This is a genomic window from Cellvibrio fibrivorans, from assembly GCF_031457055.1.
GTDB classification, from domain to species: Bacteria; Pseudomonadota; Gammaproteobacteria; order Pseudomonadales; family Cellvibrionaceae; genus Cellvibrio; species Cellvibrio fibrivorans.
In genome coordinates this window covers 1-57671 of the sequence record NZ_JAVDVX010000006.1, presented here as the reverse complement: position 1 = coordinate 57671, position 57671 = coordinate 1, and the positions used below count along the sequence as shown (strand labels likewise).

At 48.9% G+C, this 57671-nt stretch carries 46 protein-coding genes; 36 read left to right on the top strand and 10 right to left on the bottom strand.

Going from position 1 to position 57671, the window contains the following annotated elements; all coding sequences use genetic code 11:
* Positions 1-18: 18 nt before the first annotated feature.
* On the bottom strand, positions 19-1275 hold the full coding sequence (locus J2X05_RS15630) for a glycerophosphodiester phosphodiesterase family protein (protein WP_310074115.1): 1257 nt from the start codon (positions 1273-1275) through the stop codon (positions 19-21).
* Between the two features lie 215 nt (positions 1276-1490).
* Here J2X05_RS15630 and J2X05_RS15625 point away from each other — a divergent pair, with 215 nt between their 5' ends.
* The 6 genes from J2X05_RS15625 (at position 1491) to J2X05_RS15600 (ending at position 7269) form a co-directional block, all read left to right on the top strand.
* Complete coding sequence (locus tag J2X05_RS15625) at positions 1491-3491, top strand: phytanoyl-CoA dioxygenase family protein (RefSeq protein ID WP_310074112.1); 2001 nt, start codon at positions 1491-1493, stop codon at positions 3489-3491.
* Between the two features lie 170 nt (positions 3492-3661).
* Positions 3662-4693, top strand: coding sequence for an ABC transporter substrate-binding protein (locus J2X05_RS15620; RefSeq protein ID WP_310074109.1), 1032 nt, complete (start codon positions 3662-3664; stop codon positions 4691-4693).
* 11 nt (positions 4694-4704) lie between these two features.
* Positions 4705-5325: an SCO family protein gene (locus tag J2X05_RS15615; RefSeq protein WP_310074106.1), complete on the top strand. Its 621-nt coding sequence runs from the start codon at positions 4705-4707 to the stop codon at positions 5323-5325.
* Positions 5322-5741 (top strand): cupredoxin domain-containing protein, encoded by a 420-nt coding sequence (locus J2X05_RS15610; protein WP_310074103.1) that lies wholly within the window; start codon positions 5322-5324, stop codon positions 5739-5741. Before J2X05_RS15615 ends, J2X05_RS15610 begins: the two co-directional genes overlap by 4 nt.
* Before the next feature lie 36 nt (positions 5742-5777).
* Complete coding sequence (locus J2X05_RS15605; RefSeq protein WP_310074100.1) at positions 5778-6536, top strand: ABC transporter permease; 759 nt, start codon at positions 5778-5780, stop codon at positions 6534-6536.
* Positions 6526-7269, top strand: coding sequence for an ABC transporter ATP-binding protein (locus J2X05_RS15600; RefSeq protein ID WP_310074098.1), 744 nt, complete (start codon positions 6526-6528; stop codon positions 7267-7269). The genes J2X05_RS15605 and J2X05_RS15600 overlap by 11 nt, the downstream gene beginning before the upstream one ends.
* Positions 7270-7325: 56 nt before the next feature.
* Here J2X05_RS15600 and J2X05_RS15595 read toward each other — a convergent pair whose 3' ends face one another.
* Both J2X05_RS15595 and J2X05_RS15590 read right to left on the bottom strand, forming a co-directional pair.
* Positions 7326-8207 carry a transporter substrate-binding domain-containing protein gene (locus tag J2X05_RS15595; protein WP_310074096.1) on the bottom strand — a complete coding sequence of 294 codons (882 nt, stop codon included), beginning with the start codon at positions 8205-8207 and terminating at the stop codon, positions 7326-7328.
* A 384-nt stretch (positions 8208-8591) separates the two neighbouring features.
* Complete coding sequence (locus tag J2X05_RS15590) at positions 8592-8894, bottom strand: YebG family protein (protein WP_310074093.1); 303 nt, start codon at positions 8892-8894, stop codon at positions 8592-8594.
* A 274-nt stretch (positions 8895-9168) separates the two neighbouring features.
* Between J2X05_RS15590 and murJ the strand changes: the two genes are divergently transcribed.
* The 7 genes from murJ (at position 9169) to ispH (ending at position 17287) form a co-directional block, all read left to right on the top strand.
* Positions 9169-10683, top strand: coding sequence for a murein biosynthesis integral membrane protein MurJ (gene murJ / locus J2X05_RS15585; protein WP_374725283.1), 1515 nt, complete (start codon positions 9169-9171; stop codon positions 10681-10683).
* Between the two features lie 122 nt (positions 10684-10805).
* Positions 10806-11762: a bifunctional riboflavin kinase/FAD synthetase gene (ribF, locus tag J2X05_RS15580; RefSeq protein ID WP_310074088.1), complete on the top strand. Its 957-nt coding sequence runs from the start codon at positions 10806-10808 to the stop codon at positions 11760-11762.
* A gap of 19 nt (positions 11763-11781) precedes the next feature.
* Positions 11782-12276 (top strand): MgtC/SapB family protein, encoded by a 495-nt coding sequence (locus J2X05_RS15575; RefSeq protein WP_310074086.1) that lies wholly within the window; start codon positions 11782-11784, stop codon positions 12274-12276.
* A gap of 59 nt (positions 12277-12335) precedes the next feature.
* On the top strand, positions 12336-15266 hold the full coding sequence (locus J2X05_RS15570) for an isoleucine--tRNA ligase (protein WP_310074084.1): 2931 nt from the start codon (positions 12336-12338) through the stop codon (positions 15264-15266).
* Positions 15267-15394: 128 nt separating this feature from the next.
* Positions 15395-15904 (top strand): signal peptidase II, encoded by a 510-nt coding sequence (lspA, locus tag J2X05_RS15565; protein WP_310074082.1) that lies wholly within the window; start codon positions 15395-15397, stop codon positions 15902-15904.
* Complete coding sequence (locus tag J2X05_RS15560; protein WP_310074081.1) at positions 15897-16346, top strand: FKBP-type peptidyl-prolyl cis-trans isomerase; 450 nt, start codon at positions 15897-15899, stop codon at positions 16344-16346. Before lspA ends, J2X05_RS15560 begins: the two co-directional genes overlap by 8 nt.
* Positions 16347-16348: 2 nt before the next feature.
* Positions 16349-17287 carry a 4-hydroxy-3-methylbut-2-enyl diphosphate reductase gene (gene ispH, locus J2X05_RS15555; protein ID WP_310074080.1) on the top strand — a complete coding sequence of 313 codons (939 nt, stop codon included), beginning with the start codon at positions 16349-16351 and terminating at the stop codon, positions 17285-17287.
* A gap of 25 nt (positions 17288-17312) precedes the next feature.
* Here the strand turns inward: ispH and J2X05_RS15550 are convergent, their stop codons facing one another.
* Positions 17313-17840, bottom strand: a complete 528-nt coding sequence (locus J2X05_RS15550) for a GspH/FimT family pseudopilin (protein WP_310074079.1) — start codon at positions 17838-17840, stop codon at positions 17313-17315.
* Positions 17841-18072: 232 nt separating this feature from the next.
* On the opposite strand from J2X05_RS15550, the gene J2X05_RS15545 reads away from it, so the two are divergent.
* The 6 genes from J2X05_RS15545 to J2X05_RS15520 are packed head-to-tail and all read left to right on the top strand — an operon-like array spanning position 18073 to position 25534.
* Entirely contained in the window at positions 18073-18615 is a 543-nt protein-coding gene (locus tag J2X05_RS15545; RefSeq protein ID WP_310074078.1) for a GspH/FimT family pseudopilin, read from the top strand.
* Between the two features lie 33 nt (positions 18616-18648).
* Positions 18649-19125, top strand: coding sequence for a type IV pilus modification protein PilV (pilV, locus tag J2X05_RS15540; RefSeq protein ID WP_310074076.1), 477 nt, complete (start codon positions 18649-18651; stop codon positions 19123-19125).
* An 11-nt stretch (positions 19126-19136) separates the two neighbouring features.
* Entirely contained in the window at positions 19137-20180 is a 1044-nt protein-coding gene (locus J2X05_RS15535; protein WP_310074074.1) for a PilW family protein, read from the top strand.
* Positions 20181-20191: 11 nt separating this feature from the next.
* Positions 20192-20770, top strand: coding sequence for a pilus assembly PilX family protein (locus J2X05_RS15530; protein WP_310074072.1), 579 nt, complete (start codon positions 20192-20194; stop codon positions 20768-20770).
* Positions 20771-20783: 13 nt separating this feature from the next.
* On the top strand, positions 20784-25097 hold the full coding sequence (locus J2X05_RS15525; protein WP_310074071.1) for a pilus assembly protein: 4314 nt from the start codon (positions 20784-20786) through the stop codon (positions 25095-25097).
* A gap of 14 nt (positions 25098-25111) precedes the next feature.
* Entirely contained in the window at positions 25112-25534 is a 423-nt protein-coding gene (locus tag J2X05_RS15520; RefSeq protein ID WP_310074068.1) for a type IV pilin protein, read from the top strand.
* Positions 25535-25596: 62 nt separating this feature from the next.
* Here J2X05_RS15520 and J2X05_RS15515 read toward each other — a convergent pair whose 3' ends face one another.
* On the bottom strand, positions 25597-27003 hold the full coding sequence (locus J2X05_RS15515) for a sigma-54-dependent transcriptional regulator (RefSeq protein ID WP_310074066.1): 1407 nt from the start codon (positions 27001-27003) through the stop codon (positions 25597-25599).
* Positions 27004-27032: 29 nt separating this feature from the next.
* Positions 27033-28697: a sensor histidine kinase gene (locus J2X05_RS15510; RefSeq protein WP_310074063.1), complete on the bottom strand. Its 1665-nt coding sequence runs from the start codon at positions 28695-28697 to the stop codon at positions 27033-27035.
* Positions 28698-28946: 249 nt separating this feature from the next.
* Here J2X05_RS15510 and J2X05_RS15505 point away from each other — a divergent pair, with 249 nt between their 5' ends.
* The gene (locus tag J2X05_RS15505; protein ID WP_310074060.1) at positions 28947-30575 is read left to right on the top strand and encodes an NAD+ synthase; all 1629 of its coding nucleotides are present in this window, start codon (positions 28947-28949) and stop codon (positions 30573-30575) included.
* A gap of 56 nt (positions 30576-30631) precedes the next feature.
* Here J2X05_RS15505 and J2X05_RS15500 read toward each other — a convergent pair whose 3' ends face one another.
* Complete coding sequence (locus tag J2X05_RS15500; RefSeq protein WP_310074059.1) at positions 30632-31513, bottom strand: outer membrane protein assembly factor BamD; 882 nt, start codon at positions 31511-31513, stop codon at positions 30632-30634.
* Between the two features lie 181 nt (positions 31514-31694).
* Between J2X05_RS15500 and rluD the strand changes: the two genes are divergently transcribed.
* The 5 genes from rluD to J2X05_RS15475 all read left to right on the top strand — a co-directional run bounded on the left by rluD (position 31695) and on the right by J2X05_RS15475 (position 41114).
* The gene (rluD, locus tag J2X05_RS15495; RefSeq protein WP_310074058.1) at positions 31695-32660 is read left to right on the top strand and encodes a 23S rRNA pseudouridine(1911/1915/1917) synthase RluD; all 966 of its coding nucleotides are present in this window, start codon (positions 31695-31697) and stop codon (positions 32658-32660) included.
* Positions 32653-33411, top strand: a complete 759-nt coding sequence (gene pgeF / locus J2X05_RS15490; protein WP_310074056.1) for a peptidoglycan editing factor PgeF — start codon at positions 32653-32655, stop codon at positions 33409-33411. The genes rluD and pgeF overlap by 8 nt, the downstream gene beginning before the upstream one ends.
* A 94-nt stretch (positions 33412-33505) precedes the next feature.
* On the top strand, positions 33506-34030 hold the full coding sequence (locus J2X05_RS15485; RefSeq protein WP_310074054.1) for a magnetosome magnetite crystal formation protein family: 525 nt from the start codon (positions 33506-33508) through the stop codon (positions 34028-34030).
* A 124-nt stretch (positions 34031-34154) separates the two neighbouring features.
* On the top strand, positions 34155-36812 hold the full coding sequence (gene clpB, locus J2X05_RS15480; protein WP_310074052.1) for an ATP-dependent chaperone ClpB: 2658 nt from the start codon (positions 34155-34157) through the stop codon (positions 36810-36812).
* 201 nt (positions 36813-37013) lie between these two features.
* Complete coding sequence (locus J2X05_RS15475; protein ID WP_310074050.1) at positions 37014-41114, top strand: S8 family serine peptidase; 4101 nt, start codon at positions 37014-37016, stop codon at positions 41112-41114.
* Positions 41115-41172: 58 nt separating this feature from the next.
* On the opposite strand, the gene J2X05_RS15470 is transcribed toward J2X05_RS15475, so the two are convergent.
* The gene (locus J2X05_RS15470; protein WP_310074049.1) at positions 41173-41616 is read right to left on the bottom strand and encodes a DUF4124 domain-containing protein; all 444 of its coding nucleotides are present in this window, start codon (positions 41614-41616) and stop codon (positions 41173-41175) included.
* Between the two features lie 524 nt (positions 41617-42140).
* Here J2X05_RS15470 and J2X05_RS15465 point away from each other — a divergent pair.
* The 8 genes from J2X05_RS15465 (at position 42141) to J2X05_RS15430 (ending at position 52093) form a co-directional block, all read left to right on the top strand.
* Positions 42141-43877, top strand: coding sequence for an acetolactate synthase 3 large subunit (locus J2X05_RS15465; RefSeq protein WP_310074047.1), 1737 nt, complete (start codon positions 42141-42143; stop codon positions 43875-43877).
* A gap of 1 nt (position 43878) precedes the next feature.
* A complete protein-coding gene (gene ilvN / locus J2X05_RS15460) occupies positions 43879-44370 on the top strand; it encodes an acetolactate synthase small subunit (RefSeq protein ID WP_062061070.1) in 492 nt (163 codons plus the stop codon).
* 87 nt (positions 44371-44457) lie between these two features.
* On the top strand, positions 44458-47031 hold the full coding sequence (locus J2X05_RS15455) for a KAP family P-loop NTPase fold protein (protein WP_310074044.1): 2574 nt from the start codon (positions 44458-44460) through the stop codon (positions 47029-47031).
* A 21-nt stretch (positions 47032-47052) separates the two neighbouring features.
* Positions 47053-47805: a sterol desaturase family protein gene (locus J2X05_RS15450; protein WP_310074042.1), complete on the top strand. Its 753-nt coding sequence runs from the start codon at positions 47053-47055 to the stop codon at positions 47803-47805.
* A 5-nt stretch (positions 47806-47810) separates the two neighbouring features.
* Positions 47811-48674, top strand: coding sequence for a fatty acid desaturase (locus J2X05_RS15445; protein WP_310074040.1), 864 nt, complete (start codon positions 47811-47813; stop codon positions 48672-48674).
* 3 nt (positions 48675-48677) lie between these two features.
* Positions 48678-50567 (top strand): iron-containing redox enzyme family protein, encoded by a 1890-nt coding sequence (locus J2X05_RS15440; RefSeq protein WP_310074039.1) that lies wholly within the window; start codon positions 48678-48680, stop codon positions 50565-50567.
* A 3-nt stretch (positions 50568-50570) separates the two neighbouring features.
* Positions 50571-51515 carry a DUF6999 family protein gene (locus J2X05_RS15435; RefSeq protein ID WP_310074037.1) on the top strand — a complete coding sequence of 315 codons (945 nt, stop codon included), beginning with the start codon at positions 50571-50573 and terminating at the stop codon, positions 51513-51515.
* A gap of 11 nt (positions 51516-51526) precedes the next feature.
* Positions 51527-52093 carry a DNA-3-methyladenine glycosylase gene (locus tag J2X05_RS15430; protein ID WP_310074035.1) on the top strand — a complete coding sequence of 189 codons (567 nt, stop codon included), beginning with the start codon at positions 51527-51529 and terminating at the stop codon, positions 52091-52093.
* A gap of 66 nt (positions 52094-52159) precedes the next feature.
* Here J2X05_RS15430 and J2X05_RS15425 read toward each other — a convergent pair whose 3' ends face one another.
* Positions 52160-53491 carry a hypothetical protein gene (locus tag J2X05_RS15425; RefSeq protein ID WP_310074032.1) on the bottom strand — a complete coding sequence of 444 codons (1332 nt, stop codon included), beginning with the start codon at positions 53489-53491 and terminating at the stop codon, positions 52160-52162.
* A gap of 132 nt (positions 53492-53623) precedes the next feature.
* On the opposite strand from J2X05_RS15425, the gene J2X05_RS15420 reads away from it, so the two are divergent.
* Positions 53624-54520, top strand: coding sequence for a winged helix-turn-helix domain-containing protein (locus J2X05_RS15420; RefSeq protein WP_310074029.1), 897 nt, complete (start codon positions 53624-53626; stop codon positions 54518-54520).
* Between the two features lie 19 nt (positions 54521-54539).
* Here J2X05_RS15420 and ilvY read toward each other — a convergent pair whose 3' ends face one another.
* On the bottom strand, positions 54540-55403 hold the full coding sequence (gene ilvY / locus J2X05_RS15415) for an HTH-type transcriptional activator IlvY (protein ID WP_310074027.1): 864 nt from the start codon (positions 55401-55403) through the stop codon (positions 54540-54542).
* 158 nt (positions 55404-55561) lie between these two features.
* Here ilvY and ilvC point away from each other — a divergent pair, with 158 nt between their 5' ends.
* Complete coding sequence (ilvC, locus tag J2X05_RS15410; protein WP_310074025.1) at positions 55562-56578, top strand: ketol-acid reductoisomerase; 1017 nt, start codon at positions 55562-55564, stop codon at positions 56576-56578.
* 89 nt (positions 56579-56667) lie between these two features.
* Positions 56668-57501, top strand: coding sequence for a CDP-diacylglycerol--serine O-phosphatidyltransferase (gene pssA, locus J2X05_RS15405; RefSeq protein WP_374725281.1), 834 nt, complete (start codon positions 56668-56670; stop codon positions 57499-57501).
* Positions 57502-57671 lie beyond the last annotated feature (170 nt).

Here is a 57671-nt window from a genome sequence, read left to right as displayed (position 1 = left end):
TTTTCTTATCATTTGTTGTTATTTCAAATTCATACAGCTCGCATAATAACTAACACTTGCTGGCCAATCAGAGAAGATGCCAATCACGCCGACATCCTTGGCCAACACATGTAACGCATCCATCATGTCGCCGTCGTTATTGATTGCTGGATTCACCGTTTGGTAATACCAGCCGCCGCCGTTTTTGAGTGGGCCCGAGCGCTCAAATGACCAAGTAATCATTTTCAGGCCCGCTTTTTTGGCGTTGCGCGCGTATTCGGATGGGATAATTTTATTGTTGTTGTCCAGTGCCAGCAGTACCCAAATCGGTGGAGCGACAATGTTAAATCCCTCGTCGGCATACATTTGTAAATCGATTGCCGTTGGTACATCGGCAATGGTGTTGGCATCATCCAAATACACTGCTTGTTTGCCAAATTCCGGTTCGTTGTTTATCCAGTAACGCACATCCTGAATGTCGAATGATTGCGCCCACACATCGCGTGCTTTTACACCTGCGGCTTTATATTCATTTATTAATTGTTGTGCATACATCGCTTGGGTGTAAGTGCCTTCAAATGGCATGGCTACACTGGCTGATTTCAGTTCGGGGGTCATTTTCACACCGAGTCTTTTAAATAATTGGATGCTTTCGGCATGAGTAAGCAATGTGCCTTTGTTTGCGTATAAATCGGTACGCCAATTGGCGGTGCCTTTTAAATATTCATCGACGCTAAGGGCTTTTGGATTAAATGCATCCATTTTTCCTTGCAGAGTTTTAAATTCGGCTAAGGTGATATCGCTGGTGCAGCAATTGGCGCTTGCCGCTTTACCACTCACTGGATCAAAGGGTGAAAAATTCTGGCTGCATTTGCTGGCGAGTGGTGTGGCGAGGATATTGGTAGTAGTGTGCAGGTCGCATTGTGAATGACGGCACACAAGTTGTTTGTCTTTGGTGAAGGTGACATCGCACTCCAAAATGCCGGCGCCCATTTTGGCTGCAGCTTCGTAAGATTCCTTGGTGTGCTCAGGAAATTGCAAGGGTGCGCCGCGGTGGCCAATTGAGAAATTGGTTTTTTTTGCTGGGCTGTTAACGCAGCTCTGCAATTTCTTTTTCAGCGCGCTTTCGTCCATATCATTCACTAAAAAATAGGGACGCGGGCCGAGCTGGATGCTGGAGTTTTTGTCGGCATCTTTATAGCGCTGGTCGTCCCTGTCGCCGTGGGCACAAGCGGTGAAGGGAATAATAAATGTCAGCATCAAGGCGCTGGTGAGCAGATGGATTCGGCGCAGCATGGAAACCTCCTTTAGTGGGTTGGGTTGTATAGATAGCGGTGTAACCCTAGCGCGCTAATATGAAGGTAATTTGCCGATTTGATGACAGCTTCGCGATGGCTGATGGTTTTGTGTGCTCTGTCGCATTAGGCTGAAATATCATGAAATACCAAAATCTGCAATTTAGGTTAGGCTAGGTACAGTTTTTATGATTGCCATTTCAAGGATCCTGACTTATGTCCAATAGCATTCCATTGTTAGTGACCCAATTACTGGCCTGTACCAATGCGGGAGAGGCAAAACCGGTGGTCGATGCATTGGTGAAGCACTTGTGCGAGATCACCGGCCTGGATTTACATCCGGCACTTTTTCTTGATGAGCATGCAACTATCACTGAGCAAGGCAAGGCGGTATCGCCCACTACTGCAGCACAGTGTGCGGAGGATGTGCAGCGGACGCGGATTTTTATGCAGGGGGTTTATGCTGCGCTCCAGCAAAAGCTGCAACAAAAAAATTCTCAACCAATCGAGGTGTTGTACGCGGGGACTGGTCCCTTTGGGTTGTTGTTGATACCGCTCTTGCCGTTATTGGATGCTGCACAGGTGCGCGCAACCTTGTTGGATATTCACGTAGAGTCGCTGACAAAATTGCAGCAGCTTATCGACTTTCTGGGTGTTGGTAATTTTATTGTACGAGCGGAATGTGCAGACGCTTGTGCATGGCAGAGCGAGAAAAAGTTTGATGTGATTATTTCTGAAACCATGCGGCAGGGATTAATACAGGAACCGCAAGTGGCCATTTTTAGTCATCTGCAGCAGTTTTTGAAAGAGGATGGTTGGCTGATACCGGAAATAATCCGGTTGGATTTGTGGTTGAGTACAGGTGTTGCTCCTGCGCTGGGTGAGCGTAAAAAACCTGATGTGCATTTGGGTCGGGTATTTCAGTTGGATAAGGCTACGGCGATACAACTAGGCAAGGGTGACAATGGTTGCACACATGGCAATCTATGGGTGCCGGATTATGCCGGGGCGTTAAAGGATTTAAAATTAACTACTTTTATTCAAGTGTTTGGCAATTATCAGCTTCATGAAAATCAATCGCAGCTCACGCTACCACTTTACGAGCGCAATGCGCGGGTTCAGCCGAATTCACTGCTGCGTTTTCGCTATGAATTTGGGACATATCCCCAATGCGTATTTGCGTATGAACAATTACCCGAACTTGCCGAATACCCATTGCCTGATAGTTTGGAAAAAAATGTCCAGGGTATTTATCACCTTAAGCGGCTATGGCACAAAATCCAATTGCGCAAGCAGGCGGTCTCTTCTACCAAAGCGCAGCAGCAATTGGCGGATATTCCTGACAGCGAATGGCTGCTGGATCGCATTTTGTTGGATCAATTGGGCGCAGGGCTTGAGCCCGGCATGCAGCAATTGTATTTCGCCGACACACTGGTGGATGTTGAATACTGGCTCGCCAGTGCGAATGCGGGTGAAATTACGGAAGATCAAATTCAGCGCACCAATCGCGCGATAGTCAATTTTATTGAAAATAAAAATGGTGAGTTGGGTGTTCAAACCAGGTTGCCATTGAATGAGCAGCAACTCGCCCATTGGGATGAGCGGGGCTACCTGATTATTCCCGGTGTGCTATCGGTTGGTGAATCTGCGGCAGCGCGCGCGGCCATTTGGGATTTTCTACACATGCGTGCAGATGATCCCGCCAGTTGGTATCAATCTTCTACGCAAATGAAAAAAATCATGGTGCAGTTATTTACCCATCCTGCACTTGAGGTTGCGCGTAATTCGGATTATATCCGCCGTATTTTCCAGCAATTGTGGCAGCGCGATGATTTGGTAATGACAACTGACCGCGTAGGTTTTAATCCGCCGGAAACGACACAGTGGCAATTTCCCGGGCCGGGCATTCATTGGGATGTGGAATTGATCGCGCCAGTTCCATTTGGTACCCAGGCGTTAATTTATTTAACGGATGTGGCTGAGGACCAGGGCGCTTTTTGTTGTGTGCCGGGCTTCCATAAACAAATCGATAATTGGTTAGCGGTACAGCCGCAGGGCATTGATCTGCAGCAGCAGGATTGGTCGCAATGGCCGGTCAAACCTATCGCTGCGAATGCAGGCGATTTGATTATCTGGCACCAGGCGTTACCGCACGGTAGTAGCCCTAACCGCGCAAATTTTCCGCGTATGGTGCAGTATCTCAATATGTATCGTTAGTGAGTGGAGGGCGGTGGGCGCCGGGTTATGTAGATAGATTCAATCTATGACCTTTGTCTGGACGCGCTGGCGCCTATAGCAGATACTTTCCGCCTGCATCCCAATCAGTATTGGGCAGCGCAATGGATTCGATTCACGCGGACGCTAATTAACAAAACCCAGGCTGTAACATGAACCCGATCGATCCTTTATCTACTTATTCTCTCCAGCGTAGGCAGTTACTACTTGGCATGGCTGCTGCGAGCTTACCCTTGGGTGTTGCCTCCTGTTCCCGTACTGAGGAGAGCAATTTACTGGTGGTTGGCGGTTTGCCTGTTACTTGCAACCTGACCCTGCCAGTTGCTTGCGTTGCCAAAGCGGCGGCGGGGGCATCGGGTGTGGGGTTCCAATACAGTAAATACAGTGGTTGGCCAGAGATCAAGGAATCGTTGATGACCGGGCGTATTCAGGCTGCCTATATGCTGGCGCCGCTGGTGATGGATCTCACTACCAAAAAAATTCCGCTTAAAATTGTCTCGCTCGGGCATAGATCCGGCGCGGTGATTATGGTCCGCACGGACTCTGACTATAAAAGTTTCAGCCAACTGAAAGGCAAGCGCATCGCAATCCCCAGCCGTTTCGCGGTGGATTTTTTGTTCCTGCGCAAAATGCTCGCACAAGAGGGCATGACCCACACCGATATTGAAATTGTTGAAATGCCTCCGCCCGATATGCCCGCCGCACTCTACGCCAATGCAGTGGATGCCTATTGCACGGGTGAACCCTTCGGTGCCGCAGCGCAAAAAGCCGGTTATGCACGCCCGTTACGCATGACGCGTGATGAGTGGCGCAATTATATTTGCTGCGTACTGACCGTGCGCGAAGAACTGATTCAGACGCAACCGGAAGTTGTGCAAGATCTGGTTAACCATGTGATGGCCGCAGGTGCCTGGTTGGATCAGGGTATGGTGAATCGTGAGAAAGCAGTTCAAATTGCTGCTGGTCGCCAATTCTTCAATCAAGATCCCAACATTATTCGTTTTGTGATGGAAAACCCTGAAGACCGGGTGACCTATGGCGATATGCGCATGATCAAAGAGGAGTTCAATGAGTTGATGGAGCTGTCTATCGCTGCGGGTACACTGACTAAACCGGTTGCGTTTGAAAACTATGTGGACGAAACCTTCGTCAACAACGCCAAACCTGTTGCTATTACTGTTTAGTGTCGGGATTGATGATGATTCGATTGATTCTGGTGTTTGCGTTTTGCATAAGCCTTATCAGCAATGTTGCGGCAGAAAATGTTGCAACAGAAAATAAGGAATTAAAATCCGGTGTGTTTGACCCTCCGCGTATGGCTCCGGATTTTTCCCTCGCCAGCTCCCTCGATACGCAATTCACATTGAGCGAGCAGCGCGGCAAAATTGTGGTGTTGGGTTTTGGTTTTAGCCATTGCCCTAATGTCTGCCCCATGACACTCGCGAACCTTGCGCAAACCTATAAAAATCTCGGCGCCATGGTCGATCAGGTACAAGTGGTTTATATGACCGTTGATCCCGAGCGCGACACTCCGGCGCGCCTGCGCGAATATCTGGCGAATTTTAATCCGCGTTTTATTGGTGTGACAGGCTCTGCGGATGAGTTGGCGTCCTTGCGTCAGTCCTACGGCATAATCGCAAAAAAAGAAGTGCACAAAAATGGCGGCACCTATGAGGTGCATCATTCCTCTTATATTTATTTAATTGATCGCGATGGTTTGTTGCGCGCGCTGGTGCCGTTTGGAAAAAGTGCCGCCGACATAACCCACGACATCAACATATTGCTGCAAGAAAAAACGCAACAGGCTGCCCTATGAGAGTAGGTGTTGCCCGTTCGTTATTGATTGTATTTGGCGTTGCTATTATCGCGGCTTTGTTGCTCGCGTTTTTTCCCCTGCGAATTGATTCCCGTGAAGAAGTCTTCGAAATTCCCAAGGGTACCTGGGAGCAGCGTATGTCAGGTAATTCCGTGAGCATTTTGCCTGACCAAATTTATTTGGCGCTGGGAGTGCGCGATCTGTTGGTGTTGCGCAATCTGGATGATGTGCCGCAAATGTTTGGGCCCACGCTGATTATGCCGGGGCAAAGTTTTAAGTTGCCATTTGAATTGGCCTCTGAATATGATTTTGCGTGCACTGCCCATGCGAGTGGGCAAATGCGCGTGGTGGTTGATCCGGAGCCGACACCCGGTTGGTATCGTTTGCAATGGCGGGTTAAAAATTTGTTCCGTTAGTTGTTGTAAAAATTGAAATAATAAAAGGTAGTTTCTGTGATAAAACTCAAAAAAATATTACCACCGCTTGCGTTGATCACCACGCTAATTGCGGTCTGGTGGATTGTGGTTATCAAAACTGGCAGTGTGATTTTTCCTACGCCCTTGCAGGTGGTAACTGGTGCGCTGGAATTAATTGAAGACGGCACTTTATGGGAGCACATCAGCTCGTCATTAATGCGTGTTGGTGCTGGCTTCTTACTGGCGGTATTAACGGCAATTCCTTTAGGGTTGTGGATGGGACGTGTAGATGGTGCTTACGCAACTTTAAACCCGGTGTTTCAAATTATGCGCCCCATTTCGCCAATCGCATGGATTCCGCTGGCGATTCTCTGGTTTGGTGTGGGCAACGCATCGCCGATATTTTTGATTTTTATCGCCGCCGTATTTCCGCTCATCGTGCAGACAGCTGCCGGTGTACATACCATCGAACCGCGCTATTTAAATGCGGCGGAAAATTTTGGAGTATCGCGCTATAAGCTCTATCGCCAAGTCGTTATTCCAGCGGTATTGCCAGATTTAATTGTGGGCATGCGCATCTCGCTCGGTGTGGCATGGTTAGTGGTGGTTGCAGCGGAAATGATTGCACTGCGCTCCGGCCTCGGCTACATGATTATGGATTCGCGTAATGCGGGTAATCGCTACGATTTGGTGATTGCGGGCATGATTATTATTGGCGTCATCGGACTTTTATTGGACGGCTTGATGCGACTAATGGAAGGGCATAAATCAGTAAGGTGGCGCTATGACCGATAAGATTGTTATTAAAAATATCAAAAAAAGTTTTTCATCCGGCAGTGAATCAAAAGCCGTAATTGATGGTATTAACCTCACGATTGGCGATGGTGAATTTGTGGCAATTGTCGGCCCATCCGGGTGCGGCAAATCCACGCTGATGAAAATGATTGCCGGTTTTTTGCAGCCGGATGAGGGCAGTATTGCGGTTGATGGTGTAGAGCGAAAAGGCCCGAATGCGAATGGTATTTTAATTTCCCAGCACGGCTCAGTGTTCCCTTGGTTAACTGTGCAACAAAATTTAATGTTTGGTTTAAATGATGAACACATCGATAAGGCGGCGGTTGCCGATCACTATGCTGATTTGGTGGGTTTGAAAGGATTTGAGCAACATTACCCGCGTGAATTATCGGGCGGTATGTTGAAGCGCGCAGAAATCGCGCGGGCGCTCGCCGTCAAACCGGAAATTCTTTATATGGATGAGCCTTTCTCGGCGCTTGATGCGTTGATGAGTTTGCGCATCCGCACCGAGTTGTTGCGTATTTTGGAGGAGGAGCGCCACACAGTTATTTTGATTACCCACGACGTGGAAGAGGCAGTGCATCTAGCGAACCGGGTGGTGGTGCTATCCAATCGCCCGGCCACTATCCAGACTATTTTTGATGTGCCCTTTGCGCACCCGCGCAAATTATCAGACCCCGCTTTGCAGCAATTGCGTGATGATATTTTGCGCGAACTCGGGATTGACTGTTAATAAAAAGCCGGCATTTGCCGGATTTGTTTTTTCGGGTGCTCTATTTCAATGTTGCATCACTCGGTGAAGGAGTAGGGATCAAACCAGAGTGATGCATCATCCACTGGCGTTTTTTTCGGCAGCCCCGGATTATCCAGTTTAATGAGTGTGCGTTTTTTCAGATTGGCTTTGGCCATCACATCTTTTACGGTGGGGTCATTGAGAAAGTATTCATTAAAGCTGCCGTCTTCCATGGCAATGCGTAACCCTCGTTCAATATCTGCCGCCAGTTTGGTGTTGGATTTATTCACAAAAAAATAAAAAGGATTGGTGTAAGCGATGAGCAAGTTTTGCTCAACATCCAGCGCCAGTTTCGGGTAGCGCTGCATTTCCGACCAGGGTTCATGTGCGCCGCGCGGGAAGGCATCAAAGCGGTCGCCATCGAGCATGTAAAACAGCCCTTCATACTTCAATACTTTGACAACATTGAGGTTATTGGCTGTTAACACATTGGTGTCTGCCCAAAAGCGGCCTTGACCAAGTGATACTCGTTTCAAATCCTCCACAGTTTGAATGGCATCAAATTTATGTTGGGTACCTTTTTTAATCATCAGCACGCGGTAGCCTAACAGGCCGCGATAGATACAAATGCGGATAGGTTGCAGACGCTCTTCCAGGTCATTGGTGGTGGCATACCAGACAACATCTAACTGGTTGTCCATCAGCATGCTTACCATGCGTTCTTCGCTGTTGCTCGCTATGGTTTGTTCTATTTCATATTTTTCCGGCAGTTTACTGAGCGCTAGCGTCAAAAGCCCTCTCGCATAGTTTTCTATGCTGTTGCTGCCTTCAACTACGCGCAATGGTTTTGCAGCGATTTCCAGTGACAGGCAGAATAAGAAAATGATCAGCCAGAAAGCTGAACGCAGAGTGCGAGCTGTTGTGTAAATTCGGAACATTGGTAATCACTCGACTAGTATACAATTTCTTTACTCTAGTTGAATTTAGCGCAATTGCATGGTGCTTTTAATATCAAAGGACGATAAAAAACCACCGCACCCGTTGAGGTTCCATAGGGAAAAGGTGCGGTGGTGAAAGCAGCTTATCGCCTGCATCAGCCGTGGCTGACAGCTGGGCAGGGATAAGTGATTGGAAGCAGATGTGCAGCCCAATCATCAAACAACTGCTGGGGAGTAGTTATCCAATCATTCGGGAGGCACACCTAAACACGTACAAACCACTGAAGTGGTGATTCAGTTGTTTGTCTGCCAAGGGCTGTGTGGGCAACCATTGGCTGCACCGGTGAGTGTGGGCGCACCGGTACCTACAGCAACTGCCGCTACCTAGTCATCCTTATCCGTGGCTGTGGCAGTTTTACTGTTCAGGGTTACAGGCTTCTCGTAAGTGAAAGGCTGTAATAATTCATCCGGCTTGCCTTTACAGGCTTTGGCTAGCAGCTCTCGCCGCTGGGCCAGCAAAATACCTATGGCTTCGCTGTACTTCTCATCGATACCGGGAATATTTTCTTCAATCAATTGAGTGATGTTGGCGGCAAGTTCCAGGTATTTATCGTGCTCTTCTGCGACTTTTTTATCTTCAAACATACTGCCATCCCGATCACATAGCCAAACGGCGATTACTGCCATTGTGTAAATCCTCAAAGTTGTTACTGTTTTTATGTACAGTATTCTGCGGTGCGATTAATGTCAACTTTCTTTTTGCGTTTTCTGATGGGAGCCGCTGCTAGGTGGCTATCTCCCGAGCTTGAGACATTGGATAATGCCCGCTCTTTTGCCCGCGCAGGATTTGCCCGTGTCTGATTCCGAGTTGCCCAGTCCATCCCCTGAAAACCCCGCTCCTGAAAAAGGTGCCAAGCCCAAAAGCAAAAGCCTGCTGCGCTCCAGCTTGCTCACCGGCTCTATGACGATGGTCTCGCGGGTGCTGGGTTTGATCCGCGATATCGTTTTGGTAGGGGTGCTAGGTGCAGGTGGAGCGATGGATGCGTTTGTCATAGCCCAAAAAATCCCCAATTTTTTCCGCCGCTTGTTTGCCGAGGGAGCCTTCTCGCAGGCGTTTATTCCAGTGCTGTCGGAATGTCGCGAAAAAGGAACCCATGCGGCAGTGAAGGAGTTGGTCGATAAAGTGGCCGGTTGCCTTGGGTCAATCCTGTTGTTAGTCACGGTGATTGGTGTGGTCGGCGCGGTCGGTTTTGCCTATATCTTTGGTTATGGCTACGCCGATGAGCCGGAGAAATTTTCCCTGTTGACGGATCTTATTCGCATCACCTTTCCCTATTTAATGCTGATTTCGTTGACCGGGCTTGCCGGTGCAATCTTGAATAGTTACGACCGTTTTGCCATTCCCGCAGTTACGCCGATTTTCCTGAATATATTTATGATTGCGGCGGCGCTGCTGGTGGCGGACTTTTTCCCTAATCCCGCTTATGCATTGGCGTGGAGTATAGTCGCGGCGGGTATTTTTTCGCTGTTGTTCCAGCTGCCGTTTTTGCGCCAGATCCATCTGTTACCATCGCCCCGGATCGATTGGTCGCACCCCGGTGTAAAGCGTATTTTGGTGCTGATGGCGCCTGCACTTTTTGGTGTGTCTGTAAGCCAGTTGAATCTGCTGTTGGATTCGATGATTGCCACCATGTTGAGTGACGGCGCCGCAAGCTGGTTGTTCTTGTCAGATCGCTTAGTGGAGTTGCCGCTAGGGGTCTTCGGTGTGGCGATTGCCACGGTGATTATGCCGGGCCTATCACGCCTCAGCGCCACGCAGTCGGGCGAAAAATTCAGTCATATGCTCGACTGGGCGATTCGTTTTGTGGTGCTGATCGCACTACCTGCAACGCTCGCGCTGATTATTCTGGCCGAGCCAATTCTCTTCACGCTTTTCTATCATGGCGAGATGGAGTCAAGCGATATCCTGATGTCGTCATACAGCCTAAAGGCCTACGCGCTTGGTCTGTTTGCTTTTATGCTCATTAAGGTTTTAGTGCCAGGTTATTTCGCGCGGCAGGATATGAAATCGCCAGTGCGTATCGGCATTATCGCTATCATCGCCAATATTGTGATGAAGCCAATTGTGGTCATTCCGCTGGTGATGCTTTGGGGCTTAGGGCATGTCGGGCTCGCGTTTACCACGGCGATGGCAGCTTATGTAAATGCGTATTTGCTCTATCGGGGCTTGCGCAAAAGTGAGGTTTACAACCCTGCGAGTAACTGGCCGAAATTGTGGTTGCGCTACGGTGCGGCGAATTTGGCGATGGTTGCGGTATTGCTCGCTTTTCTCTTTTTTTGGAACCTCTGGTCTGACTGGGGTGTTCTGGAGCGAGTCCTGCGCCTGACAGTGGTCTGTGTGGTGGGGTTTGCGGTTTATCTGGCGGCGCTTTTCGCGGTTGGCGTGCGCCTGCGCGATTTCAAAGCCCATCACTAAGTAAGTGATCTGCCCGTACTGATTTACCCTCGGGGTAGGCTCAGGCGCTGCCGCTCCTGTATACTGCCCGGCTTGTTTTTCGGGCATTTTTTCAAGCACTTTGGTAGAGGGCAGTAGTTAGCGTGAATCCAGCGGCACATGCGTTTATTCGCGGGTTACATAACCTGCGCCCCTGGCATCGCGGCTGCGTGGCTACCATAGGCTCGTTCGACGGCGTGCATCTCGGTCATCAAGCTATCTTGCGCCAGTTGATTGCAGTGGCGCAGCAGCATCAATTACCGGCCGTGGTGATTGTGTTTGAGCCCCAGCCCCACGAATTTTTTTCTGGTGACAAAGCGCCCGCGCGCCTGATGCGCCTGCGTGAAAAAGTGCAGGCCCTGCTGGCAGCAGGCGTAGCGCGGGTGCTGTGCGTGCAGTTTAACGATGCGCTGCGCAACCTGACCGCCGAAGCCTTTATCGAAACTGTATTGCTTGATGGCTTGGCGATTAAGCATTTGGTTGTTGGCGATGATTTCCGTTTCGGCTGCGATCGTCGCGGCGATTTTGCCCTGCTGCAAAAAGTCGGCAGTGAGCGCGGTTTTGGTGTGACAGACACCTGCACACTGGAGATTAACGGTGAGCGTGTAAGCAGTACCCGCATCCGCCAGCTATTAGAAGTGGGTGATTTTGCCCATGCCGAAACTCTGCTGGGTAAGCCTTACAGCATCAGTGGGCGAATAGCCTACGGCCAGCAGCTCGGGCGCAAACTCGGTGTGCCCACCGCCAATGTGCATCTGCGCCGCTATCGTTCACCATTGCACGGTGTATTCACAGTCACGGTGAAATTTGCCGATGGCAGTGTGCATCAGGGTGTCGCTAACGTTGGTGTGCGCCCTACCGTCACTGGCGATAAGAAACCACTGCTGGAAGTTCACCTGTTTAATTTCTCGCGCAAAGTGTACGGCGCGATGATCGATGTGATTTTTCATGCGAAATTACGCGATGAAAAAAAATTCAACTCATTGGATGAGCTGCAAGCACAATTGCAAATGGATATTGCACAAGGGCAGGATTTCTTCAGGGGCAATTGGCTCAGCTGATTTATCGGGAATACTCAATATGAGCAGTGTCTGGCAACAAATATCCAACACGGTTGTGACTGAGTTTTCTGATCTGAAAGATGTAAGTGAAATTACCACCCTCATAATTCGCCTGCTGATGGCTGCATTGCTGGGCGGAATCTTAGGGTTTGAACGTGAGCAACGCGGCAAAGCTGCCGGTATCAAAACGCATATGCTGGTAGCCATTGGTTCCGCATTGTTTGTATTGATTCCACAGCAAGCAGGACTTTCGGAGCAGGAATTAAGCCGGGTAATGCAAGGCATTATTGCGGGCATTGGTTTTCTCGGTGCGGGGGCGATTTTGAAAGGGAATGATGAAAAGGATCTTAAAGGGTTAACAACCGCCGCCGGTATTTGGTTGACAGCAGCCATTGGTGTTGCGGCAGGGTTGGGGCGCGAATCCTCAGCGATCCTCTGCACGTTGTTGGCCTTGGTAATTCTGGTCACTATGCCGAAGGTGGTTGACCGGCTTGAAGTGAAAGACAAGCAATAATTTTCTGGCGGTTCCCGCTATTTTTCTAAACATTTTTGTTAACAAGTTGACCGTGAATCATGATCGATTACAAAACAACACTGAATCTGCCTAATACCGGTTTTGCGATGAAAGCAAACCTTGCCCAGCGCGAGCCGGACATGTTGAAACAATGGCAAGCGAGCGATCTGTATCAACAGATTCGCGCTGCGCGTGTTGGCCGCGAGCAATTTATTTTGCATGACGGCCCACCCTACGCCAACGGCGATATTCATATCGGTCACGCGGTTAACAAAATTCTTAAAGACATTATCGTCAAGAGCAAAACCTTGAGTGGTTTTGATGCGCCCTATGTGCCGGGCTGGGACTGTCATGGTTTGCCGATTGAGCACAACGTCGAGAAAAAAATCGGCAAAGCGGGCGATAAGGTTGATGTAAAAACCTTCCGCAATAAATGCCGCGAATACGCCGCCAAACAAGTCGAAGGCCAAAAGGCTGACTTTATCCGTTTGGGCGTTTTAGGTGAGTGGGATAAACCTTATCTCACCATGGATTACAAATTCGAGGCCGATATTATTCGCGCGCTCGGCAAAATTGCCGACAACGGCCATCTGCACAAAGGTTTTAAACCGGTGTATTGGAGTGTGGTCGGCGGTTCCGCCCTCGCCGAGGCGGAAGTGGAATATCAGGATAAAACGTCTTTTTCTATCGACGTAAAATTTGCGTTTGTTGATCAAGCTGCGGTCGCCAACAAAATTGAAAATCTTCAAGGCAGTGGGCAAATTTCTTTAGTGATTTGGACTACTACACCTTGGACCCTGCCTGCTAACCAAGCCGTGTCTGCAAATGCGGAAGTGGATTATGTGCTGATACAGGTTGGCGATGAGCGTTTGTTAATAGCAGAAGCGTTATATGGGAGCGTTACAGCGCGTATAGCTGCCAAAAAAATTCAATCAGTAGTTCGAGATGATGGACTCAGAGAAGATGTTTACGAACTCGACATTCCTTTGGCTCCGTTAATAGAGGCTGCAAACGAAGGTGGGAGAGCGGTTAAGAAGATTATTGATGCTGCTGCATCTTGTGAAATTGTTGGTCGTATAAAGGGCGCAGCACTAGAAAATATGTTGCTGCAACATCCTTTCTATGCCCGTCAGGTTCCGGTGATTCTCGGTGATCACGTGACTACCGATGCCGGTACCGGTTTTGTTCACACTGCACCGGATCACGGCGCAGATGACTTTAATGTCGGCGTGAAATACGGCATAGGCACCCTGAACTATATCGACGATCATGGCACCTATCGCCCGAACGTAGAAATTTTTGCAGGCGATCACGTCTACAAAGTCGATGAAAAAGTTATCGCTTTGTTAATCGAAAAAAATGCATTGCTGGCGCAGGCAAAAATTACGCACAGCTTCCCCCATTGCTGGCGCACTAAAACCCCGCTGATTTTCCGTGCAACACCGCAATGGTTTGTGAGCATGAGCAAAAACAATTTGCGCGATCAGGTTGCGCAAGCGGTGGAATCGGTTGAGTGGGTGCCGGATTGGGGCAAGGCGCGTATCGATGCAATGCTCGCGACTTCGCCCGATTGGTGCATCTCCCGTCAGCGCACCTGGGGTGTTCCAATTGCGTTGTTTGTGAATAAAGAAACGCAAGAGTTGCATCCGGAAACAGCGCGCTTGATTGAAGCAGTTGCCCAAAAAGTAGAGCAGGGTGGAATGGACGCCTGGTTCGAATTGGATGCCGTAGAATTGCTCGGCGCGGATGCTGATAAATATCAAAAAGTCACCGACACTTTGGATGTCTGGTTTGATTCCGGTGTGACCCATTACGCGGTGCTCGCGCAGCGCGCCGGTCTGCGTTTCCCTGCGGATTTGTATCTGGAGGGATCAGACCAACATCGCGGCTGGTTCCAATCATCGCTTAAAACCTCTATGGCGATGCACGCTGTCCCGCCATACAAAACTGTATTGACGCATGGCTTTGTGGTGGATGCGCAAGGGCGCAAAATGTCCAAATCAATTGGAAATGTAATCCCGCCACAAAAAGTGATGAACGATTTGGGCGCTGATGTATTGCGCCTGTGGGTTGCTGCGACTGATTTCAGCACTGAGATGAGTGTGTCTGATGAGATCTTAAAGCGTACTGCCGATTCTTATCGTCGCATCCGCAACACCGCGCGTTTTATTTTGTCCAACCTCACTGGATTTAATCCGGCAGCTGATACTGTGCCAGTTGAAAATATGCTGCAGTTGGATCGCTGGATTGTGGCGCGCACTGCGCAATTGCAGCAAGAAATTATCGCCGCTTACGATAGCTACCAATTGCATTTGATTTACCAAAAATTGCACAACTTCTGCGTAGTTGAATTGGGCGGTTTCTATCTCGATATTATTAAAGACCGCCAGTACACCGTAAAAGGCGATGCCCTTGCACGCCGCTCGGCGCAAACCGCATTGCAATATGTGATTGAAGCAATGGTGCGCTGGATTGCGCCAATTTTAAGTTTCACTGCCGACGAAATCTGGAAAGAAATTGCCGGTGAACGCGAAGCCAATGTGTTTGTCGCTGAGTGGTACCAATTGCCCACAATGCCAGCGGATTCCTTTGCAGACAGCTACTGGGAATTGATCGCCCAAGTTAAAGATGCCGTAAACAAAGTGCTGGAAGCAAAACGCACTGCGGGTGAAGTGGGTGGCTCTTTGGGCGCGGAAGTAATTTTGTATTGCGATGAAAAATTGCAAAGCGAATTGCACAAGCTCGCCAATGAATTGCGCTTTGTATTGATCACATCCACTGCAGAGGTTCGTCCGCTCAGCGAAGCGCAAGAAGCAGTTGCAACTGATGTGGCCGGTTTACAAGTGGCGGTGAAGAAATCCGAGCATGCGAAATGCGAACGCTGTTGGCATCATCGTGCCGACGTGGGCGCCAATGCTGCGCATCCAACCATTTGTTTGCGTTGCGTAACAAACGTGGATGGTGCTGGTGAAGCCCGTCAATTCGCCTAATTGCTTTAGTAGGGGGCGTCGCTTGTCGCGCCCTTTTTTGTTTCGATGTTGTATTGAGTGTTTTAATGGGCGAAGCAAGCGGCGCCCCTACGCGTTGTGAATGATTCAGTCAGGGTGAAGTGTAAATAATGGCAGAGAAAATTTATCAAAAGCCTTGGTTCTGGTATTTAACGGCGGTGGTTATTTTGCTGTTGGACCAAGCCAGCAAACATGCCATAGAAGCGGCGTTTGAATACGGTGAAACAAAAGTATTCACATCATTTTTTAACTTCACCCTGGCCTACAATCCCGGTGCAGCATTTAGTTTTCTTGCGGGAGCGGGTGGTTGGCAGCGCTGGTTTTTTGCGGTGATCGCCATCGCTGCCAGCGTGCTCCTGAGTGTGTGGATTGCGCGCACGGCACAGCAAAAGCCGCGCGAGGCGTTTGCGCTGGCGTTTATCCTCGGTGGTGCACTGGGTAATCTTTATGATCGTATTCTACTAGGCCATGTAGTGGATTTTATTGTGGTGCACTATGAAGATAATTATTGGCCCGCATTTAACCTTGCCGATTCGGCTATCACCTTGGGTGCAGCAGTATTGATCATCGATATGTTGTTCAGTAAAGAAAACAGTAAAGAGAAGAAAACAAATGCGTGAATTAGCGATTGGCCCTGGTACTAAAATTACTCTGCATTTTGCCCTGCAGTTAGATAACGGCGATATGGTTGATTCCAACTTTGAGCGCGCTCCAGCCACTTTCACTGTGGGTGACGGCAACTTGCTGCCCGGCTTTGAAAAGGCGTTGTTTGGTATGTTGGAGGGGGAGCATAAAACGGTGGTGATAAAACCGGAGGACGGTTTTGGTCAGCGCAACCCCAATAATATTCAGGAAATCGCCCGCAGCCAATTCAGCCCCGATTTGGAATTAAGTGAGGGCTTGATGTTGTCATTTGCCGATGCACAAAAAACCGAATTACCCGGTGTAGTGCAGCGCTATGATGATGAGGTGGTAGTGGTAGATTTTAACCATCCACTCGCCGGGCGTGATATTTTATTTGAAGTCGCTATTATCAAAATCGAACCGGTCCAGGTGCACTGATCATGACCCAAATCAAGCTCGCCAATCCCCGTGGTTTTTGTGCAGGCGTCGACCGTGCGATCGACATAGTTAATCGTGCGCTCGATGTTTTTGGCGCGCCGATTTATGTGCGTCACGAAGTTGTGCATAACAAATTTGTAGTGGATTCATTGCGCGAGCGCGGTGCGATTTTTGTTGATGAAGTGGAGCAGGTTCCTGACGATGTTATTTTGATTTTCAGTGCCCACGGCGTATCGCAAGCAGTGCGTAAAGAAGCAGAAGAGCGCGGCTTACAAATTTTTGATGCGACTTGTCCGTTGGTAACCAAAGTGCATATCGAAGTCACTCGCTACAGCCGTGAAGGCCGCGAATGTATTTTGATTGGGCATGAAGGCCACCCGGAAGTTGAAGGCACTATGGGGCAATACAATACCAGCAACGGTGGCGCAATTTATCTGGTGGAAGATGAAGCGGATGTTGATGCACTAATTGTGCATGACCCTGAAAACCTTGCATATGTAACCCAGACTACTTTGTCTATGGATGACACTGCCAAAGTTATCGAAGCCCTGCGCAATAAATTTCCCAAAATTCAGGGGCCGCGCCGCGATGATATTTGCTACGCAACCACTAATCGTCAAGACGCTGTGCGTCAACTCGCACTTGAATGTGATTTGGTTCTTGTAGTTGGCTCGCCTAATTCATCGAATTCCAATCGTTTGCGTGAGCTCGCCGAACGCTGCGGTACTGAAGCCTATTTAATTGATGGTCCTGATGATATTAATCCTGAGTGGATTAAAAATCGCACCAGCATTGGTATTACGGCCGGTGCTTCCGCACCTGAAGTCCTGGTAAAACAGGTTATTGATAAGCTCAAAGCCTGCGGAGCCGAAGCGCCAATTGAGATGGACGGCACTCCGGAAAATATTAGTTTTTCTCTCCCTAAAGCGCTGCGGATCTGAGCGATCTGCAGTTAGTTTTCAGATGTTAGCGGATAGCGTCACAATCCGCGTTAGTAAGCTTCCCCACTCTTGTTCTCCCTCCTCTCGACAGTATCAAGCTGTAGCCATCTCCTTCCGCTTTGGGGCAAATTTTGATAGTGCCGGCGAGAAAACCACCGATACCGCCTGTGCCCAGTTGCCGCCCTTCACCTGTCCCGATAAACGCAACATAGCCATTCATCGGTGCCTTGGCGTGCGTGATCACAGCATCCAGCCCATTATTAACGCTAAGGGTTTCATCGTCATTGTCGAGTGTGCCGTTGTTATTGTTATCTACAAACAGGGTCCAGCCTTGGTGCCATTTTTTGTTGGTGGATTGTAATAACACGTGTTGATTGCGGAATACTGCAGTTGCCCGCGTGGTTTCTATCGCATCTAGCAGTGCAAGTGCCGCCGTTTTGGTGCGCGACTCACTGATTTGTTTGTTGAAGCTGGGGATGCCTAACGAGAGGACGATACAGAGGATGGAGAGGGTGACAAGTAGTTCCAGTAGGGTGAATCCTTGGGATTTCATAACTGCATTCCTTTGTTGTGATCTAAAGTCCAAATAATATTGTGTTGCTTTGCGCGTCACGCGCCGCCGTTCATTCAGTTGGCTATGCCATATGTCGTACTAGACACAACTCCATCGTGCGAGCGTGATAGGCTAATCCAGTATAAATTGGTAAAACAGCGGCGTCTATTCGTTGTGTGATTGATAATGCTGATCTTTGTTGTCCGTGGATCAGGGTGGGAGAGAGGGCTATATGGTTTATCGAAATAAGGGCTTTACGCTGGTCGAGTTGATGGTGACTGTGGCTATTGTTGCCATAGGTCTATCCATTGCCGTGCCTAGTTTTCAGGCTCAAATATTAAATAATCGTTCGATTGCACTGGGTGAAGATTTTGCGTCAGCGGTTAATTATACCCGCTCTGAAGCGGTTAAACGAGCGGGACGGGTTAGCTTGTGTGCAAGCAAAAATGGTACGGCTTGTGACGGTGTATGGACCGATGGGTTTATGGCTTTTGTCGATACTGCAGCAAACGATACTGCAACGCCTCCTGTTGTTGGATTGGTTTTGCGGGTGTGGGAAAGGCAGAATGTGGATGCTCTCATCACTGTGCGGAGTGATGCTATTGATGTGAATTTTATCCGTTACACCAGTTTGGGTACGCTTGCGCGTGTCAACGAAAAGCCCGTGGTGATTGCGGCAGAATTAAAAAAATGCACAGGTAAAGCGGCGCGTCGAATTGATATAGGCTTGTCTGGTTTGGTATCGGTAAACAGTGCTGCTTGTACGGCTTACTAGCCGGGTAGTGCCTCATGAGGGGGAGATAATTTTATGGGTGTATCTTTAGCTAGAAAAGCGCGGCATTTTTTTGCTGGCCAACAGGCGGGAGTGGGCTTGATTGAAGTCTTGGTGACACTGTTGATTTTATCTACATCATTGTTGGCGTTAGGCGCTATGCAAACGCGCTCATTGCAGTTTAATCAAGGTGCATACTTTCGTTCTCAGGCAAATATATTTGCATACGATATGTTGGACCGTATGCGTATTAACGTAAATGCATTGGCCTCTTACAACTCGGCACTGCTTCATGTGCCTGAGGATGCTGCTCCTGTATTGACACCCCTTGCAGCTGCTGATTTGCATGCGTGGAGGCGCAATATTTCTGCCGAGCTGCCAAACGGCAGCGGCGGTATTGCTTGTGATGCGGCAACCCGGGTATGCCAGTTAACTATCGAGTGGGATGAACTAAATAGCACAGGAAATGTGGCAGAAAACAAAACTACATTTACCTACAGTGCTCGGTTTTGAGGATTACTCTTATGCATTTGCGGCAGGCAGGTTTATCTCTGGTTGAATTAATGATCGCTATTGCTCTTGGTTTGGTACTGATGACCGGAGTGGTGCAAGTTTTTTTATCAAGCAAAACGGTATTTAGTACACAGCAAGCCATGTCGCGCATTCAAGAAACCGGGCGATTGGCAGTCGATTTTTTAGCGCGTGATATCCGCATGGCTGCCTACTATGGTTGTTATCGTCCGCAGGCAGGTGTGCCTAGCGCAGCGCTGCAAAATGGCGCTATGGTGATTGAGGATTTGCACGGAAATTTTGCTGAGGGCGTGCGGGGCTATACCAGTGTGGAATCACTTCCCGGTGGTGTTAGTGATTTAGGTGCAGGATTAAAGCCCTTAGTGGGTAAAACTGCCAATGTGCTGGTGTTGCGCACAGCGAATGAAGTTGGTCTGCCCGTATCTAACCCGAATGATTCCAGTGGGATATATGCCTACAGTCCCGAGCCAGTAAATGGACAGGGTTGCATTGCTGGTATGTGTTTGGGCTCTGCAGTGGTGGTGAGCGATTGTTTTAAGGCGCGCGTGTTTCGTCTTGCAGAAATACCCTTGGCTGTGGGCGCAAATGTCTTTCACCTCAGGCACAACGACAACTGGGGTGGCGGCATTACTCCCACCCAAAATTTTAATACAGGCGAAGTGTCGGCAATGAATTCGGTGGTGTATTTTCTGGCGGAAGGACCTACCGGTACGCCAAGTCTTTGGCAGAAAACTAATGACGATACAGCATTGGAATTGTTAGAGGGGGTTGAGCATATGCGGATTACCTACGCGACATCCGCCAACCCAGAGGTGTATCGGTTGGCAGAGGTGCTTGCTGCTGCTGAGTGGGCGCTGGTCACTTCAATTCGGGTCGAATTAGTAGTACGGAGTATTGAAAATAATGTGGTCGATGCAACCCAGCCCTACACCTTTGCTGGGGCCATTGTGAATCCACCCAATATCAACGGCGCGAGTGATCGTTACCTTCGGCAAGTGTTTAGCACTACTGTCGGTATTCGCAGTCGCATTCAATAAGGGCGTCAATGATGAGAAGCAAACGGTTTTATCACAACTATTCTCCTATGCCGGTTAAGCAGGCGGGGGTGGTCTTGATTGTTGGGTTGGTTATGGTGTTGTTAATTACCATAGTTAGTTTGTCCGCTATCCGCGGAACAGGATTGCAAGAAAATATGGCGGGCAATATGCGTGACCGCAATATTGCCTTCCAGGCAACTGAGTCAGCGTTACGTGAGGGTGAGAGTATAGTGGGGCCGAACAATAAAACGTTGGACCCTTTTGAGTGTGTCCAGGAGTCAGGACTTTGTCAGGATTTAAGTATTAATCCGCAAAATTCAGTGCTCTACATGGCCGATGCAGCTTGGAAACTTTCTGCCAAAGAATCCCTATTGGTAATTGAAGAGGTTGCGAGTAAACCGAGTTATCTAATAGAAGAATTGCAAGTAGATATGGGGGCAAGTGCAGCAGCAGAGGGTAGTGCAATCGATGTTGCTGGCATGATGACTACAGGAGATGCCGTTCCTTATCGCGTGACCGCAAAAGGAGTTGGGTTAAGTCAAGATACCAGAGTGGTCTTACAGTCAGCCTACAAACGTCGTTTTAAGTAACGGAGATTAAGCTATGTCAATTCAACACTATGTTGCCAAATGTTGCGATATTGCCGGGTATCTCCCGTTGCGCAAAATCAATATTAGTTTGTTGGTGGGAGTTTTGAGTATAGCGATTGCGCATTCAGCTCATGCGGCGCCATCGCAGGATCCACTGTTTTTGTCGAACCCTGTTGTGCCGATTATGATGCTCAATATGTCAAAGGATCATCAACTGTATTACAAAATATACGATGATTATTCTGATCTTGATGGCGGTGGCGAGGATACCACCTACAAAAATAGCTACGACTACTACGGTTATTTTGATAGTGAAAAGTGTTACACCTACAACACTACTAGCAACAGGTTCGTACCCAGCCGTTTAGTGGATAATAACGGGTACTGTAATTATACCGGTGGCAGCAGCGAGTGGAGCGGCAATTTTTTAAACTGGTCGAGCATGACCCGTGTCGATTCCATTCGTAAAATTCTGTACGGCGGTTTGCGCTCTACCGACAGCGCCACAGTGACGGTTCTTGAGCGTGCATTTTTACCTCATGATGCGCATTCGTTTGCCAAATTTTACAATGGCACTGATTTAGGCAAATTAACGCCGTTTGGTGATACAGCTACAGTTCCTGTTGGTTTAACTGGCGTCAAAGAGACAGGTATTACTATTTGTAATACTACGCCGGGTGGATCTGCGCTTTCACAAAACGTCACCAATGCTCCTCTGTTGAGAGTTGCAAAAGGGAATTATACGTTTTGGGCCAGTAATGAGCGCTGGCAATGTCGTTGGAACAGCGAAGTGTCGGCACCCAATGGCAATGCTTCTGCGGTTACCGGTGTTTTTTCCTATACAGATACCCCAGTTAATGCCAACAAGTTGGGCACAGGCTCAGCGAGTGGAGAATTTTATGCGCGCGTTGAGGTATGTAAGTCAGGCTTGGAAGAGTCCAATTGCTACCTTTATCCCAGCGGGAATAAAAAACCGGAAGGTTTATTACAAAAATATGGCGAGATTCGCGATGGATCTTCAGTTGCTAAAATCAACTTCGGTCTGTTAACCGGCTCTTACAGTAAAAATAAGTCAGGTGGCATTTTAAGAAAAGCCATCGGCAATATGAGTGCTGAAATCAATGCGACTACCAACGGTACGTTTACCAATGCTGATGGTGCTATCAAAACCCTGAACTCATTGCGTCCCTATGGGTATCGTTATTCAGACGGCACCTATTTTGGTGCAACAGGTAGCGATAACTGTAGCTGGGGATTAGGCTCGTTCTCCAACGCCGACTGTAGTAACTGGGGTAATCCGCAAGCAGAAATATTTCTGGAGTCCCTACGGTACTTGGCCGGCAAGAGTGCTAATGCGGATTACGTTGAAACCAATACCGCAAAAAATGACGCATCCCGTATTGCCGGGCTGACTGAGGCGTCCTGGACGCCTGCACCTGTAACATCTGCAAATTATTGCGCCCCCCTAAACGTATTGCAGTTCAATGCGTCCACAACATCTTATGATGGTGATAATTTGGGAGCTGCAGCAGATATTGGCGTTACGGTAAACGACTGGACAAACAAAATTGCCGATGCCAGCCATGAAAATTTAACGGGCAATTTTTTTATAGGTAGCAATGGCACCAACGCCGATGAGTTGTGCACCAAAAAGCCCATCACCAGCTTGTCGGCGGTGAGAGGAACTTGCCCGGATGCGCCAAGGCTTCAGGGTAGTTATCAAATTGCTGGTTTGGCCCACTACGCCAGAACCAATGACCTTATTCCCACTGCAGTAAAAGGTACGCAGAGTGTAAGAACCTATGGAGTTGCTCTGTCGCCGGCACTTCCCAAGGTCACTATTGATGTGCCTAATGGTTCAGGTAAAAAAGTGACCATTCTGCCGGCTTGTCGCAATAAATCTATCTCGCCAGAGTCTAACTGCGCCATTGTTGACTTTAAAATTCTTTCTCAATCTACTGATAAGACTAGCGGTACATTGTATGTGAACTGGGAGGATAGTGAGCAGGGTGGAGACTACGACCAGGATATGTGGGGTGTTATTAAATACGCAGTAACAGCAACAACTGTGAGTGTGACCACCGATGTGGTTGCCCAGTCTACGCCTAATGTAATGGGCTTTGGTTATGTGATTAGCGGTACAACCAATGATGGTTTTCATGTGCACAGCGGTATCAATGGTTACAGCGCCTATGAATGTTCTAATTGTACCAGTGGCAATGCGGAAAACTTGAAAAGCTATACTGTCGGCAATGATGGTGGCTCGCTGCTGGAGTCGCCGCTTTACTACGCTGCGAAATGGGGTGGGTATAGCGATGCATTCGTTGATGAAGTAAAAGAAGCGAAAGGCACTGCTTATACAGATGCTGATTTGCTTGCAGCTATAAAAACTGCAAAGCCAGAAAGTTACTATTATGCTACTGATCCACGGCAGCTTGAAAAATCCTTGGAGGATGCATTTAGAGATGTTGCTAAAGCTACAGGTTCTGCATCTGCGGTAGCAACAAACTCGACTCGCTTATCAGAAGGTTCTTATGTATTCCAGGCGCAATTTAATAGCGAGAACTGGACTGGTGAGTTAAATGTATTTGAGTTTGATGACGAGGGTAATCTGCCTGCGGCACCAGTGGGTACTACGGAAGATGCTAACAGTATGCCCAAAAGCGGCAGCGGTAGAACCGTTTATACCATCAATGCTGCCGGCAATTTGGGTACATTTAACTGGGCTTCATTAACCACAGCACAGAAAGATTTGCTGAAATTAACGGGTGATACGGGCTACACGCAAGCAGAAAAGCGTGCGGATTGGCTGTTGGGAAATGCGACCTACGAGACAGACATTGATAAATTACGTAAGCGTGGTACTGGGACCAAAAGAGTAATATTAGGGGATATTGTCAATTCAAGCCCGGCTTATGTAGGCGCTCAGGACTTTCGTTACAACCGTTTGCCCGTCGGTGGAAGTAGTTACAGTGACTTCGTTAAACTGAAAAAAGCAAAAAAACCGCGCGTTTTTGTTGGGTCGAATGATGGGGCTGTGCATGCCTTTGAGACGCCTGCAGATAAAGCTAAAACTAAAACGTTTGTGGAGCTTTTCGCCTATATACCTGGCATTGCCTTTCCAAAGTTGGCATTGACAGCTCAGGCTGATTATGGCTCCAAGGCAAATCCGCATCAGTTCATCGTAGATGGCCCCATCACCGTTGGCGATGTGTTTATTGGTGGCAACTGGCGCACAATAATTGTGGGAACTTTGGGAGCCGGTGGGCGTGGCGTTTATGCATTAGACGTTACGGACCCAACACCGAAGGTACTTTGGGAGCTAAGTGCTGCAGATTACCCCCAGCTGGGTTATGTTCTGGGTAAACCATTAATTGTTCCAATGAAAAATGATCGCTGGGCGGTGGTATTTGGCAATGGCAGTAGCAGTGGCAGCACCTCAAGTTTATTTGTGGTTGATATAGAGGCTCCCAAGAATCCCAGTTACACCAAGATACTGGATGCGGGTGTTGGCACAGGTCTGTCTGCTCCAGCGCTGTTGCCAAATGTTATTGGTCAAGTAGAGGTGGCCTACGCCGGTGATCTTAGTGGTAATTTGTGGCGCTTTAACTTATTTGGCACCAGCGCCAGCGATTGGAAAAAAGATTATTTGCTGTTTGCTGCGACGGATAAAAATGGTGCGGGTGGCAATGCTCAGCCCATTTCTGCGGCGCCGACACTGGGGTTAAATGCGCTCAAGAATGACAATGTGATGGTGTATTTCGGTACAGGCAAATACTTCGAAGCAGGCGATAACACCGCGGCGGCGACTCCTGTACACAGCTTTTACGCGATAGCAGATGTGGGCAGAACGGTTGCCCGCACAAGTTTATTTAAGAAAGAATTGGATACGACCTATACACCCAATAGCCGCAAGGTGAAGCAAGATGTTGCTTTGCCTGTACAGTCACCCGACTGGGCTATTAATAACGGATGGTACTTGGATTTCGGTGATACACCGGGCGAGCGCGTTACGACCAAATCATTGTTGTTGCAGGATTGGTTGATTTTCCCAACCTTAATTCCTTCTGGATTTGCGTGTGAATATGGCGGTCGCAGCTGGCTGATGGCAGTGAAAGCAGTAGGCGATAGATCCAATGGTAATCCACCACCTATTAATAGTGTATTAAATGAATTTTTAGTCTTGGGTGATGTTGGTTTTGGACAACTGGGAGAGGCTGGTAAAGGTGCAATTATAGGAAGCGGCACTGATGCTACTTTACTCAATATTGAAGCGGAATATGACGCCGGTACTGAAGGGCGTCAATCCTGGCGTCAAGTACAATAGGTGTGGGAAAAATAATGAAACTAACAAATGGTTTTACTTTAATTGAGTTAATGATTGTTGTTGCAGTTGTCGGCATTATCGCAGCGATTGCCTATCCCTCCTATATGGAATCGGTGCGTAAAAGTAACCGCGCCGAGGCGAAAGTGGAGCTCATGGATATTTCCCAGCGCTTGCAGCGCTGTTATTCATCCTTTGCAAGGTTTGATAATGCCGCTAACTGTCCGGTGTATGCTGACTTGATTGATGGTGGTATTGAGACCCGAGGGGCAGGTTATTATCGCATTACGATTGCGCCGATCGCGGGCGGTGTCGCTGCAACCTCGTTTGAGCTGTTAGCTACCGCTATTAAGGCGCCGCAGACTAAAGATTTAACGGATGGGTGTAATGAGATGAGGCTACGACATACGGGCGTGCAATTGCCAGATGCGTGTTGGTAGCCTTTTGTTTTAAAAAAATAGCCTCATTGTGAGGCTATTTTTTTATCTGCGATTTTTAAAGTTTACTCATCATCCAATCCCAATTTTTGTAATCTATAACGTAGCGATCTAAAGCTAATTCCCAAATGTTTTGCGGCCAAAGTTTTGTTCCACTTCGCATGTTCCAGTGCATGGCAAAGAATTTCTTTTTCAACATCTTGTAAGTATTCATCTAGTGACGAGTATTCTGCGCAGCGTGCCGGGTAATCTACTGAGCCGCTGTTGGTGCGTGTCGATGGCTTGGTTGTTGAATAGGTTTTGTCGATGTTATTGTCGAGCGGCTGATCGTGTCCCCGCAGTTGTAAATCCTGGGCATCGATTAGATTACTGTCGCAGAGCGTGAAGGCTCGCTCCAGAATATTTTCCAGTTCGCGTACGTTGCCGGGAAAGTGATAGCTTTCCAGCAGACGCTGTGCATCTGCTGAAAGTGTAGGTGCAGCATGACCAATATCTGTAGCAAGTTTGTGTAGCAGGTGTTGTGTCAGCAGGGCGATATCTTCGCGCCTTTCGCGCAGTGGGGCGACGGCAAGTTGAATTACATTCAGGCGATAAAATAAATCCTGGCGGAAGCGACCCTCTTTCACTTCTACTTCCAGATTTTTATGTGTTGCGCAGAGGATACGTACATCGGTGGCGATTTCATCGGCGGCGCCCACCGGGCGGACAAATTTTTCCTGAATGGCGCGCAGTAATTTCACTTGCATATCCAACGGTAAATCAGCGACTTCATCAAAAAATAAGGTGCCACCTTCTGCGGCCTGGAATAAACCGATTTTGTCTTGGTGTGCGCCAGTAAAACTTCCCTTTTTGTGGCCAAAAAATTCACTTTCCATCAACTCGCGTGGAATCGCGCCGCAGTTAACGGCGATAAACGGTTTATTGGCGCGCGGCCCTAAATCGTGAATGGAGTGAGCAACCAACTCTTTTCCCGAACCTGATTCGCCACTGATATAAACGGGAGCTTGTGAGCGTGCGAGTTTTTCAATGCTGCGAATCAAGTCCTGAATGGCTTTGGACTCACCGATGATGGGGGTGACCTTTGCCAGCGGCTGCGGCATGAGTTGGCTGGATTCAATGGCAGTGTTGACCAGCTTGCGCAGCGTCGGCAAGTCTACCGGTTTGGAGATAAAATCAAATGCACCGGCTTTCATGGATTCAATGGCGGTATCGATACTACCGTGAGCTGTAATTACGGCTACGGGCAAATGGGGATATTGCTGTTGAATTAATTCCACCAGCTCCAGTCCTTTACCGTCGGGCAAGCGCATATCGGTTAAACACAAATCATAATGGTTGCGCATCAATAATTGTTTTGCGCTGGCAACTGAATCCGCTGAGTCGGTATGAATGTCCATGCGACCCAACGTGATTTCCAGCAGTTCGCGGATGTCGGGTTCATCATCGATAATGAGCGCGCGTTTTTGAGTCATAGTTGTTCCTGAATTTCGTGAACTTTTTATTAAGATGTTTTTTCCGGATGGGCCAGTTGTAGATGAAAACAACTCTCGCCTTTATCTGTGCGTCTGTAGGAAATAATAGCCTGATTGGCTTCACACAACTCTTTGCAAATGTACAACCCCAATCCTGAGCCGGTATTTTCGGTAGTGAAGAAAGGTTCAAATAAATGTTTGCTATTGTCGTCGCTAATGCCTGCGCCGTAATCGATCACACGAATATAGGGTTGCTGTTGATTGGTGTCCAAGCCAATTTCGATACGTAAATCGGGACGCCCTGTCTGGCTTATTCCATAGCGTATGCCATTATCGAAAAGGTTTGTGAGCACTTGTTGTAATTGGCTGGTGTCGAATTTGGCATACAGTGTGGTGATTGTACTTGCGTCGTCGTAGTCAAATTCACTGTGCGAATCCCCGATATTTTTTTCTTTCACTTGTATGTTCAATTGATAGCCGTTGCTTTTGCTGGCTTTGTAGTCTGCGACAAATGCAGGAATCCACTGCTGTAAATTAATTTGTGCTGGTTTGGCCCCGCGCCGCCGCGATAACTGCAAAATATTTTCAATGATTTGATTAACGCGTTTGCTGTGATTGTTAATAATATCCAGTAGTCGATGATCGCTGGCTGGCAGTGCATCAGATTCGCCTAATAGTTGACTGGCGTGGCTGATGGCGCCGAGGGGGTTGCGAATCTCATGGGCGATACTCGCTGTTAAACGCCCCAGCGACGCCAGTTTTAATTGCTGCGCTTGTTGATTAAGTGAGCGTACATCTTCCAGGAAAATCAACACATTTGACGTATTGCCCGGCTCCAGGTGGGCAAAGTTGACTTTGGCTTCGGTGATTGTATCGCCATCAATTTTTAAATAAGGCGAGTGATCATTTGCGTTGCGCTGCCAGGATTGATGTTTTTTATACAGATCTGGGAATCGGTCCAAACGCAATTTTTCCGAAGGGTCATTTGTCGCGCCGAGCAATTTTAGTGCTGCCTGATTGTACAGTTCTATCTCCAGGTTTTTATTGAGCACTAATATTCCGGTGCGCATCCTTTCCACAATAAGTTGCGCCAGTTTTTGCAGATGCGCTGCTTGTGCCGCCTGGGTCTCCGCTTCTGCATAAGAAAGACGGATTTTTTTCGTGAGATATTGAAACAAGAGTGCAGTGAGGAATGCGAGCGCGCTGAGTGTGCCTGACGCAAAGAGCGATTTGTTATCCTGGGTAAGAATCAGAAAACGAAACGCCCCCTCACCTATCACTACGATAGTGGTAATGGCGGCGAGAAAAAATGAAACCCGCTCGCGCAGCATAATCCCCCCTGCTGCAATAGCTATCAGCAACAGATAGCCCAATCCGCTGACTGCCCCACCACTGGTGTGCATCAACAGGCCAATTGCAATCACATCAATTAACAGCGAGCCAAACAGTTTGCGCTGTGAGGGGGAATACTTTAATCGCCACATAACGATCAGGGTCATAAAGTTGATAGCAGTGTAGGCAACCGAGGTGTACAAAAACAGATTCGGATTGTCATTGCCCAGGATTTTAGGCGCGAACTCTATTTGGAACATCAACAGCAATACGCTGCCGAGCAGCGTGCGGTAATAGGTGTAGATGCGCAGTAAATCGTAGGGATTGTAACTGTGGGGGTGGTTGAGCAAATTGGAGGTCATGATCTTCTGCTGTGTCCTTTTGGGATAACCGGGCAAAATCCGCTTGGCTTTAAAAGGTTATTTCGCGGACAATGCGCGCCTGTGTTTGAGTCGCCTGGAGCCTATAATCCTTTTTAGGTGTCTGGTTGTGCATAGGCTGATTGTGTGGGCTAATTTTGCCAGTTTCCCACCGCTTGTGCTGCTTTCCGCTATGCGATTCCAGACTTATTTTCAGCGATGCTGTTCCCACTCTCTTATCCCTTGAATTCTATGTCGCAGTTACAGTTAATTCTTGCCCAAATTAATACACTCGTAGGTGATATTCCCGGCAATACAGCCAAGGTACTTGCTGTTGCACGAACTGCATTGGCGCAAGGGCAGGTGGATGCAATAGTGTTCCCCGAGCTGACCCTGACGGGCTACCCGCCGGAAGACTTGTTGCTGCGCCCGAGTTTGGCTGTGCGCATCGATAGGGCGTTGCACGAGTTGATGGCGGCAAACTTGCCAGTCGCGCTAGTGATTGGTTATCCCCGCGTAAGTGATGGTCAGTTGTATAACATGGCGGGGGTCATTGCGGACGGGAAGTTGGTCGCTGAATACGCCAAACAGTGTTTGCCCAATTATCAGGTGTTTGATGAAAAACGCTATTTCGCGGCGGGGGATAGCCCCTGTGTATTTGACCTCAAGGGTATCCCTACCGCATTGAGCGTCTGTGAGGATATTTGGTTCCCAGGACCTATGGCGCAGGCCAGTGCGGCCGGTGCCAAATTAATGCTCAATCTCAACGCCTCACCTTACCATCAGGGCAAGCAGCTGGAGCGCGAAGCTGTTATTGGCCAGCGCGCGCGCGAAGGCCAAATGCCGGTTGTCTATACCAATCTGGTGGGTGGGCAGGATGAATTAGTGTTTGACGGCGGCTCGGTGGTGATGGATGCCCAGGGTGAAACCCGTTTCCGTGCACCTTCTTTTGCTGAGGGTCAATTCCCGCTTTCTGTTGACTGGGATCTAAAACACGTCAGCGTCCCACTGCAGTCGCTGGAGACTATTCCTGACAATATCGCAGCTGTGTATCAGGCGCTGGTGGTAGGGATGCGCGATTACGTCAATAAAAACCGCTTCAAGGGTGTGGTGCTGGGGTTGTCCGGTGGTATTGATTCCGCCCTGACACTTGCCATGGCAGTAGATGCACTGGGTGCCGAGCGTGTTGAAGCCGTGATGATGCCCTTCCGCTATACATCCGATTTAAGCAAAAACGATGCGGCCGATGAAGCGGCGCGCCTTGGGGTGCGCTACAGCTCGATCAGTATCGAGCCCATGTACGAAGCCTTTATGGCCGCACTTAGCGATGAATTTGCGGGTACCAAGCGCGATACCACAGAGGAAAACCTGCAGGCGCGTTGCCGTGGGGTATTGCTGATGGCCATCTCCAACAAAAAAGGCTATCTGGTGCTGACCACCGGCAACAAAAGCGAAATGGCAGTAGGTTACTCCACACTCTACGGCGATATGGCGGGCGGGTTTGATGCACTCAAAGATGTGCCCAAAACCCTGGTGTTTGCCCTGTCGCGCTACCGTAATACCCTCGGTGAAGTGATTCCTGAAAGCGTGATTACCCGTCCACCATCGGCCGAACTGGCACCGGATCAGAAGGATGAAGACAGCCTGCCGCCTTACGACATTCTCGACTGCATTCTGGAGTTGTATGTAGAACAGGATTACAGCGCAGAAGCGATTATCGCCGAAGGTTTTAACCGCGAGCAGGTTGAGCGGGTAGTGCGCTTGGTGGATGTGAATGAATACAAACGCCGTCAGGCGCCGATCGGGATTCGCATTAGCCAGCGCGGTTTTGGTCGGGATCGTCGCTATCCAATCACGTCGGGTTGGAAGATGGGTGATTGATCGGGTAAAAAAATAAAGGCCGCAGAAGCGGCCTTTATGGGTGTGCACTAATTTGATCAATCAGCGCGCGCTACATCGGTAGTGACTTTGTATTGCGGGTCGTAGATTTCACGGGTATCAAAACCGGTGATTTCATTTTTGCTGAACAAGCCCAGCGTCAGGTAGGCCAGCCAGGGCGATTGGCCATTGTTGTACATGTAGTCGTAATCGAACTCGCCGTTTTTGTTCAGTGCCGGATAATCGGCGTAGTTAAGTTTCAGGATTTCCAGCATCTCGTTAGATTGGTCGGGCATCTTTAGCAGGTGATAACCCTGTACCATAACGGCCAGTGCATCGGGAGTGGCCGGTGCCTGCGGGAAGTTTTCAATCACGTAGCGGCCGCGGCCCACTGCAGCGACATAGGCGCCGCGCTTGAAGTAGTAATTGGCCACATGGATTTCGTAGCGTGCCAAATGATTACGAAGGTGCAACATGCGCTTTTTCGCATCGGCAGCATAGTTGCTGTCGGGATAACGATTTAGCAATTGTGTAAAATTCGCCAATGATTCGCGTGCTGCACCCGGATCGCGTTTGGATGTGTCCACCGGCATCACCCGTTCAAACATGCCCTGATCTTTGGTAAAGGACGCCATCCCCAGCATGTAGTAGGCGTAGTCCACATTGCGATGTTGGGGGTGCAATCGGATAAAGCGGTTCGCCGTAGCGATTGCCGCATCGGCTTCGCCTGAGCTGTAATGAGCGTATATGAGTTCCAGTTGCGCTTGGTCAGCATAGGTGCCGAAGGGAAAGTTTTCTTCGAGCGAGTTGAGGTTTTTGATCGCCGATTCCCACTGGCTGCGCTCAAGTTGCTCTTCGGCGGCGTGGTAGAGGTCCGCTTCGGTGGTGTATTCGGGCTCTTTGCTGGAGCAGGCAGTCAGCAGTACAAGGGTGCTGAGCATCAAACAGGGCAGGACTCGCATAGGGTTATAGACTCTTATCTCGATAAAATAGACCCCGTTTGCGGGGCAGGGTATTTAAACACAGAGCTTGGCGGATACCAATCTGGCAGCAGTAAAAGCTCCCAATTTCCGGTTTTTGGCAAAACACTTACCGCCAGAAACAATCACTAGAGGTTTTTTAATGAAAGACGTTTTTGACCTGAGCGCGCAAGTGCCCATCCAGATGAGCGGCATGCGCTTCGACCAGATCGCCTCCGAGTTGTTCCCTGACTTCTCCCGCTCGCGTTTGTCGAGCTGGATTAAAGATGGCCAGCTCAAAGTAGACGGCCGTACTGCCAAGCCAAAAGACAAGTTGATCGGCGGTGAAGTACTGGAGCTCAAGGCAGAGTTGGAGGCTCAGGGCGAGTGGCAGCCGGAAGAAATAACGCTCGATATCATCCACGAAGATGACGACTTGATCATCATCAACAAGCAAGCCGGGCTGGTAGTTCACCCGGCTGCTGGCAACTACACAGGTACGCTGGTGAATGCGTTGATCAACCATATTCCCGGCTTGGTGAATTTGCCGCGCGCGGGGATTGTGCACCGCCTCGACAAAGAAACCACAGGGTTGATGGTGATTGCCAAAACCCTGGAAGCCCATACCGATCTGGTTGAGCAGCTGGCCGACCGCACTGTTAGCCGCGAATACGAAGCTGTTGCCATAGGCGCTATGACCGGTGGTGGCACCGTGGATGCCCCAATGGGGCGTCATCCTATGCAGCGCAAACTCATGGCGGTACTCAAGGCGGGCGGCAAGCGTGCCGTGACTCACTACCGCGTGGCCAAACGCTACCCGAGCCATACTCATATCCGCGTGAAACTGGAGACTGGCCGTACCCACCAAATTCGTGTGCATATGGCACATATCGGTCATCCGTTGGTGGGTGATCCAACCTACGGCAGCCGTTTTAAAATCCCCAAAGGCGCCAACCAGCATTTAATCGATACCCTCAAAAGCTTCCCGCGCCAGGCGCTGCATGCCTTTAAATTGGGCTTGGAACATCCAGGCACCGGCGAATACACCGAGTGGACTGCACCCTTGCCGGAGGATTTTAAAAACCTGCTCGATGCACTCAATACCGGGTTCACCCTTGTTGATGACTGATATGAGTGGCATCACGCCTGACTGGCCCGCCCCCGCCAATGTGCGCAGCTATATCACCACCCGTGCTGGTGGCGTCAGCTTGCCGCCCTACGCGAGTAATAATCTGGGGTTACACGTCGGCGATAATCCGGAACATGTTGCCGTTAACCGCGCGCAACTATCCGCGCACTTGGGGTTGCAACATACACCACAGTGGCTTGAGCAGATTCACGGTGTGAAAGTCGTGAATGCCAAAACCGATGGAGTGGTGCGCACAGCTGATGGCAGTTACAGCAATCAGCCCGGTCAGGCCTGTTTGGTAATGACAGCTGATTGCCTGCCGATTTTGTTGTGCGATAAACAGGGCACCCAGGTTGCCGCATTACATTGCGGCTGGCGCAGTTTGGCAAAAGGGATATGCGCGCGCGGCCTGCAAAAATTCAACGCCAAACCGGACGATATTCTTGCCTACCTCGGCCCCGCGATTTCACAGCCGCACTTTGAGGTGGGGGTGGATGTGCTTGAAGCCTTTTTTAAAGCGGCGCGCAGCCAGCAACATGCTGAGGAGATTGCTAACGCGTTTATCTCTGCACACCGTCCACTGCATTTTTATGCCGATATTTATGCGCTCGCCCGCGCTGAATTACATGCTTTGGGGGTGACTGCAATTTACGGTGGCAATGATTGCACCTATGCTGATGAAACCCGTTTTTACTCTTTTCGCCGCGACAAAGTGACCGGGCGGATGGCGAGTGTTATCTGGCTGGAATAATTTTTTTGCACTGACTGAATCCGGTTGCAGCAGTACTTGCATCTAAGTTTTCGTGCATAACGTTTATCGAAACCATCACCAACAAGGAATCATTATGGACCTCGACCAAATTGAAAAGCTGAGCGACCTGAAACAAAAAGGCCTGATCAGTGAAGAGGAGTACCAGCAGGCCAAGGAGCGCATCCTCGGCGCCCAGCCACAGCAGTCTGCACCCGCGCCGCAGCCGCACACCATTATGCAAACCAACAATTATGATTATGCGATGGTGTTGCACCTCACCCAATTCTGCTCCTGGTTGTTTCCGTTTCTGGGGCTTATCGTCCCGCTGATTATGTGGCAATCCAAAAAAGAAGATGCTTATGTTGATGAGCAGGGCAAGGTGGTGATGAACTGGGTGTTCAGCTCGCTGATTTACTTTTTGGTAAGTGTGATCCTGTGTTTTATTGTGGTTGGCTTCTTTCTCATAGCAATACTGTTTGTATGCTCGATTGTGTTCACCATCATGGGCGCGATGGATGCCAACAAGGGCGTTATTAAAAACTACCCCATGTCGATCAAGTTTTTTGATGTGCGCGAAACAGCGCGTACACCGGTTGTTCCGAATAGCCCGCAAAATTGATCTAGCGCAAAAAGCGCTATTTATTCCCGGCAAAGATGACAAGCAGGTTCTCGGCCTGCTTGAAATCGCCTCCCTCACGCCCCACCTCTGCCTCAACTGAGTATCACATCGCTTGAGGTAATCCATGCGTATCGACCGTTTAACCAATCAATTGCAAGTAGCGCTGTCCGACGCCCAATCCATTGCGTTGGGGCAAGATCACAGCCAACTGGATCCAGCCCATTTATTGCTCGCGATGATCGACCAGAAAGGAGCGGCCAGTGTGCGCCTGCTGCTGAACCAGGCGGGGTTTGATGTCGCCGGGCTGCGCACTGCGCTCAATGAATACGTGGAAAGTTTACCGCAAATTAAAAATCCTACCGGCGAAGTCACTATGTCGCCTGATATGGTGCGCATGTTGAATCTCGCTGACCGTCACGCGCAAAAAACTGGCGACAAATTTGTCTCCAGCGATTCAGTGCTGGTGGTGTTGATGACTGAAATGCAGGGCGCAGTGCCGGATATATTGAAAAAATTTGGCAATGCCCAGCGCCTGCTGCAAGGTATCCAAAAAGTGCGCGGCGGCGAAAATGTGGATGACGCCGATTCCGAAGGCAACCGTCAGGCACTGGAAAAATATACTGTCGATTTAACCGCGCGCGCGGAAGCGGGCAAACTCGATCCGGTGATTGGCCGCGACGACGAAATTCGCCGCACTATCCAGGTGTTGCAACGCCGCAGCAAAAATAATCCCGTCTTGATTGGTGAGCCAGGTGTGGGTAAAACTGCGATTGTGGAAGGGCTCGCGCAGCGTATTGTCAACGGTGAAGTGCCCGAAGGTTTAAAAGATAAACGGCTGCTGTCGCTCGATTTGGGTGGACTGCTCGCCGGGGCAAAATTTCGCGGTGAATTTGAAGAGCGGTTGAAATCCGTTATTAACGAATTAAGCAAACAAGAAGGCCGCATTATTTTATTTATCGACGAGCTGCATACCATGGTCGGCGCCGGTAAAGGCGAAGGTGCAATGGATGCAGGCAATATGCTTAAACCGGCGCTGTCGCGCGGTGAATTGCATTGCGTGGGTGCTACCACGCTCGATGAATATCGCAAATATATTGAAAAAGATGCAGCGCTGGAGCGCCGCTTCCAAAAAGTATTGGTCGACGAACCTAATGAGTCCGACACCATCGCCATTTTGCGCGGTTTGAAAGAGCGCTATGAAGTCCACCACGGCGTGGATATCACCGACTCGGCGATTATCGCCGCCGCAAAACTATCCCAGCGCTATATCACCGATCGACAATTACCTGATAAAGCGATTGATTTGATTGACGAAGCCGCCAGCCGTATCCGCATGGAAATAGATTCCAAGCCGGAGGAGATGGATCGTCTGGAACGCCGTTTAATCCAATTCAAAATTGAACGCGAAGCGGTAAAAAAAGATGAAGATGAAGCAAGCAAAAAACGCCTCGCCAAACTCGATCAGGATATCGATAAGTTCGAGCGTGAACTGAATGATTTGGAAGAAATCTGGCGCGCTGAAAAAGCAGCGCTGCAAGGCTCACAAGAAATTAAAAGCCAATTAGAGCAGGCGCGTTTTGAAATGGAAGAAAAACGCCGCAAAGGCGATTTGGCGCGCATGTCAGAACTTCAATATGGGATTATTCCGCAGCTGGAAAAACAATTGGATATGGCCGGCCAAGCGGAAATGATGGAAATGAAACTGCTGCGCAATAAGGTGACCGAAGAAGAAATTGCCGAGGTGGTCTCCAAGTGGACTGGTATTCCCGTCTCCAAAATGTTGGAGGGCGAGCGCGAAAAATTATTGCGCATGGAAGAGTCGCTGCATAAACGTGTGATTGGCCAACACGAGGCGGTAGTCGCTGTTGCCAATGCGGTGCGCCGTTCGCGCGCGGGCTTGTCCGATGCCAACCGTCCCAATGGTTCATTTTTATTTTTAGGGCCAACCGGTGTCGGTAAAACCGAATTGTGTAAATCCCTTGCCGAATTTTTATTTGATACAAGCGATGCGATGGTGCGTATCGATATGTCGGAATTTATGGAAAAACATTCGGTCGCCCGTTTGATCGGCGCACCACCGGGTTATGTGGGTTATGAAGAGGGTGGCTATCTCACCGAGACGGTGCGCCGCAAACCCTACTCGGTGATTTTGCTCGATGAAATTGAAAAAGCGCATCCCGATGTATTCAATATTTTGTTGCAAGTATTGGACGATGGACGCTTGACCGACGGCCAAGGCCGCACTGTGGATTTCCGGAATACGGTAATTGTAATGACCTCGAATTTAGGGTCGGATCGCATCCAGGAATTAGCGGAAGATAAATCTTTCGACACTGTGAGTTTCGACAGTTTTGTGAATGACGATATGAACAATTCACTCAATAATGAGAATCGCTACAACGCGATGAAAGATGCGGTGATGGAAGTTGTCGGTGGCCATTTCCGCCCGGAATTTATCAACCGTATTGATGAGGTTGTTGTCTTCCATCCGCTCGGGCGCGAACAAATTCGCGGTATTGCCGATATCCAGTTGGAGCTGTTGAGAAAACGTTTAGCCGAACGCGAACTGAGTCTGGAGTTGGAGGATGAAGTGATGGATAAATTGGCAAGTGTCGGTTTTGATCCTGTCTATGGTGCACGCCCTTTAAAACGCGCCATCCAGCAGTTGATTGAAAACCCGCTGGCACAGGATATCCTCGGTGGTAAATTTATGCCCGGCGCGATTATTCACGGTAAATTGTTAGGCGATAAAATTGTGTTTGACCCCAAGCGGTTGAATTAACTGCATATGAGTTCGCTCAAAATAGACTTACTAAACGCCGTCGCAATGACGGCGTTTTTTTTATCCCTGTAAATGTACTTTCAGCGGCTACACTTATTTATCGTTATTCAAGTAAAAGTTGATCAATTTGGCGACAAAGTGGTAAAACGCTCGCTCGGCAACCGCACTCAAAACCCAATCATAAAAAATCATGGAGATGTTATGTTCCCACGGACATTATCAGCCGGTGTGGTGGCACTGGCCTTTTGCGCACTGGTGCACCTGGCTCAGGCGAATCAATCCCCCCAGCAAATTATCCAGATCCATCAGCAACACAATCAGTCGGGCAATCAGCTCGACAATCATCCCGACAACAGCGAACCCCAGTCATTTGCGTTACCGGCTGGTGGCGCGGTGAGTATCGATAATCAATCTGGGCAACTGCAAATCCAAACTCTTGACCACACCCAGCCGCAGCGATTGCTGGTGCGTTTAAAAGATCAAGCGGTCAGACCCTATCTCAAGCAGCAGCGCGAGCAAATGCGAGCGACGGGCAAACTGTCGCGTGCGCAGCAACAACTGCTGGGAAAATCCACCCAAAGCCAGTTGCAACGCGTACAAAAAAGCCAGAGTCAATTGCTGGGCGAATTGCGCAAACAGAAGCTGATGCAGCAGATGCACGGGCAATTTACACAGTTAACCAATACGATGAGCATCACTGCCGAAGCAAACAGCATTGAGCGGATCCGCCGATTGCCACAGGTGGCTGCGGTGTACCCGGATACCCGGATAAAAGCCTTTCTGGCTGAAAGTGTGGGTATTACCAAGGCGCCGCAGCTGTGGGCAATGCGCGACAGCCAGGCGCGCGAGGTCACCGGCCAAGGGGTGACAGTGGCGGTGCTGGATACGGGGATTGATTACACCCATCCCGATTTGGGCGGGTGTATCGGAACCGGCTGCAAGGTGGCTGGGGGGCACAATTTTGTTGAAGGGGAGGATGCCACCAATCCTATCGACAAACACGGCCACGGCACCCATGTGGCGGGCATCATTGCAGCCAAGGGCACGCTCACCGGTATGGCACCCGATGTGAACCTCTATGCCTATAAGGTGTTGAGCGATCAGGGCTGGGGCATGGAAAGCGGCATTGTTGCGGCGCTGGAAAAAGCCGTTGATCCCGATGGCAACCCGCTGACGGATGACCAGATTGATATAGTTAATATGAGTTTGGGAGGCTCGGGAGCGCCCGACTCGCCTATCTCGGAAGCCGCAAACAACGCCATGGCTGCAGGGGTAGTGGTAGTGGTAGCGGCGGGCAATAGCGGTAGCTCCTATTCCACCATAGGTTCACCGGGAAATGCTGAACAGGTGTTGACGGTGGGCGCTAGCGATAACAACGGCGCTATCGCCGGTTTTAGCTCACGTGGGCCAATTTCTGGCAAGGCTTATGTAAAGCCGGAATTGGTAGCGCCGGGTGTGGAGATCAACTCGGCCAAGCCCGGCGGCAGTTATGTTCGGCTCAGTGGAACCAGTATGGCCACTCCCCACGTGGCGGGTGGCGCTGCATTGTTAAAGCAGCTTTATCCCAACCTGACCCCAGCCGAACTTAAAACTCTGTTGATTAATACCGGTAGTGATTTGGGGCAGGATGTGTTCACACAGGGCGCAGGGATGATGGATCTGGCGCAAGCTGCAAGTGCCAAGTTGTTGGTAAGTCCAGCGCTTTTGTCGGCTGGATCAGTGAATCTTGCGCAGCCGAGCTGGTCGGCAAATCTGCCACTGACGTTGAAAAATATCAGCAGCAACTCGCTCAAGGTGGCGACAACCGCGCCGGTGGTATTTCCCCAAGGCGCCAGCGGGTTGGTTGACCCAGCGGGTGAACAGGAGTTGGCGGCAGGTGAGCAAACCACGGTGAAGCTGCAGTTATTAGTCGATACCCAGACCTTGCCCTTTGCCGACAGTGCGACCTTGCATCATGAAGTGGTTGCCAATGTTCGTTATTCCGAAACCGATATACGGCTGCCACTGGTATTTGCCAAAGCCGCCCGGCTCAATGTGGAGTTCGATGCGCCCCTCTTTCTGCTGCATGTGATCAATGAGGATGGCAGCTATGGCAGTGTGGAGTATTTCAATAGTTGCACCGATGCGCCAACCAATTTCGGGCTCGATCTCAAGCCGGGTACTTACCATCTGGCGGCCACTTTCTATGGGGAAGGCTGCAGTCTGGATTCGCTAGTGTTCGAGGAAGATATTCAACTGGTGGATAGTGTCACCACCAAACTGGAGCGAGCCAGTGCAATCCACGAAATAGCGATTGGCTCAGTGACTGGGTTGGATGGTAGTTCCATCCCCTTAGACGGGATGATTACAAAAACCCAACTGATCGAATGGCGGATGACTGATATTCCTCAAGGCAGCGTGCTGTTTTTAGGTGGCAGCGGCAAAAGAATTTTGCGTGTATCGGAGCTCTCTGAGAGCGTTCAGATAGCGGCGACAGCGCTGTTCTCACTGAGAGAAACAAGCCCTGGGGTGACGGGTGAGTATTATTTGTTGTCGGCCCTTTATAAAGACGGTATTCGGTCGTCGCAGTATCTTGATTTGGATTTACGCGCTGCCGGTGGCGTTGATTTTACCTATGCTGATCTGGATAAGTTGGCGGGGGGTGTCAGGTTCTCCCAAGGGTTGAGCCAGCTGCGCTCTACCTTTGACTTCGTCGCTTTTGGCACCTACTGGAGTAGTGGGACCGTCTACAACCAGCCGATATCAGCAAAACTCTATGCCAATGTCTCCACTCTGGAAAAAGGTGAGTGGTACCCGACGATGGGGGTGGAGCGCTTGAGTGATGATCCTTTTGCGTGGAATCTGCAACTAATGAATACGGGCTCCCTTGCCTTTACGGATGCTCAGTCCTTTACCAAACTGCGCGGTGTATTCAGTACCCCGGATGCGACCAACTACCGCAGTTCTGGTCGGGCTATCACCGTTACAGATGGCGCCTACTTTATGGCTCCAGCCTTTTATTTCAATGGGTGGAGTAATGAATTACAGGTGCAGAGCATGTCTGAGCCCTATTGGTTTGGTGGCAACTACACCATCCAGCGCGATGCCCAGCAGAATAGTTTTTTTGATCTCATGTCTTATCGACTCTTGTGCGATGGACAGTTAAATACCAGCTCGGAAACCAGTGGTGGCACATTTAATCTCCCTCTTGGAGCGGGCACCTGTAGCAATCTGCTGTTCGAGCTGGATCAGCCGACGCGCTTTCTGGGGGTGATAAGTCCATCTAAGATGCGTCTGGAGTTGGACACCAGCCTATTGCAAGGGCAAACAACCTACCTGCTAAAGGAGTTCCCCGAACAGTTGCGGTTCCTTAACGACGGTGTCCCCAGTCGGGTTCTGAACGGCAGCGATTTGGCAATCGAATTGAGCATGCTCAGTATGAGCAGTGAGGTGGCCAGTGAAAGTGAAGCTCCGGAGATGGAATATCGGCTGAGTGGCTCGGCTGATTGGGTTCCTTTGGCGTTAAGCCGGGAGAACGGGCGCTACCTTGCCAAGCTCCCGGTAATTCCTGGGGCAGTAAAAGCGTCGCTAAGGATTAGTCTTGGCGATACACAAAAAGGGGTAAAACTGGTGCAGACGCTAGAGGAGATTGTTGAATTGGGTCAGGGGGCAAGTGGTCTTGTACTTGCTCCACCGAGCTTTGATCCGCTACCGCACTTGACGGTCGAAGCGACTGCATTAGAGACGGCTTATAGCTTGCCACCCGTATTTGCCCGAGATGTAAAAGATGGCCAGATAGCAGCTGTCACGTCCAACATCGGACCTTACAGTATTGGTACCCACTCGATCTATTGGCGGGCTACCAACTCGGTCGGGAAAATCGCCACCAGTCTGCAAACCCTTGAGGTGCGTGACACTACCGCTCCAGTGATCCAAATACCCGCCAATATCACGGTCGATGCAACAGGAACGCTAACGGATGTCCCCCAGCCAGAAGTTAAGGCTTACGATTTGGTCGATGGTGAAATTACGGCTTGGACAATCGATTGGAAACCCTTCCCGGTCGGGACTAGTTATGTGATCTGGAATGCGAGCGACTCCCGGTATAATCTGTCATACATAACGCAAACCATCACAGTAAAAGCAGCTGCAGCGAGTAGTCAGGCTCAGTCATCCAGCAGCAAAGCAGCGGTTAATTCCGGTGGGGGAAGTGGCTCGGGGGGCGGTGGTGGTTTGATGGGGATATGGATGCTAATACTGTGTGGGGTTTTGGCAGGAACCGCCACTCGCCAACGGTACCGGCGATCAGGCGATAAGATATAAATAACCAACAAAAAACGGCCATCTCGTGGCCGTTTTTTTTATTGCAAATCGGTCTGTGTTATTCGCAGGTCTGATCAATCACTTTCTGCGTGGCTATCCGCTGCTGCACCTTATCCTCTTCAGTCAGCGGTACTACAATCCCTTGCTCATTCGTGGTTCTTATCCGGGCAACCGTATTCAGGATATTCAGATTTTCTTTTGCTGCGGCACAGCGCTTAGGGTTTTTGAGTGCGGCCGCCTGTACTGCTCGTGGATCCTCAGCGGGCGGTGTAGGTTCTGCTTTGGGCTGAGAGGCCGCAATTTGTGCAGGTGTTGGATCGCTGTGACCTGTGCGAGTTTGTACTAATGTAGCCTTGACATCTTTTGGTGGGCGTTCGCCGTAATGAACCGTGCCTTTGCTGTCGGTCCAGGTGTACACCTTCTCTTTTGCGAACCCCTGCTGGCTGAGCATTACGCCAACAAGCGCTATGCCGGCCAATTTTACGATATGCGAAAACTTCATGAAGCTTGCCCTTATTGCTTGATGCGAATGCAGCAACTATAGACCTAATGCGCAAGGAGCGAAACCGCGACAGGGAAAACTGTGAGCGAGTGCAAGCTCGTGGCTACCTGCCCCTAACCTCTATACTTCCCTGGATCGATGCATAAAAAATCATCATTCCGGCGTTAATTTCTTGACTTTGAACCATATCTTGCGAAAATTGCCAGTCCTCCAGATGGCTGGCAGATGACCGATAAGCTCGGGGACTCATCTGCTTCCCGCCAAGTCACCCTCTTGGCGAACCCTCTGCTGGCGATGCTCCTACCAGAGCATCACCTTAGAAAGCCGCTGTTTACCTGCACGGTTTTCGCTGATCCGATCCTGACCTTGCCGGGTTTTGATCGTGGATCAATCACGGTGTTGGCCTGCCCTAAGTGCCAATGCTTTCCTGTGTGATTCTTTGCCGCCTCAACTATCGGCTGTAGCAGCCTCTTGGTAAAAGACACACGCGCATATGCGATTCACATCCTAAAAGGGGAATTATCGTGGAAATGCTTTCAGGCGGAGATATGCTCATCCGCGCTCTGAAAGACGAAGGCGTTGAATACGTTTTCGGCTATCCGGGCGGCGCGGCACTGCATATTTACGATGCCATCTTTCGTCAAAAAGACGTTAAACACATTCTTGTTCGCCACGAACAAGCGGCCACCCATGCTGCCGACGGTTACGCGCGTGCGACCGGCAAAGTGGGCACCGTACTGGTGACTTCCGGCCCAGGCGCGACCAATGCCATCACCGGTATTGCGACGGCCTATATGGATTCTATTCCGATGGTAGTCATCTCCGGCCAGGTGCAAAGCCACTTGATCGGTGAGGACGCCTTCCAGGAAACCGACATGGTGGGTATCTCCCGCCCGATCGTAAAACACAGTTTTATGATCAAACACGCGAGCGAAATTCCTGAAGTCGTGAAAAAGGCTTACTACATCGCCGCGACCGGTCGCCCTGGCCCAGTGGTTATCGATGTGCCTAAAGATTTAACGCACCCGGCGTACACCTTCCCTTACGAGTATCCCGAGAAGGTCAAGCTGCGCTCCTATACTCCAGCGACTCGCGGTCACTCTGGCCAGATCAAAAAAGCGGTGCAACTGCTGCTCGGCGCCAAGCGCCCGATGATTTATTCCGGCGGCGGTGTAGTGCAGGGCAATGCTTCGCATTTGCTCAAAGAATTGGTAGAGCTTTTGAATTACCCAGTGACCAATACCCTGATGGGCTTGGGCGCTTATCCCGGTACCGGCAAAAACTTCCTCGGTATGTTGGGCATGCACGGCACCTACGAAGCCAACACCGCGATGCATCACAGCGATGTGATTCTTGCAGTGGGCGCGCGTTTTGATGACCGTGTCACCAACACTGTAAGCAAGTTCTGCCCGAACGCAAAAATTATTCATATCGATATTGATCCTGCATCGATTTCCAAAACCGTTACTGCCGATGTACCTATCGTCGGTGCGGTTGATAGCGTGCTGGGCGAAATGCTCACGCTCATCAAAGAAAGCGATGAAAAACCCGATGCAGAAGCGCTTGCTTCCTGGTGGGAACAAATTAACGATTGGCGCGAGCGTCACGGCATCTACACCAAAAATCGTTTTGATACGACCAGCGATAAAATTAAGCCGCAAGAAGTGATTCAGGCGATTTGGGAAGTGACCAAAGGCGATGCTTACGTCACCTCCGATGTGGGCCAGCACCAAATGTTTGCCGCGCAATATTATTTGTTCGACAAACCGCGCCGTTGGATTAACTCCGGTGGTCTCGGCACTATGGGCTTTGGTTTGCCTGCAGCGATGGGTGTACAAATGGCGCATCGCGATGCGACCGTTGTGTGTGTAACTGGTGAAGGCTCAATTCAAATGTGTATTCAAGAACTTTCTTGCTGCACGCAATATCATTTGCCGGTAAAAATTATCTGCCTCAACAACCAAGCGCTCGGCATGGTTCGCCAATGGCAAGATATGCAGTACTCCAGCCGTTACGCTGAAAGTCTGTATGAAGATTCATTGCCCGACTTCGTGAAATTAGCGGAAGCTTACGGTCATGTCGGAATTCGTGTGACCAAAAAAGAAGAGCTGAAAGCGAAATTAGCAGAGTGTTTTGCATTGAAAGACCGCGTGGTATTTATGGATATCATGGTTGATCAATCTGAACACGTTTACCCAATGCAAGTTGCGCCCAATGGTTCTATGCGCGATATGTTGCTAAGCAAAACGGAGCGCACCTAATATGAGACGCATCATTTCTGTATTAGTTGAAAACGCTCCCGGCGCTTTGTCCCGCGTTGTTGGTTTGTTTTCCCAGCGCGGCTACAACATTGAAAGCCTGACCGTTGCACCAACGGAAGATGAAACCCTGTCGCGCTTAACGCTGACAACCTTGGGTGACGATCACAAAATCGAACAAATCACCAAACACCTCAATAAATTAATTGATGTGGTTAAGTTGGTAGATTTGACCGAGGGTTCGCACATCGAACGCGAACTCATGCTGATCAAAGTCAAAGCATCAGGTGCACAGCGCGCAGAAGTAAAACGCTGCGTGGATATTTTCCGCGGTCAAATCGTGGATGTCACCAGCACCCTCTACACCATCCAAATCACCGGCGCGAGCGACAAGCTCGATGCATTTTTACAAGCGGTTGGTGATGCTTCCATCATCGAAGTTGTACGTACCGGGGTGTGCGGAATTTCGCGCGGTGAGAAAGTGTTGAGTTTGTAAGTTGCTGCGTTGATACTTGAAAGGCCGATAGCTGCGAAGTTATCGGCTTTTTTTATGGGTAATTTTTTGTGGAAAAAAGGAGTGGTTATGAATTCCAGTGATGACCGAGGTTATAGATCAGCGTTATATCAGTTAATAGATAGTGATACTCATTGGGCGTTACAGACCATACCCCTTATAGCTATGCGAAATGCTTTGCGAATATTACCTGCAGTTGCTTGGGATGGTCATATAAATTTTTGGATGTCCGAAAGCAACGACAACCGAGTTGAACATTTGGCAGCAGTCATTAGTGTAGATGCGATATTTCAATTATTGCAGAAGGGTAATTCCGATCCATTTGTTCATGGTGAGTTTAAAGGAGAAGAGCCTGTTGTTCGGATGGCTCACAATTCAATTCGAACTGTTAGGCGTGCAATTGAATTTATGGAACGTTTCAGCTCGCCGGAAAGCTTCACGACGGGTTTTTCTGTATCCCATTCAATGGTAGGAGCTCTTTTATCAATTACCCGTGTCTATAATGGCGAACTTGGTAGTCTTGGTTCTGCTAAATATGCTGCACAAGCTGTTATTGAGAGTATGGGTGGGATCGCTGCTGTACGTTCAGATCAAAAAGCGAAAAGTGATATTCATGCCGCGCTAGAGCACGATATTGATAGGGCTATAAATTTTACATCAAAGAACATCGTTGAGTTTTCAATCTATCCGATTTGGCAAGAAATACCAGAATGGTATGTGGAAAGCGTCAATAAACTTATTGATGTAGCTGATTCGCTGGAAAGAAGTAAAGGGCAAGAGCGCGAGTGGCAGATTATTGAATTTGGTATCCGCTACCTCAAGGAACAAGCAGGAATAGTTGAGCCAGGTAAGTCTCAAATTAATAGCGCGGGCAGTCGCCGTCAATTGCCAGAAGCTACTAGCAATGAAGATCATCTAAATCGCCAACCACTAATAAGTGCCTTGGCTGCTGTACTAGCTCATAAGTCTAATTCTGAGCATCAAACTATAGGACTATTGGGTGACTGGGGTGTAGGCAAATCCACATGGTTGAGATTGTTAAAAAAAGAACTCTTGGCAGAACATAAAGAGCAAGCATATTTGTTTGGGGAATTTAATGCTTGGGCTTATGAGCATACCGATAATTTGCAGGCAGGTATTGCGCAAGAGGTGATTAAGGCATTAAGTAGCCCAGCTACACGATTAGAAGATATTGGCCACGCTCTGGCTGATCAAATAAAGGAAAGTAAATTTGCGTTCTCTAAGCGTTGGTTGGGTTGGAAATATGATCGCGCCATTCTTACTGCAAAATTTGCAGTGCAGCTAAATGGAGGGGAGTTATTAAAGTTGGCATTTTTGCTGATGCTTGCACTTTGTCCTTTGGTGTTCAGTATTCCAGAATTAATAAGTGAATATTTGGCTTCAAAAGCCGCAACACAATCACAGGCTTTGTACCGTGGAGCAGGAGTTGTAGGTAATGCACTTTGGTTTCTAGGCTTTGGGGTATATTTTGTAAAAGAATTTCCCAAGCTATTTGCAAATCCCTTAGCAAAAGAGATGTTGACTTACTTGCGTCTACCAGATTACGCAAAGCACCTGGGCACTGTTCCTGTTATGCGTAAAAATATCGAAACACTTTGTAATATTCGGCTGAAAAGTAGTTCTGAAAAACCTACACGTTTATTGTTTGTGGTGGATGATTTGGATCGCTGTGGTCATGATGGGATAGTGAAGGTGTTCGAGGCTGTAAGATTGGTGCTAGATATTAAAAACGTTACAGTGATTATTGCAGTTGATCAACACATCGCTTTGGCAGCGTTGGCACTACATTATGAAGAGGTTGCTAAGCATCATAAATTGAAAAATCCGAACGCCATAGCGCGGGACTACTTAGCCAAAGTAATACATTTGCCAATTATTTTGGCTAACCCCATGGGGGCTGATATAGAAAGCTATTTGAAGAGGCTTTGGTTGGCGAGTACCAGCAAGGAAGATCACGAAATTGTTGAAAAAGAGCAGTTGGATTATGTGCAGCAAATGGTGGCAGTTCGGGAAAAATTAGAATCTGAGAGGGCAGTAGCATCGAGCTCTAAAGGCAATAGCGAGATGCAAAGTGTCAATGAGCCAAGTTTGCGAACTGCTGACGGTGCCCAATTCATTAATAATGATGCCTTACCAGCCCGAGATCCAAAAGAGTTGGTTTATTCCAGCGTTAATCAAAACGATATAGAGCGTCCAGAGGTGGCAACCCTGTCAGCAGCTCAACGTCGTGCATTTATTTTTTGGCTAAATTATTTTGCTTTAACCAATCCGCGCCAAGTGAAGCGGCTCAATAATACATACAATCTTTTATTAAATTGCTACAACGATGTTGATAGGCTGCCCATTTTAACGGATTTACCTGAACCAATGCCTAAAACACTTTTTCCGATGATGATGGCGCTGATAACTATGGAGTACTTGAACTCTATGGGTGACTGGGACTTGCGCAACGCGTTGCGCTCCCAATTGTTCATTCATTCAGTTGACGGGAAAGATGCTGAGTTGAATGTAACGCCGCTAACTAAAGAGTTCATTTCTGCATTTCATCTTTTGCTGAGTGAGCATGATGGACTGGTCGAGAAAGTGAGGCCATTTGTGCTGCCTGCAATCGAGATGCGTTGATTGATAATTGCCGAGTCTTTTATGCGCGACTTTATTTTAAATTGCAATCTATTCGAAATCGCTGGCGTCGGCCTCGCATTTTTCGGTGGGATTTATTTATTGTTTGGTGCGCTCAGTTTGATGCTTACCCAACAATTGCTGCCGCGTTTACATATCGGTTGCCAGCTCGATCCTCGCCCGCTGGGGGATGGACAGTTGCGGCGGGAGTTGTTGTTGTCTGCAAGCTCGATTGGGATTTTTGGGGTGGGGATGATTTTTCCTTGGGGGTTGCTGCAGCTGGGTTGGGCTAAGTTGGCGATAAATCCTTCGGTTTTGCAAATTGCGGTTGAAATTTTTGTGTTGATTATCTGGAATGAAATCCATTTTTATATCAACCACTGGTTGTTGCATACACGCTGGTTGCGGCAGTTTCATTTGCCGCATCATCGCTCGGTGGTGACAACACCCTGGTCAACCTATGCATTTCATCCGGTTGAGGCGATGATGCTGGGCAATGTGATTTTATTGCCCATGATGGTGCATGATTTTAGTGTGTATGCACTTTTCTCCGTACCCTTGTTTAGTTTGTTGTTTAACAGCATCGGCCATTCCAATTTTGATTTTAATCCCCGTTCGCCGCGCGTGATTTTTAACGGCGCGCGTCGCCACCATTTGCATCATGCCTGTTTTAATGGCAACTACGGTTTCATGTTTCCGTTTATGGATTGGATTTTTAAAACTGCTTTGCCTGCAGATGCCGCGGATAAACAAATCAATCGTTGGCGAGTGCGCTAACTTTTATGCGTAACTGGCGCGATTGGCAGAGCATCGTCTATTTGCTGGTGTTGCCATTGTTGGTGTTATGGCAATGGCAGCAGGGATTCAGTTGGCCGCTGTATTTACTGGAATTATTTTTAACGCTGGGTGTGGGGGTGATTCACCATAACCATACCCATTTGCGTATCTGGACTTCGCGCCGGTTAAATCGTTTTACCGATTTATGGATTACCCTTTTGCAGGGGCACCCCACCTTTGTGTTTTATCCTTCCCATATTGCCAATCATCATCGCTACCAGCACGGTGAGCGAGACATAACCCGTACCTATCGTTTTAACACGCCCGGTGCACGTGGCGACACTAATCATCTGCTGGGATATTTGCTGCATCCACTGCAGGCGATTGCAGTGTTGTATCCGGAATTTATTGCTTATTTAAAACGTCGTTATAAATTTCAGCGCGCCTATTTTTATTATTGTGTGTTGCAGTATCTTCTCATTATGGGTTTGTGGCTGGCCTTGGCGATAATTGATTGGGAAAAATGGTTGGTGCTAGTGCTAATCCCGCAGCTGCATGGTCTTCACTGGTTGTTGGCGACCAATTATCTCCAACATGCACATGCCGATGGCTCTGGCAAAAATTTACAGTTCGCACGCAATTTTTATGGTTTCCTTAACCCACTGTTATTTAATATCGGGTTACATACCGCGCATCACCAGCACCCGCGCGCGCATTGGTCGGGGTTGCCGGAATTACATCAGGGTTATGCCGCGCAGATCCATCCCGCGCTGCATGAAAAAAGTTTGCTGCGTTATATGCTGCGCACTTATCTATTGGCGTTACTGCACCCATACTGGCGCAGCCGCTCGCTTCATTACAAGGACTAATTTATGCCCACCCGTTTTAATCGTGTTTATATTCAATCGGCGGGCTATCACCTGCCAGGCGAGCCAGTCAATAATCAGGACATGGATGATTTTATTGCGCCGATTAATCGCATATCGCTACGCATCAAAAATAAAATTCTGGCGGAAAACGGTATCCAAACTCGCCATTACGCGATTGATAAAAATGGCGAGACAGTGACTTCGCATACGCAGCTTGCGGCCAATGCCATTCACGATTGTTTGGCGCGCGCCAATGCGAGTTTAAGTGATGTGAATTTGCTCGCGGTTGGCTCATCGGGTAGCGATGCCTTAATTCCCGGTTTTGCTGCGATGGTGCAAGGTGAGTTGGGTGCGCCGCCGATGGAAACCTTATCGAGCCTTGGTGTGTGCGCTGCCGGTATTTCCGCATTGGCTTACGCTGCACAATCTGTCGAGCTTGGTGCGCATCAACACGCTTTGGTTGCGACAGCGGAAATGCCATCGCGCATTTTCAAAAAAAGCCGCTTTGCACCGCGCGGTTACAGCAGCGATTTTGATGCGCATTTTTTGCGTTGGATGTTATCTGACGGCGCAGGTGCAGTATTGCTTACCGACGCACCACAAGCAAAAAATGGTGTGCGCTTAAAAATAAACTGGATTCATCAAAAAAGTTTTGCGGGCGATTATCCGGTTTGTATGCAGCTTGGTTTAACCGAGGATCGCAGCAAATCCTTTCTCGATTTTCCGTCATCCAGCGAGGCGGAAGCGGCGGGAGCGCTATCGCTGCGGCAGGATATTCGTCTACTACCGCATTTGTTTGATGTAAGTATCCACGAATACGTAAAACTGGTGCGCGATGGTTGGGTGACTTCAGGCGAGATTGATCATTTTCTCTGCCATTACTCATCTGCACGTTTTATTCCGGTGGTGGAAGAGCTCTTGGATAAAGCAGGCTTAACGATTCCGCGCGAGCGCTGGTACAGCAATTTAACCACGCGCGGCAATACCGGTTCGGCATCAATTTTTATTATGCTTGCTGAATTTCTCGATACGCATCAGGTTAAACCGGGCGAGAAAATATTTTGTTTTATTCCCGAGTCAGGCCGTATGACAGCGGCCTATATGTTGATTGAAGTGGAAGCGGCCAATGCACCTTTGGCTGCTAATCTTACTCCCATAAATAGATCGATAACGTCAGAAAAAACTGCGCTGCCAGATATCGCCGCACCTCATGATCCACGATCTGCTCCACAACATTTACAAAGCGTGTTAACGACACTTGCGGGAATCTGGCACGACTATCGTTCGCAAGTATGGCGCAGTCCGGTTATCCACAAATTGGTGAGCCAGCAATTTGCGTTGGAAGATTATCGCCATTGGACTGCGCAATGGGTGCCGCAAGTGCGCGAGGGTAGTAAGTGGATGCGCGAAGCCGTTGCGTCGCTCACGGGTAGCTATGCTGATCTTGCTGCATTGATTGAAACCCACGCGGGTGAAGAGCAAAACGATTTTAAAATTTTGTACGACGATTATTGCGCGGCAGGTGGAACTGAACCGCTCGATAATTTACGCCGCAATCCCGGCGGTGAAGCCTTGAATAGTTATTTACATTCACTTGCAGCGACAGCCAATCCGATTGGTTTGTTGGGCGCAATTTATATCATTGAAGGCACCGGTCAGCGTATTGTTCCTGCACTCCTGCCATTGTTGCGTAAACAAGTAGATTTACCGGCAAGTGCATTTCGCTTTTTGGAATATCATGGTGCGAATGATGAACATCATCTAGCGCGTTGGTTGGCAGCGGTTGAACTGGTGATGGCGATTGATCCAAAGGCCGCAAACGCGGTTATCGCCACTGCCAAACGCACGGCACAACTGTATCTTATGCAGTTCGAACATATTCTGGAGTCATAGCGAATGGATAATGTAGAAAAAATAGAAAAGCTACCCACGTTTTTGCAAACGGAATTTGATCCGCGCGACCCCAGCCCTTGGCTCGCGTTGTATTTGGATCAAAGTACACCTTTGCCAGACCATGTTAAAAAGGCGTGGCTCGCTGATTCGGAAACCCCTTCGCGCCAATTTCTGTTGCCCTTTGTGCGCCCTATTGCACGCACACTGATTGTATTAATTCAGATTGTTAAAGTTGTGGTGCCACGCAACTGGGCGGCATCCAAACTACTGCATTGGATTCTCGCTACTGGGTTGAAATATTTTGTTCGACCGGAAGCTAATTGGTTGGTGCTGCGCCATTTTCATATGGGCGCACAGATTCTGGAATTTGTTGCTGCCAACGCACCGGTTGCAGTAGAAACCTCTCCGCTCAAGCCAATGAATCTGGACGATTTAAAAGATGAGCTGTTTTTAAAACACGATTTGAATCTATTTAATTTTGTGATTCGTTTGGGCAAGGCACTGCGTGATGCGGATAAAAAATTGGTGCCAGTTGCTCGGCCAGATTTCAGTATGATCAAAGAACCAGAAATAACTCTGGATTCTATGCCACGCGGAAAGCTGAACGGAATCGATCTGCAAACCGCCATTGAAATGTTTACACCCACCTACCAATTATTCTTGACCGACAATGATTTTTGGCGCGCATCCAATTCCTTGCAATTAGACGAAACCATCGGTTTGTATGTGGCAACCATTTTAAACTCGCCGCAACATTTGGTGCTACTTAATAACAAGCACCCACTTGTGCCGATGAGCACCTTGCGCGCTGGCTATCGTTTGGTGCTTCATGGATTGTCTACGGAAATGCTGCATGCCTTGTTAATGGATTTGAAAAAAGCACAAGCTGAACATCATGCGCCGGATTACAGTGTCAACCAATCAACATCAGTGGTGGATGCACACTAAGCAGGAATGTAATGAGCGATATTTTTTCAGTAATAGATTTCTCTGCTCCATCGCACGAAGTTGCTCCGCAGTTAATCGGTGCGCAATTTTTTGTGAATGGAGTAGGGGGAATTATTGTTGAAGTAGAAGCTTACGATCAGTCCGAGCCTGCATCCCACACATTTTCTGGTCCCAGTGTACGCAATGCGTCCATGTTTGGACCGCCGGGCCGCGCTTATGTTTATCGCTCATACGGCATTCACTGGTGTTTGAATTTTGTTTGCTCATCTGAGGGGCATGGTGCAGGTATTTTGATTCGCGCGATTCAACCCACCAAAGGGTTAGAGATCATGCGCGCGCGTCGCGGTGTTGAGGCTGAACGTTTGCTCTGCTCGGGGCCGGGGCGTGTGGGGCAGGCATTGGAAATCTTACACGCCTTTAATGGTCGCTCCCTTGCGAAAAAACCTTTCACGTTGTTGCCTGCCATTGCGCCGGTTGATGTAATTCAGGGGTCGAGAGTTGGTATTTCCAAAGCCATGGATTTGCAATGGCGGTTTGGTTTGGCTGGCTCGCCGTTTTTAAGTAAACCGTTTCGTTAATGTGTTTTGTATTCAGCTGAATACAAATCTTGGCTCAGATAGTTGATAAATATAATCACCCGGATTTTATAGTTGAATCTGGCAAATATCTGCTGCAGAAAAGCAACTGAAGCCTAGTGAATTGGTTGCGGCATCGTAATCAAAAGGTTTTTTAGTATAAGGGTTTTTGTGGTGTGATGATTTAATCGCCGCTGGCCAATCTTGCTTTGCAATCGTTTTTAATTCCAGCTGTAAGGCTACTAACGAGTAGATTCCCGCTAAGTCATGCGCACGGCCAATATAGGGAGCATATTGCCAGTTTTTCGCAAGATTAATTTTTCCACCTAGATTGTAAGGATTAAAACGCGAAAATATTAATGCTGTTGTGGGCGTTTGCGCGTGCTCATAAAACTCCACCGATGACATTTGGTTGAGCGCAAAAGCCGGTTTTAGTGTTTGTCGATAAAACCAGTTAGTCGCTGCAACAGGCTGTGTTAATGTCCACAAAATAATGGATTCGCCTTCAGGTATGGCTTTGGGGGCCGTTTGCCAGTTTTCTGCACCAAAGCGGAGTTCAGATACCAGCACTTTTTCCAAATTTACTTCTTGGATAGTTAGCGGTTTTAATAACGCTTGCAGATGCTGTAACTGCGTGCTGGACAACGCACTCTCTTGTTTTATTGCATGGGAAAGCGCTGCTACATTTCTGTACAAGCTGGCGATGGCTACCATGCGCCCAAGTGTCGTGTGGCTATCGGCGAGCGCCATTCGCCAAAAACGCATGTCTTCCTCACTATTGGCAAGCAACCCATCAAGTCCCTGTGTTTGATAAGCACTGGTTTGACTTAATTTGCCTAGCTGCATTAGCAGGGAATAATTTGGCAGAGGCGAGGTGTAATCCATTAAGCGGGTTTCCTCAATTAAGTGAGGAAGCTGAATAATCCTGCGATAGCGCTCAAGTTGGGTAATAAGACGCGGGTGGATGAGCGGGGTTTGTTTGACATCGGTCATTAATTCGCTAAAACAATTGGTTTGTTTGCGCGGAGTACAATCGGCTGCAGGATAAGCGGTTTGCCATTCTGCGTCCCATTTTTCATCGCCGCCATAAAGAGTAGTTCTTTCGTCCTGGGTCAGGTTGGCGAATTCCCCTTTGGCATGTTTTGATTGCAGGCTTTGGATGACAGATTTTCCTACTGCATCAGGATCTTTCCCGGTTGCGGCTGATATACCATAGAGGGGGTAGATGGCATTACCGTTTATATTGGGGTTGGGAGGATTACTTAAACGCTCGGTAATTTCCGGTAATAATTTTTCATCAAAAATCGACAGGTTGGGGATGAATATAATCGCTAGCGCTAATCCAATAACGAATGTGGTGCGCGTGATTACCTTAAATAATATTGATCTTGCGTGACTCATGGACTTCTCCTCAATAAATGACACTGTAACTCTCGCACAGGCGTCACGAAAGCATCTGAGGAAAACCTCTGCAAAACCCCGGCGCCCCCAATCCTCATATTGCGGGGATTGTTAAATTGCTAAACTGCATGCATGACAAACAATAACCCAATGAATTACACCTCATTTAATTGTGCTGCGCTTGAGTTTGATCTGGTGTTGGGCACGGTGAAAAACACCCTTGGTGAAACCCAACGCTTAAGTCCTATCAATTTAAAACTGCTGACGCATTTGGTTGTTCGTCAAGGTGAAGTGATAAGTCGCGCCGAGCTATTTGACGCAATTTGGCCGAACCAGATTGTGAGTGATGATGTATTGACTCGTGCCGTATCGGATGTGCGCACGCAACTCGCCAAATTGGATGTATCAACGAAGTTTATAGAAACGCTTCCCAAGCGCGGTTATCGCTGGATGGTTGCGATATGTCCGGTCAGTGAGCAGACACTGGTAGTCCCATCGGCTCCGCATACATTATCGATACGGAATGAGCAGGAGTTGCCGCTGCTTGTTTCCAATCGAATGCGTCGCCAATTTGCAAATGTGTTGTTTTATATCGTCGCTGCGCTTTTATTGGCTGGCGGGATTATGTGGCTCATTGGCCAGTCCATGACCAATCAGATTAATATCGCTGTATTACCCACTGGTTATGATCGCCCGCAGATGAACGCAGTCGCAAAAGTAGTGGATGAGAATCTATTGCGTGTGCTGCGGAATAACCCTCGTATAAAACTCATCTCTAAATCCGCCATAGATTCGCGCCCACAAAATCCTTTTCCTTATTTCTTCAGTGAGTTTGGCGTTAAGTGGGTGATTGAAAGTCGCGTAAGTGATTTGGAGGGGATTAATCGTGTGGAGTTAAGTTTGGTAGATGCGCGCACGGGTTTGGAATTGCGCAATGCCAGTTTTGATGCGGCCAGCAACACCGAGTTGCTGACCAAGCTTGCCAAGAAATTGGAGACACATTTGTTGATAGACGATGTTGGCTATTAGTGGTGTTTGCGATTAAGGTTTACTTGTCATTCGCCAGCTGCAACCAAAACGCATTCACAATCGGGCTTTTCAAGCGTTTTTCCATCACACAAATACCTGTGTCGTAAGGACCTAAATCCGGCTGCGGATCAAAGCGTTTTACTTTGTTTGCGAGCGGGCTGTTATCCACCACAATTTGCGGCGCAACGCCCACGCCGAATCCTAAGCTCACCATACTCACAATCGCCTCGTTGCCTTTTACTTCGGCGTAGATATTGGGTTTGATGCCGAGTGAGTCGAACCAGATATTTAATCGCTCCCGCGCCAAACCCTCTTCTGGAATGATTACCGGAATTTCATCCCATCCTTTGTCTTGCCAGTCTTCATTGTTTGCGGTGATAAAAATCAGCGGTGAGCTGTTGATGGGTTTGAAGCTGATACCGGCGGGTAGTTTGTCAGGTTTGGCGGCGATGGCGATGTCTTCATCACCTGCCAGAATTCGCTCAATCGATTGTGCCGGGTCGCCGGTGTGGAGTTTGATCGCAATACCCGGATGTTTAACGCGGAACTCGGTGAGGATTTCATAAAGGAAGCTGTAGCTTGCCGTTACCGAACAATAAATGCTGAGTTGGCCGCGCAGTTGATCGGCCTGCGCCAGTAGGGATTCTTGATATGTCTCCCACTGTTGGATCACTTCTTTGGCAAACCCCAGAAATTGTTCGCCTTCATGAGTGAGGATCACCGAGCGGTTGTCGCGTACAAAGAGGCTCACGCCTAAATCGTCTTCAAGCTGCTTTATGTTGCGGCTTAGCGTTGACGGGCTTACATGGCTGGCATTGGCGGCGCGACCAAAATGCAGGCTGTTGGCGAGATTACAAAATAGTCGGAGTTTAGTGATATCCATGATCGGGGATTAATAACCTTGTTGCATAAAATGAAATATTGAATTGCGAATATATCATTATACGCGATGACAGTGTTTCTCTACACTGGCGGCCTTTTATCCAAGTCGCCTTGTGATTTCTTATTCTCAGGCGGTAATCATCCAAACAGGAGTCTGTTATGCACGTTTATTACGATAAAGATGCCGATCTTTCTATTATCCAAGGCAAAAAAGTAGCCATTATTGGTTACGGTTCACAAGGTCACGCGCATGCGTGCAACCTGAAAGATTCAGGCGTTGATGTAGTTGTTGGTCTGCGCGCTGGCTCTGCGACTGTTAAGAAAGCTGAAGCTCACGGCCTGAAAGTGACTGATGTTGCGACTGCGGTTAAATCGGCTGACGTAGTAATGATCCTGACTCCGGACGAGTTCCAATCAAAACTTTATAAAGAAGAAATCGAGCCAAACATCAAGCAAGGAGCGACCCTGGCCTTTGCTCACGGTTTTGCGATTCACTACAACCAAGTAGTGCCACGCAAAGATTTGGATGTGATCATGATCGCGCCAAAAGCCCCTGGTCACACTGTGCGTTCTGAATTTGTGCGTGGCGGCGGCGTTCCTGATTTGATCGCGATTTTCCAAAACGCATCAGGTAAGGCGAAAGATACTGCGCTGTCGTACGCATCAGGCGTAGGTGGTGGCCGTACCGGTATCATCGAAACCACTTTCAAAGACGAAACTGAGACCGATTTGTTTGGCGAGCAAGCTGTTCTTTGTGGCGGTGCAGTTGAGTTGGTGAAAATGGGTTACGAAACACTGGTTGAAGCGGGCTACGAGCCAGAAATGGCTTACTTCGAGTGCTTGCACGAATTGAAGTTGATTGTTGACCTGATGTTCGAGGGCGGTATCGCCAATATGAATTACTCAATTTCTAACAACGCTGAATACGGCGAATACGTGACTGGTCCTAAAGTGATCAACGAAGAGTCGCGTAAGGCGATGCGTCAAGCGCTGAAAGATATCCAAACTGGCGAATACGCCAAGAAGTTTATCCTTGAGGGTGCAACTAACTACTCTTCAATGACTGCCGCTCGTCGCAACAATGCGGCTCATGGTATCGAAATTGTGGGTGCCAAGTTGCGCGCAATGATGCCTTGGATTCAGGCCAACAAAATCGTTGATCAATCCAAGAACTAATGGGTTGTTGGTGGTCATAAAAAACGCGGCTTAGGCCGCGTTTTTTGTTTCTTAGTGTGTAAAATGGCGCTCCCGCAATCGGAGAGATAATGATGAGCCAGCACGAGAATGATAGCTCCAAGCAAGAGCCGGTCGATAATGAAGGTCCGTTGCCGTTTGGTGATCTGGTTGAAGAGGTCTCGGAAAATGGCAAAAAGGTTCGTCATCGCGGTGTCTATCTGCTGCCCAATCTATTTACGACCGGCGCGCTGTTTTGCGGCTTTTACGCTATCGTCTCTGCGATGAATGGTAACTTTGCGCAGGCGGCGATTGCCATTTTCGGCTCTATGCTGCTCGACGGGATGGATGGGCGTGTAGCGCGTATGACTAATACGCAAAGTGCGTTTGGTGAACAGTACGATAGCCTTGCTGACATGGTCTCTTTTGGTGTCGCTCCTGCGCTCGTGGTGTTTAGCTGGGTGTTGCAGGATCTTGGTCGCTGGGGTTGGGCCGCCGCTTTCGTCTATACGGCCTGCGCGGCATTGCGCTTGGCTCGCTTCAATACGCAAATCGGCGTAGTCGATAAAAAATACTTTATGGGATTGGCGAGTCCGGCGGCGGCTTCGATTATCGCCGCAACAGTATGGGTGTGGTTTGATTCCAAGCCAGAGGGTGTTTGGGCTGTAGGTGTTGCCGTATTGACGGCATTCTCTGGATTATTGATGGTATCGAATTTTCGCTACACCAGTTTTAAGGGTATTAACTTTCGCGGGCGCGTCCCTTTTGCATTTATGTTGTTGGTGGTGCTGGTTTTTGCGTCGCTCATTATTTATCAGGAGCAGGGTGTATTGGCGATAGCGGTGATATATGGATTATCAGCCCCCGTTATTTGGTTGTTTCATTTTGTTTCGGGCAAATCAAAATTGCCCAAAGTGTCCGAATAAAAGCCGCTAAGTTTGTTAATTAATCGCATTTGTAATTAAAGCGAAACAATCTCTAAAAAGAGCTTGCGCAGGTGTGGTCGGATTCGTATAGTGCGCGCCCTTGCCGAGCCAGGGTTGAGCGCGAAAGCGCAGTGATGGAAAGTTTGGCAGTTTTGTAAAAAATTAAGAAA

Bases quoted from the DNA above. Each gene is read 5' to 3' on its own strand.
- J2X05_RS15630 (WP_310074115.1), bottom strand. From the start codon at position 1,275: ATGCTGCGCCGAATCCATCTGCTCACCAGCGCCTTGATGCTGACATTT.
- J2X05_RS15625 (WP_310074112.1), top strand. From the start codon at position 1,491: ATGTCCAATAGCATTCCATTGTTAGTGACCCAATTACTGGCCTGTACC.
- J2X05_RS15620 (WP_310074109.1), top strand. From the start codon at position 3,662: ATGAACCCGATCGATCCTTTATCTACTTATTCTCTCCAGCGTAGGCAG.
- J2X05_RS15615 (WP_310074106.1), top strand. From the start codon at position 4,705: ATGATGATTCGATTGATTCTGGTGTTTGCGTTTTGCATAAGCCTTATC.
- J2X05_RS15610 (WP_310074103.1), top strand. From the start codon at position 5,322: ATGAGAGTAGGTGTTGCCCGTTCGTTATTGATTGTATTTGGCGTTGCT.
- J2X05_RS15600 (WP_310074098.1), top strand. From the start codon at position 6,526: ATGACCGATAAGATTGTTATTAAAAATATCAAAAAAAGTTTTTCATCC.
- J2X05_RS15595 (WP_310074096.1), bottom strand. From the start codon at position 8,207: ATGTTCCGAATTTACACAACAGCTCGCACTCTGCGTTCAGCTTTCTGG.
- J2X05_RS15590 (WP_310074093.1), bottom strand. From the start codon at position 8,894: ATGGCAGTAATCGCCGTTTGGCTATGTGATCGGGATGGCAGTATGTTT.
- murJ (WP_374725283.1), top strand. From the start codon at position 9,169: ATGACGATGGTCTCGCGGGTGCTGGGTTTGATCCGCGATATCGTTTTG.
- J2X05_RS15575 (WP_310074086.1), top strand. From the start codon at position 11,782: ATGAGCAGTGTCTGGCAACAAATATCCAACACGGTTGTGACTGAGTTT.
- J2X05_RS15570 (WP_310074084.1), top strand. From the start codon at position 12,336: ATGATCGATTACAAAACAACACTGAATCTGCCTAATACCGGTTTTGCG.
- lspA (WP_310074082.1), top strand. From the start codon at position 15,395: ATGGCAGAGAAAATTTATCAAAAGCCTTGGTTCTGGTATTTAACGGCG.
- J2X05_RS15560 (WP_310074081.1), top strand. From the start codon at position 15,897: ATGCGTGAATTAGCGATTGGCCCTGGTACTAAAATTACTCTGCATTTT.
- ispH (WP_310074080.1), top strand. From the start codon at position 16,349: ATGACCCAAATCAAGCTCGCCAATCCCCGTGGTTTTTGTGCAGGCGTC.
- J2X05_RS15550 (WP_310074079.1), bottom strand. From the start codon at position 17,840: ATGAAATCCCAAGGATTCACCCTACTGGAACTACTTGTCACCCTCTCC.
- J2X05_RS15545 (WP_310074078.1), top strand. From the start codon at position 18,073: ATGGTTTATCGAAATAAGGGCTTTACGCTGGTCGAGTTGATGGTGACT.
- pilV (WP_310074076.1), top strand. From the start codon at position 18,649: ATGGGTGTATCTTTAGCTAGAAAAGCGCGGCATTTTTTTGCTGGCCAA.
- J2X05_RS15535 (WP_310074074.1), top strand. From the start codon at position 19,137: ATGCATTTGCGGCAGGCAGGTTTATCTCTGGTTGAATTAATGATCGCT.
- J2X05_RS15530 (WP_310074072.1), top strand. From the start codon at position 20,192: ATGAGAAGCAAACGGTTTTATCACAACTATTCTCCTATGCCGGTTAAG.
- J2X05_RS15525 (WP_310074071.1), top strand. From the start codon at position 20,784: ATGTCAATTCAACACTATGTTGCCAAATGTTGCGATATTGCCGGGTAT.
- J2X05_RS15520 (WP_310074068.1), top strand. From the start codon at position 25,112: ATGAAACTAACAAATGGTTTTACTTTAATTGAGTTAATGATTGTTGTT.
- J2X05_RS15515 (WP_310074066.1), bottom strand. From the start codon at position 27,003: ATGACTCAAAAACGCGCGCTCATTATCGATGATGAACCCGACATCCGC.
- J2X05_RS15510 (WP_310074063.1), bottom strand. From the start codon at position 28,697: ATGACCTCCAATTTGCTCAACCACCCCCACAGTTACAATCCCTACGAT.
- J2X05_RS15505 (WP_310074060.1), top strand. From the start codon at position 28,947: ATGTCGCAGTTACAGTTAATTCTTGCCCAAATTAATACACTCGTAGGT.
- J2X05_RS15500 (WP_310074059.1), bottom strand. From the start codon at position 31,513: ATGCTCAGCACCCTTGTACTGCTGACTGCCTGCTCCAGCAAAGAGCCC.
- rluD (WP_310074058.1), top strand. From the start codon at position 31,695: ATGAAAGACGTTTTTGACCTGAGCGCGCAAGTGCCCATCCAGATGAGC.
- pgeF (WP_310074056.1), top strand. From the start codon at position 32,653: ATGACTGATATGAGTGGCATCACGCCTGACTGGCCCGCCCCCGCCAAT.
- J2X05_RS15485 (WP_310074054.1), top strand. From the start codon at position 33,506: ATGGACCTCGACCAAATTGAAAAGCTGAGCGACCTGAAACAAAAAGGC.
- clpB (WP_310074052.1), top strand. From the start codon at position 34,155: ATGCGTATCGACCGTTTAACCAATCAATTGCAAGTAGCGCTGTCCGAC.
- J2X05_RS15475 (WP_310074050.1), top strand. From the start codon at position 37,014: ATGTTCCCACGGACATTATCAGCCGGTGTGGTGGCACTGGCCTTTTGC.
- J2X05_RS15470 (WP_310074049.1), bottom strand. From the start codon at position 41,616: ATGAAGTTTTCGCATATCGTAAAATTGGCCGGCATAGCGCTTGTTGGC.
- ilvN (WP_062061070.1), top strand. From the start codon at position 43,879: ATGAGACGCATCATTTCTGTATTAGTTGAAAACGCTCCCGGCGCTTTG.
- J2X05_RS15455 (WP_310074044.1), top strand. From the start codon at position 44,458: ATGAATTCCAGTGATGACCGAGGTTATAGATCAGCGTTATATCAGTTA.
- J2X05_RS15450 (WP_310074042.1), top strand. From the start codon at position 47,053: ATGCGCGACTTTATTTTAAATTGCAATCTATTCGAAATCGCTGGCGTC.
- J2X05_RS15445 (WP_310074040.1), top strand. From the start codon at position 47,811: ATGCGTAACTGGCGCGATTGGCAGAGCATCGTCTATTTGCTGGTGTTG.
- J2X05_RS15440 (WP_310074039.1), top strand. From the start codon at position 48,678: ATGCCCACCCGTTTTAATCGTGTTTATATTCAATCGGCGGGCTATCAC.
- J2X05_RS15435 (WP_310074037.1), top strand. From the start codon at position 50,571: ATGGATAATGTAGAAAAAATAGAAAAGCTACCCACGTTTTTGCAAACG.
- J2X05_RS15430 (WP_310074035.1), top strand. From the start codon at position 51,527: ATGAGCGATATTTTTTCAGTAATAGATTTCTCTGCTCCATCGCACGAA.
- J2X05_RS15425 (WP_310074032.1), bottom strand. From the start codon at position 53,491: ATGAGTCACGCAAGATCAATATTATTTAAGGTAATCACGCGCACCACA.
- J2X05_RS15420 (WP_310074029.1), top strand. From the start codon at position 53,624: ATGACAAACAATAACCCAATGAATTACACCTCATTTAATTGTGCTGCG.
- ilvY (WP_310074027.1), bottom strand. From the start codon at position 55,403: ATGGATATCACTAAACTCCGACTATTTTGTAATCTCGCCAACAGCCTG.
- ilvC (WP_310074025.1), top strand. From the start codon at position 55,562: ATGCACGTTTATTACGATAAAGATGCCGATCTTTCTATTATCCAAGGC.
- pssA (WP_374725281.1), top strand. From the start codon at position 56,668: ATGATGAGCCAGCACGAGAATGATAGCTCCAAGCAAGAGCCGGTCGAT.